The organism is Allobosea sp. P4_C6, assembly GCF_056402015.1.
This window is the reverse complement of record NZ_JBFUIF010000015.1, coordinates 55383-112455: the sequence shown is the minus strand read 5'-3', so window position 1 is coordinate 112455 and position 57073 is coordinate 55383. Positions and strand designations below refer to the sequence as shown.

Below are 57073 nucleotides of genomic sequence, written 5' to 3'. Positions count from 1 at the left end.
GCAGGCCGAGGCTGCGGCTCGTCGCCTCTCCCAGCGGCAGCAGGTCGAGCCAGCGCACCGCGAGCAGGAGCGGCGCGATCAGCACGATGCAGGCGATGAGGCCGGTCCAGGCCTCGACTTCGCCGGCGCGGTTGGTCGAGCCCGACAGCCAGACCAGCAGCATGTAGGCGCGCAGATCGCCCTGAGCCATCGCGGTCGAGACCACGGCCATGCAGAGCGCGCCCATGGCGATGCCGGCGAGCAGCAGGCGTTGCGGCCCGACCCCCGGGCGCGCGGCGAAGAGCAGCATGACCAGGAGCACGGCGAGCGAGCCGCCCGCGATGCCGGCCAGCATCGCAAAGGGACTCGCCGGCAATAGGCTGAGCGCAAGCAGCAACCCGACGCCGCCACCGGCGCTGACGCCGAGCACTTCGGGTCCCGCGAGCGGATTGGCGGTGAGGCGCTGCATCAGGCAGCCGGCAGCGCCGAGCAATGCGCCCGCTGTTCCGGCTGCGACGAGGCGCGGGCCGCGGAAGGGCAGCAGCTCCCAGAAGAGCGGGCCGGCCGCGAGGCCCCACCCGTCAGGTCCGCGCCCGAGAACAAGGCCGAGCGCAGCGACCGCCATGATGAGCGCGGCAAGCGGCGCGAGAGCCCGGAACGATCTCGAGGTTCGGTCGGCGCCCGGCACGGCGTCGGTTGCCTGAGGCGGCAGGGCAGGCGGGACGCGCCGCATCAGCCACAGCAGCAAACGCCCACCGAACAGGGCGGTCGCGGCGCCGGTCGGGGCGAGGTCGTTGAAGCCGGAGCCCAGCAGCTGCACGGCGCTGTCGGTGATCGACAGGAGCAGCGCGCCGAGCGTGGGCGCCGCGAGCAGCATCTGGCGCGGCGTACGGGCGCCGAGTTCACGGGCGAGTGCCGGTGCGGCCAGTCCGACGAAGCCGATCACGCCGACCTCGGCCGTGACGCTGGCCGCGAGCCAGATGGCGATGCCGAGCACGGCGAGGCGGGTGGCATGCAGGGCGAGGCCGAGGCTGCGGGCCATATCCTCGTCGAGCCCCAGCAAGGCGAGGGGGCGAAGCAGCAGCGCGGCGGCAAGCGCGCTCAGCAGAAAGCGCGGGCCGAGCGCCAGAGCCACATCCCAGCTCTGCTGGTTGAGCGAGCCGGCGCCCCAGATGAAGAGCGACAGCACATATTCGCCCTTGGCGAGGATGACGGTCGCGCTTGCCGCCGCCGAGACCAGCGAGACCACCATGCCCGAGAGCACCACGGTCCTCGGGTCGAGACCGCGGCGCCAGCTCAGGCCGAGGACGAGGGCGACCGCGACGATGGCGCCGACCAGCGCGACGCCTTCGCGCGAGAAGGCGATCAATGCGGGTGCATAGGCCGTGGCGATGGTGAGCGCGAGCTGCGCGCCGGAGGCGACACCTAGCGTCGAGGCGTCGGCGATCGGGTTGCGCAAAACGCGCTGCAGCAGCATGCCGGCGAGCCCGAGCGCGGCGCCGCATATCAGCGCCGTGACGGCGCGCGGCATCAGGCTTTGCCAGAGCAGGATGTTTTCGAGTGACCGGGCGAGCTCCGGCGAGCCGGGCAGCGGCGGCCGCGTGGCCACGACGGTGGCGAGGAGCGCTGCCGCTGTCAGCGCGGCCAGGAGCCAGGCGCCGGGATGGCCTTTCCGCAGCGGCCGCGCGGGCTGGACGGCTTCAGCCACGCGCCGTCTCCGCCTTGAGCAAAGCCTCTGCCAGCAGCCGCGCGAAGCGCCGTGCCGCGGGCAGGCCACCATAGGGATTGATCGAGCCGAGCTCCAGCAATCGCCCGTCGCGAAGATTGGGCAGGGCGTTCCAGAAGGCGCTGGCCGCGAGCGTGCGCATCGCGCCGGGCGGCACCGGCGGGATCAGCGCGACGAAGGCATCGGGTACGCGAACGAGCGCCTCGAGGCCGATCGGCGCCATGGCGGAATAGCTCGTCTGGTCCGTCCAGGCATTGGCGAGGCCGAGACGCTTCAGCACTTCGCCGAACATGCTGTCGGCGCCGAACACGCGGAAATGCCTGGTGTCGCCGAGATTGACCGGGATCACCGGGCGCGCGGCATGGGGCTTCAGCCGTTCGCGCAGGGTCGCGAGTTCGGCCTCGGTCTCGGCGATGTAGCGCTCGGCCCTCGCGGCGATGCCGAGGCGCTCGCCGATGCTGCGGGTCATGGCGACCGCCGGCTCATAGGGGGCTCGCCCCGGCGCATAGATCGAGAAGCTCTCGACCGGCGCGATCCGGCGCAAACGTGGTTCGGACGAGACATAGAAGCTCGACGAGTAGATCAGCTCAGGACGCGACAGCAGCAGCAATTCGAAGTTGACGGTGCCGCGCAGGCCGAGATCGGTGACCCCTGCCGGCACCTGCGGCTCGACCGCGACCTCGCGGAACTGCCGCAATTCCGGTGCGGCGACCGGGGGAGCTTCGAGCGCGAGCAATGTCTCCAGCACCGACCAGTCGACGGTCGCGACGCGCAGGCCGGCCGCCCGGGCCGGCAGCGGCAGGCCCGCAGCCGCGAGAAGCGCGAGCGCGCCGCGTCGTGTCGGGAATGGAGGGAGGGCGATCATCTATCAGGGTCTAGCGCGTGCTGCGTTCTGATTGAACCGTATGTCATCCCGGACGCAGCGAAGCGGCGATCCGGGATCCATGCCTGACGATCTCCTGGAAGCTCCGGCATGGATTCCGGGTCAAGCCCCGGATGACGGCGTGGTTCCATGCAAATTCAATATGTTCGAGCACAGCCCAAGGCCGCAGCGGGCGGCCGCGGCCTTGAGTGGTTGATGGCGCCCTTACCAGCGGTAATTCGCCGAGACGGTGACGGTGCGGGCATCGCCGTAGCCGCAGCCGGAATAGCCGTTGCAGCTCTTCACATAGGTCTTGTCGAAGAGGTTGGTGACGTTGACCGCCATGCCCCAGTTGCCGATCTGGTAGCGGATCGCCGCATCGACGAGGGTCGCGGCCGGCACCTTCAGCGTGTTCTCGGCATCGGCGAAGGAGCGGCCGACATAGCGCACGCCGGCGCCGAGCCCGACGCCTTTGAAGAAGCCCTCCGGCACAGTGTAGTCGAGCCAGGCGGAGGCGGTGACCTCGGGTACCACGATCGGCGTCTTGCCGACGAGCAGCGGGCGGGTGTCCTTGGTCGTCTTCAGGTCGAAGGCGGTGAAGGAGGCGAGCAGCTTCAGGTCCTTGGTGACGTTGGCCTTGGCCTCGAACTCGACGCCGCGCGACGTCACTTCGCCGAGCTGCTGCTGGGCAAAGAGATTGATCGCCGTCGGCGCCGGGTTCAGCACGTTCTGCTTGGTGAGGTGGAAGACCGAGGCCGTGAGCAGCGCGTCCATGAAGGTCGGCTTGTACTTCACGCCGGCCTCGAACTGCCGGCCCTCTTCCGGACGGAAGGGCTGCGCTGCCCCGCCGGTGAGGTTCGGGTTCGCGTCGAAGACCGGGTTGAAGAAGGTTGCGACGCTGGCATAGGGGGTCAGCCCGTTGGCGAATTCATAGGCGAGGCCGGCGCGGCCGCTCCAGGCGGCCTCCTCCTTCTCGTAGCTCGGCGAGAACAGCAGCCCGGACGCGCTGACCGACTTCTTGTCGACATAGTCGTAGCGGCCGTTCAGCAAGCAGCCAGCCGCCGCCGAAGCGGATCTGGTCCTGCGCGTAGAAGCCGAGCTGATGATGCTTCAGGTCCTGATCGAGATAGACGCCGGGCACGCCCTGCGGTGCGCCGTAGATCGGGTTGGTGACGCTGATCGGCGTGGCGCCGCCCGAAGCCTGCGTGTGGTCGATGTTGAAGTATTTGTAGTCGACGCCGAACAGCAGCGAATGCTGCAGCGGGCCGGTATCGACCTTGCCGTCGATGCGGTTGTCGACCGTGAACGTCCTGACCCGCGTCCGCTCCTGGAAGCCGATGCGGTAGAGCTGGTAGTCCGGCCCCACCGGCTGGAAGCGATTGCCGAAGGGTGAATCCGGGGCGAAGTAGCCGTAGCCGTAGGGGCCGAGCTGCGAGCCCGTCATCACGCCGTAGCGCATGTTCTGCGTGAAATTCCAGTTGTTGGCGAACTGGTGCTGGAACTCGTAGCCGACGAGCGTCTGGGTGCGCTCCTGATCGTCGATCGCCGGCTCGCCGAAGAAGGCGTCGCGGCGGATCTTGCCGAAGGGCGCGTTCACCACCGTGCCGACATAGGGCAGGAAGCCGCCGCCGACACGGACCTGATCGAGCGCCGCGTACATACCGTAGGCGGTGAAACGGGTGGCGCCGGTCGGCTGGTAGGTGATCTGCGGCATGATCACGCCGCGGAAATCCTTGGAATAGTCGGTGTACTGGTCGCCGCCCGAGAGTCTGCCCGTCAGGCGCGTGCTCCAGATGCCCTTCTTGTCGCTGACGCCGACATCGATGCCGACATAGGCGTTGCCGAAATTATTGATGCCGACCTCGACATTGCCGAAGTTCTTGCCGTTCGGGCGCTTGCTGACGAGGTTGATGATGCCGCCCGGATTGGCGCCGCCATAGAGCACGGAGGCCGGGCCCTTCAGGACCTCGACGCGCTCGAGCAGGAACGGGTCGATCTGGAAGCCGCCGAAGCCGTAGGAATAGAGCTGGAGGCCGTCCATGAAGACGCCGGTCTGCGTCGCCTGGAAGCCGCGGATGTAGAACCAGTCGGTATCGGGATCGGGCCCGAAGGTCTGCGCGGCGACGCCGGCTGTGTAGCGCAGGGCTTCATCGACCTTGAGGGCCTTGCGATCGTCGATCTCCTCGCGGCCGACCACGGAGACGGCCTGCGGAATCGCGATGATCGGGGTGTTGTCCTTCGAGCCCGTGGCCGAGCGCGTTGCGACATAGCCGTTGACAGGCCCCGCCGCGGTGTCGGCCTGGCCTTTGACCGTGATGGTGTCGAGCTGGACCGTCGGCCCCGGTGGGGTTTGAGCGAGCGCCGCGCCGCCGTAAAGGAGCGCTGCGAGCGATGCAGTCGAGCAAAGAATAAAATGGCTCTTCATATTCGTAAAATAGCACATAACCGGTTCAAGCCCCAATATTGAGTGCCTCAGCAGAATTGGTTGAATTTAGAACCATTCAAAATCGGGGCACTGCTTCACGATGTGCCGTATCATCGTTGCGAAATTCTGGATTGATCGTTCCTGTGATGCATTGAACGTTTCTGGGCGTGCAGGTACAATTGTGGTCTTCGCGTTGCATTTCGATCACGCACCGCGGCGCAAGTGCCCGGCCATCGGAGAGGCAGATATGGGTTTCCAGCCACGCATGCATTCGGTCCGCGAAGGCATCAGCGTGATCGGCTCGCTCAAATACCGCGTCTGGAACGGCGTCGTCGCCGATCTCTGGCAGGCGGAATGCCAGGCCGGGGCGAAAGGCGAGTATGTCTCGGAGCATCCGCGCCTGTTCGTGGTGCTCGACAAGGTCGGGGGCAATTTCGAGACGCGGCTGAACGCATCGGAGCCCGGCGTCTCCAGCCGGGGGCGGGCGCATTCGATCAGCTTCATGCCGGCCGGCGTGCCGGTCTGGGGGCACACGCAGCAGCGCATGCGCATCCGCCATCTCGATCTGCATTTCGATGCGGCCGAGGTGAGCGAGCGCCTCGGGGAGGCCCTGTCGCCCGACCTGCTGACGCAGCCGCGGATCATGTTCTCGAACGAGCGTATCCAGACGCTGGCCCGGCTCATCGCGGGCGAATGCGCCGAACCCCATGGGCGGCACGATCTCTATGGCGACGGGCTGGTTCTGGCCGTGCTGATCGATCTGCTGGGCGTGCGCGGCAGCGCGCCGCGCCGCAGGACCCCGTTGACGAGCTGGCAGCTCAAGGCGGCGACCGACTACATCACCCAGCATGCGGCGGGCACGATCCGCCTGCAGGACCTCGCCGAGCTCGTCGGCCTGTCGCAATCGCATTTCAGCCACGCCTTCAAGGCCTCGACCGGGCTGCCGCCGCATCAGTGGCAGCTCAAGGCCAGGATCGAGCGCGGCCAGCGCCTGCTTGCTGCCGGCGACAGGTCGCTGACGGAGGTGGCGGTGGAAGCAGGCTTTTCCGACCAGGCACATTTCACCCGCGTCTTCCGGCGCATGGTCGGCGAGACGCCGGCCGCGTGGCGGCGCGGCACGGTGCAGGGCTCGGCGCTGCTCGGCTGAGGCGGGCAATCTGTCGCAGGCCTTTCTTGCGTTCCGTACGCGAGAGCCCTGCACACGGTGACCGGCGCATGGCCGGACCGGACAATGCGATTCTGAAATGGAACACCCTACTTCCGCCATCGGCCGCGGCGGTGTAGGGCGAGGCGCAACGGCTGAAACCCCAGCGACCCCCCGAAGGCGAGTTCGATCATGGAGAGCAAGGCTTCCGCATTTCCGCACGGCGACGGCCTTCTGGCAGCGCAAGCTCTGTCGATGGCGGGGAGCGTTTCCTTGTCAGGCGGCCAGGGCGATCTCTTCGAGCTGGAGGGTTTGACGTTCAGCGTACCGGGCCGCGTGCTGCTGGAGCCGCTGACATTGTCGCTGCCGACGCAGCGCGTCATCGGGCTGATCGGTCATAACGGCTCGGGCAAGTCGACGCTGCTCAAGCTTCTGGCGCGCCAGCAGGCGCCCTCGGGCGGGGCGATCCGGTTCGAAGGCAAGGCGCTCGATGCCTGGAACGGCCGCGCCTTTGCGCGCAAGGTCGCCTATCTGCCGCAGCAGACGCCGCCCTCGTCCGGGCTGCTGGTCAAGGAACTCGTCGCGCTCGGCCGCTATCCCTGGCATGGCGCGCTCGGCCGCTTCGGCGCCAAGGATCGCGAGAAGGTCGCTGAAGCCATGGTGCTGACGGATGTCGAGCGCTTCGCAGACCGGCTGGTCGACACGCTTTCGGGCGGCGAGCGCCAGCGCGTCTGGCTCGCCATGCTGGTCGCCCAGGATGCCGAGTGCCTGCTCCTCGACGAGCCGACCTCGGCCCTCGACATCGCCCATCAGATCGAGGTGCTGTCTCTGGTGCACAAGCTTTCCGCTGATCGGGGGCTCGGCGTCATCGTCGTGCTGCACGACGTCAATATGGCGGCGCGATTCTGCGACGAGATCATCGCGCTGCATTCCGGCAGGATGATCGTCAGGGGAACGCCCGAGGACGTGATGACCTCCGAGCAGCTTGYCCGTATCTACGGCGTCGACATGAGCGTCATCGCCCATCCGCAGACACAGCGTCCGATCGCCCTGCCAGCCTGAGCGCGATCGCCGCGGAGACCGACATGGATCTGATCAAGCGGTTCGCCGCCTATTATCGGCCGCATCGTGGCCTTTTCCTGCTGGATTTCTGCTGCGCGGTCGCGGCCGGCCTGCTCGAACTCGCTTTTCCTGTCGCGGTGACGCTGTTCATCGACCGGCTGCTGCCGACCGGCGAGATCGGCATGATCGCCATCGCCGGTGCCGTCCTGTTCGTCGCGTATCTGGCCAGCGCGGGCCTTCAGGTCGTGGTCACCTATTGGGGCCACATGCTCGGCATCGGCATCGAGACCGAGATGCGCGCCAAGGCCTTCGACCACCTCCAGAAGCTCTCCTTCGGCTTCTTCGACAACCAGAAGACCGGCCATCTCGTGGCACGGCTGACCAAGGATCTCGAGGAGATCGGCGAGGTCGCCCATCACGGCCCGGAAGACCTGTTCATCGCGGTGATGACGCTGATCGGCGCCTTCGCGCTGATGATGTGGGTGCACGCCCCGCTCGCCATCATCACCGCGCTCGTCGTGCCGCTCACGGCGTTCGTCACTATCCGCTACGGCAGCCGCATGACCACGAACTGGCACGCGCTCTACGGCCGGGTCGGGGACTTCAACGCCCGCATCGAAGAGAATGTCGGCGGCATCCGCGTCGTCCAGGCCTTCGCCAACGAGGATCACGAGCGCCGGCTCTTCGCCGAGAGCAACCGCCATTACCGTGACACCAAGCTCCAGGCCTACAAGCTGATGGCGGCGTCGACCTCGCTCTCCTATCTCTCGATGCGCTTCGTGCAGGTCGTGGTGATGCTGGCGGGCGGGTGGTTCGTGGTGCGCGGCGAGCTGTCGGCGGGTGGCTTCGTCGGCTTCCTGCTGCTGGTCGGCGTGTTCTTCCGCCCGGTCGACAAGATCAACGCGGTGATCGAGAGCTATCCGAAGGGCATCGCCGGCTTCCAGCGCTATCTCGCCTTCCTCGAAACACGGCCGGATGTCGCCGATCGGCCCGGCGCCAATCCGATCCAGCGGCTGAAGGGCGACATCGCCTATCGCGACGTACGGTTCGGGTACAGTGCGGAGAGGCCGGTCTTCGCCGATCTCAGCCTCGATATCCGCGCCGGCGAGACGATCGCTTTCGTCGGTCCCTCCGGCGCGGGCAAGACCACGATCTGCTCGCTGCTGCCGCGCTTCTACGAGGTCTCGGGCGGCGCGATCCTGATCGACGGCATCGACATCCGCGACATGACGCTGAAGTCGCTGCGTTCCAATATCGGCATCGTGCAGCAGGACGTCTTCCTGTTCGCCGGCTCGATCCGCGACAACATCGCCTATGGCCGGCTGGACGCGACCGAGGATGAGATCGTCGAGGCGGCCCGCCGCGCCCGGCTCGACGGCGTGATCGCGGCGCTGCCGCAGGGCCTCGACACGGTGATCGGCGAGCGCGGCGTCAAGCTCTCCGGCGGCCAGAAGCAGCGCCTCGCCATCGCCCGCATCTTCCTGAAGAACCCGCCGATCCTGATCCTCGACGAGGCGACCTCGGCGCTCGACACCGAGACCGAGAAGGCGATCCAGCAATCGCTGGCGGAACTCTCGCGCGGCCGGACCACGCTGGTGATCGCGCACCGGCTCGCCACCATCGGCAATGCCGATCGGATCGTCGTGGTCGAGAACGGGCACGTCGTCGAGCAGGGCAGCCACGCCCAGCTGCTCGCCCGCAAGGACGGGCGCTATCGCAGCCTGCATGGTGCGCAGGCCGCCCAGAGCGCTCCGCCCTCAAGCCCCGCGGTCGCCTGAGATCGGGATACCGCCTGCGGCGTCCGCGTCAGAACAAGCCGCGGAAGCTGTCGGGCAATCGCCAGGCTTCGCCGCCGGCGATGTCGAGCGGCGCGACATACATCGTCCCGACCTCGCCGCCGCGCTCCGAGGGCTTGATGCCCTCGATGAAGCTTTGGCAGTAGCGCTCGATCGCCTCGTCCTCCCACTCCCGGCGTTCCAGCCTGTCGAAGCTGCGGTAGAGGTTGAGCAGATCGAGATCGCTATTGCGCTGGTGGTGGCCCTGATCGGCCTGGGCGAAGTCGAGCCCGCGCGTCAGGGATTGCCGGTGCACGCGCTCGCCGAGATCGGCGTATTTCAGGTGGAACAGATAGGCGCCGGAGAAATGCGGCGGGCGGTTGGCGTGGTGGAAGCCGCCGCCCCAGCGCACAGGCTTGCGCACGATCAGCGTCTTGCACATCGGCGAGACGAAGCGGACATGGCCGCGCTGGCGCAGCACCGGGCCGTCGAGCAGAGCCGCGTTCTCCTCCTGCAACATCGGCGTCACGTTGAAGCCGATGCAGGTCGCGTGCTCGAAATCTGTGGCATCCAGCCAGTCGCCGAAGCTCTCGAAACGGCGGGGATCATGGCTGATGAACTCGTCGCAATCGCAATAGATCACGGTTTCGTAGAGTTCGAGCAGCGCACCGACGAGCTTCGAGATGAAGCGTGCGCGCTCCTGATCGTCCAGCGCAGAGCGGGGATAGCGCACGACGCTGACCCCCTGCAGGGTCTCGCGGATTTCCTCGTCGCTGTCGTGATCGACGACATAGAGGTTCTCGCGCCCGACGAGCCCGGAATAATACTCGATCCAGCGCGAGACGTAGAACGCCTCGTTGTACTGCATCGTCACCACGGCGACCTTCTTCATCGCTGGTCTCCGCCGATCACATCCGGTGTGGGACGCCGTTATGGTCGAGGAAGGCCCGCATCCGGTCGTAGGAGGCCGCATAGGACTTCGCGAGCCCGTTCAGCGCCGCCTCGCGATAGACCGCGCGCCAACCGCCCTCTGCCAGCGCCTCCTCGGGCACGACCGGGATCTTCAGCGTCTCCGCCAGTTCCTGGCTGCGCGTGTCGTAGGCGACCAGAACGCCCGGCACTCCGTGTGCGACGGCCGGCAGCACGCCGTGGACGCGGTAGCCGACCGCGAGGTCGACGCTCTGCGCGAAGCGGTCGTAATCCTCGACGTCGAAGAAGGTGAAGAGCTTGCGCTCGTAGATCTCGCGCATGCGTCGGTCGTCGGGGCCGTCCCACCAGCCGGTCCTGGCGAATTCGGCGATGGCCTTCTCCTTCGCTTCCTCGTCGCGCAGGAAGAAGGCCTTCTCCTCCTGCTCGCCATGGGAGGACATCACCATCTCGCTCTGGCCATCGACCTTGAGCAGGGCGGCGCGTTGGTTGCGCAGATAGGCTTCCGGATCGACCGTGTAGCTCTTGTCGGCCTCGCGACGCAGGCTGAAGGCGACCTTGCGGATCTCGCGCTGATCGGGGACGCGGATATGCAGGTCGCGGTTGCGGGTGCGGAAGATCGAGGGGCAGCCGACGACCTCGACATTGCCGATGCCGTTGCGGCGGAGCGTCTCGGCGCTGAAGGCGCCGCGCACGCCGATGGCCGCAGAGCGGTCTCCTACGATCTGCCAGAAGCGCTTCGAGGCCTCGGACAGCTCGATTGCGCGGTTCTGGCTGGCCTGTGCGCCGACGCCGATGGCGTAGACCGGCAGCTTGACCTTCTCCAGCACCTCGACGGCCTTGAACCACTCCATCTTCTCGTGGATGAAGTTCGAGCCGCGCACGAAGACGAAATCGAAATCGCTCGCATAGCGCTCGATGTCGGCCTCGGTCGGGTTCATGATCTTCATCGGCTCGAGATGCGCATAGCGCAGCAGCTTGAGCGTGGAGTCGAAGACGATCATGTCGCCGATGTTGAAATAGTCGGCGAGCAGCCGCTCCAGCGGGGCGCGATACCAGCGCACCTTGTCGTGTTCGTAGACCTCGCCGGCGGGATAGATGACGAGGGCCCGCAGGTTCTTCGCCGTCGCGACCGGGCGCACCTCCGAGCCGGGGGCCAGCGCGCCGGTGCGCGCATCGGCGACCGCAATGGCACGCAGCCGCGTCTCGGGCAGGGCGGGCAGCGGGATCGCGATCTCGGCGACGGTCGCGTCGCCGGTGACGAGGGCGCCTGGATGGATCGTGGCGTAGTCCTGCCCGTCGAGCAGGAGCCTCAGGGACGGCCAGCCTCCGCCCGGTTCGCGGGCAACGAGCACGACCACCTCTTCGGTGGTCGCACGCAGGATCTTCATGGTCTGCACGGTCTGGCTGGCGGTGAAATCGTGAGCAGGCGCGTTCATGGTGTCTCTTTCACGATACGGACCTTGATGCGGACGAGGTCGCGCTGCGGCCCCATCTTGCAGCCGGTGACGTGCATCTTGGTCATGAACAGGTAGGGCTCATCGCCCGTCGTCTCGAAATTGCGCGAGGGCGAGGCGGGGTCGGCGACGGCGCCATAGGCGTAGCGCACGCTGTCGCCGCAATCCTTGCTCCACATCGTCGGATGGGTGAGCAGGGTCTGCAGCGGAGACCAGTTCCTCAGGTCCTTCGACCAGCTATAGGCGACGCGGCCGCCGGCAACGCCCTGCTTCGCGTCTGGGCCGAGATGGAAGATGGAGAGCCATAATCCGCTCGCCTCGTGGCGCGTCACCGAGCCGACCGTCGTCGGCAGCACCTTCAGCGGCTGGCAGGGCTTTGCCTGCGCGGTGTCCTGACGGTAGGGGTCGACGGGCGGAACGGTGAAATCCTGCCCGTCGAAGGCGCGCCAGGCCTTCGCATCAGTGATATCGGTCGTGCGGTAGAGGCAGGTGCCGCCCTTCTGGCCCTCGCCGCCGGTCGTCGCGATCAGCGCATACCAGGCGCCGTCCTTCTCGACGATGTTGGAGGGGTTGAAGAAGCCGCGATGACGGCCCTGCCCGACTTCCTGCCGGAAGGCCGGGGCGGCGACGACGGTGGGCGGATCGTCGACCTTGAAGCTTGCGCCACCGTCGCCGGAGCGCGCCGCCGTCACGACGTTGTACCAGCAGGCCATGCCGTCCTTGAACTTGCAGGCGCCGGGGTGGCGGTCGGCGTGATACTCGTCATGCATCAGCGCGTAGACGTCGCGCCCGTCCTTGGTCCAGGTCGCGGCGATCCAGCTCATGTCGCTGAACTGGCTGGGATCGGCGCTGTTCTTCGCCTCGAAGGAGATCGCGCAGGTGGTCTTGATGCGGTCGAGCCCGTTGCCAATTAGCGCGCGGTTGCGATGGTGGCTGGTGAAGGCGACGACTTCGCCCTTGTCGTCCCGGAAGGCGCGCAGCGGCGCGTCAGGGATGTGCCATTCCTGGCAGCGCTCCTTCGACCAGTCGAAGACCGTCTCCTCCTGCGCGCCGGGGGCGATCTCCAGCCGGTAGCGCGGGCCTTCCGCGGCACCGGCGAACGAGGCGGGCAGCAGCGTCGCGAGGAGCAGCGCCGCGCGTGGGAGGCTGCGGGCGGTCCTCATGCCACCTTCCGCTGCGGCTCCGCAGCCGCGCGGCCCGCCATCTTATTGTCGACGCGGTTCTCGACCAGGAAGTCGCGCATCCGCCCGTAGACCTGGGCGTAAGCCGCGTTGAAGCGGTCGAAGCGTGACTGCTCCCAATAATCCTCGAGCCTGAAGTCCTGGCCCGAGAAGACGTCGACGCTCGGGATCTTGAAGGTATCCGCGAATTCGACGGTGCGGCTGTCATAGGTGAAGTAGATCGAGGGCGTGCCGTTGGCGAGCGCCATCAGGTTGCCGTGCAGCCGGTAGCCGAGGACAAGGTCGAGCCCGCGCACCAGCCGCTCATATTCGGCGACCACGTCGGAATAGAACATGCGGCTCTGGTAGAGCCCCTCGACCTGCTCATCGAGATACCAGTCGCGCGCCCAAGCGTTGTCGCGCAGCGCCGCCATGGCTTGCGCCTTCTGCTCGGGTGTGCCGAGCGCGAGCTTCTTCTCCTCGACCTCGCCCTGCGACATCAGCGTGACCTCGAAACGGTCGGCCATCGCCTTCACCAGCGAGCGGTGGAAGGTGAGGTAGCGCTTGATGTCCTGGGCATAGGTCTTGGAGACCTCGCGCCGCAGCGTGACACCAGCCGTCTTGACCTGTTCCAGCGGGGGCAGGCGGATGGCGAGGTCGGGATTGTTGTTCCGGAACGCCGTCGGGCAGCCGATGATGCGGACATTGCGGATGCCGAGATCGTTGAGCACTTCGGCCGAATAGGTGCCGCGCACCCCGAGCGAAGCGGTGGAATCGGAGATCAGCTTGAGGACGGTCTTGGTGTCTTCGCTGAGTTCGAGCTTGCCGCTGACGGGGGCCTGCGCGCCGATGCCGAAAGCGATGACCGGCAGTTTGAGGCGGCGCAGCACCTCGGCCGTGCGCGACCAGTTCATCTGCGCGTGGATGTAGTTCGAGCCGCGCAGGAAGACGTAGTCGTATTCGGCATTGAAGCGGTCGATCGCGGCCGGATCGACATGGGCGATCGGCAGCTCGTCGAGCTTCTCGAAATTCAGAAGCTTGAGCGAGGAATCGAAGACGAAGGCGTCGCCGATGTTGTGATAGTGCTCGATATGGCTGGCGAGATCGGCATAGCGATACCAGCGCACATTGTCGTGGTCGTAGACCTCCCCGGACGGGCTGATGACGAGGATGCGGGCCATGGTTCGGTTCTCCCCTGTTTTATGGTGCTGTTGGCTTCAGGCGATCATCGCGGCGGCGTCGCGCCGCACCGGCGCTGGCTGACCCCGTTCGGCGATGAGGCGGCGATAGAGCTCGAGATGCGTTCCGGCGCATTCGACATGGCTGAGCGGGCGCTTGATGCCGCCGCGCAGCCGGTCCCAGAGCTTCGGCTCGGTCAGCGCGCGGGTCATGCAGTCGACGAGATCCTCCGGGCTGCCGGAGCGGAAATGCAGGCCGTCGACCTCGTCGGTGATCTTCTCGGCCATGCCGCCGAGATTGCTCGCCAGGATCGGGCGCCCGTGGAAGAACGCCTCCTGGATGACGATCGGCGAGTTCTCCCACCAGACCGAAGGCATCACCACCCAGTCGACCGAGCGCATCAGGTTCGGCATCTCGTGGTTCTGGAAGGCGCCGCAGAAGCGGACGCGGCGCCCGGCGCTCTCGACCAGCTTGGCGAACTTGTCCTGATAGGCCTGCGGCTGGCGTTCGAGGTTGCCGCCATAGACGAGCAGGATCGCATCGTCGTCCCAGAGCGAATCGGGAATGCGGGTCACCGCGTCGATCAGCACGTCCGCGCCCTTGTAGGGCGTGAGCTGACCGAAATAGGCGAAGCGCGAGCGCCGCGTCTTGCCCTCGGGCAGGGCGCGCGGCGGGGCGGGCGCGGCGACGTCGATGCCGTTCTCGATCACCGAGAAGCGCTCCTCGGCCAGGCCCCAGTCGGTGAAGCGGTCGGCGAGGAAGCGGCTTGGCGAGACGAAGTGGTCGGCGAGGCCCAGCATGCCCTTGATGAAGGTCTCGCGCGCCAGGAAGCGGGCCGGCGAGATGTCCGGGAAGCAGGCGTTGCAGTCGGTTGGCGAGGACCGGTAGCAGAGCTTGAAAGCGCCGGTCTTCACCATCTGGCCGTGGTGGTGGCAGATGCTGAGATATTCGTGGAAGGTCACGACGATCAGGGCGTCCGGCAGGGTGTCGCGCACCGCGAACAGGCATTCGAGCCCGAGCCCGATGAAATGGTGGAAATGCACGACGTCCGGCTTCAAATCGTTCAGGACGCGCACGAAATCGCGCTCGATCTCTTCCGTCGCGCGGTTGGAGATCAGGAAGTGGTCGTAATCCTCGGCGTAGTAGAGCAGTTCGCCGCCGCGCTGGCGCAGGCTCATCAGCGCCGTGCCGGCATGGCGCGGCGTCGGCGCACCGATGCGGGCGAGGTAGTGGGAATCGACGTCGGTGCTGGCCTGCAGACCCTTGTGCAGGTTGTAGGACGCCATCTCCGCGCCGCCCAGCGAGAGCGAGGGATGGCCGTGGGATATCACGAGAACCCGCATCCTCAGCCTTTCATGTTGGAGATGGCGAGCGCCCAGCGCCGGTCGAAACTGGTGCGGTCGGCGAGCTGGGCGAGGGTGCCGACATGCGGCGTCGCCATGTCGCCGTCATCGACCGCATAGACCTCGACCTCCGGCACCCAGAGCGAGGGCGAGCCGGCCATCCTGAGCTTGAGGCAGAGATCGAGCCCTTTCTCCGCCGTGGTGAAATAATTGCGCGCGAAACCGCCGACCTCGACGAAGGCGGCGCGCGAGAGCACGCAGCATTCGCTTGCTCCCGCCGCGACCTCCATGGGGCCGAGATTGCCGACGGCTTCCAGCGGATAGCCGACGAAGCGATTGGCGATGCGCCGGCTCGCGCCTTCGCCCTCCAGCCAGGCGCCGGCCCAGCGGATGGAATCGTCCTCGAAGAGCAGCGTCGGGCTGGCGACGCATTGGCCGCCGCGGGCGCGATAGGCCCGTTCGAGCCTGCCGAGCCAGCCGGGCATCCTGATCTGCGCGGCGCCCGACAACATCGCCACCGTCTGGAAGCGGCAGGCGCGGACGCCGGCCTCCAGCGCGTCGCAGGCATCCTCGACACCCTCGACGGCGACGAGGCGCACCGAGAGCCCGTAGAAGCGCGCGAGCCGGCGGGCCTCGGCGCCGACGCGGTCGAAGCTCTCGGAGGGTGCCGCCAGCACGATCGGCAGGGGCCGGACCTCGGGATCCATCGCCATCAGCGCGAAAAGCGCCGACAATTCGCGGTGGCGGTGGTCGAGTCCGACAACGAGGCCGAGCGCCGCCTCCGGATCGAAGGCGCCGACATCGACGGTTTCGACGGCGCGTGGCGGCGCGATCTCCGCCGCCTGCAGCGCTGGCGCGATCTGGCGTTCGACCACGGCGCTCGCGGTCGAGGAGCGCGGGTCGAGCAGGCCGAGGATGCGTTCCAGCGTGCGCCGCGCCTGGCCGCGATTGGGTTCGAGCGGGAGGAAGGCCGGGCCGGTGCCCTGGACCTCGAAGGCGAGGTGGAGCGGCTGGCCGGGTTCCGGCACGAGCTTCGGCGCGAAGACGATGAAGCCGTGGCTGTTGCGCCGCGAGGCCAGGGCCGGGCCGAAGCGCGGGTCCTCCATGAAGGCCGCGGTCACGTCCGGTCGCTGCACGCGCGTCCAGAGCCGGTCGACGGCGCAGGACTGGCTGCCGCTGCGCAGCGTGACGGCATCGACCCTGCGCTCGGGATCGAAGAGCCAGCCGATGATCAGGACGCCGGTGTTCTCGACGATGGTCACGGCGTCGATGCCGGCGCGCACGGGTTCGTCGAGCAGGCAGACGGTGTCGCGGCCATCGAAGCGCTGGGAGGCGCGGCGCAGCTTGTCCGCGGTGGCCTGCGGGGCCGTGCCGCGCTGCAAGCCGTCGCGCAGATGGCCGGGGACGGTGATCGGGTCGAGCAGGACGTAGCGCTCATAGACCTCGAGCGCGCGCCAGCCGTCATTGCCGCGGAAATACAGCCGCTCGATCTCGCCGGGATGCTGAGCGTGGCAATCCTCGAGCAGGCCGTAGAAACCGCGGGCGCCCTCGCCGAGATCGTCGCGCTCGAAGGTTCCCGCTTCCAGATTGGCGGGGGAGAGGCCGCCATGCGCGACCAGGAGCTTGATCCGCCCGGCCGCGAAATGGGAGGTCCAGCCCTGCAGGAAGATGCCGTCGCCATCGAGCGAACCCATCACCTCGACGAAGCCGCCCGGCCGGGCGACGGTCTGCAGGAGCATGGCGACCGCCCGCAGGCGGCGCGGATTGGCGGCGCCGGTCAACAGCACTTCGAGCAGGCCGTCGACGACGCTCGGAAAGGCCTGGCCGGCGTCCTCGGCGAGCTCGGACAGGAAGGCCTGCAGCGGCAGCGGCTTCGGCGCCAGGATCAGGCGCAGGGGACGGCCGGGGCGGCCGATCAGGAGCGCGCCGTTTCCATCCTTGTCGACGGTCGGCGCCGGGGCGAGGCAAAGGAAGCCGGTCGCCGCCGAGGACTCGGCCTGGGGCCGGCGCCAGCTCAGGACCATGGTCTGTGCGCGGTTGCGCGGATTGCCGTCGACCGCGACCGGGACCTTCGCGGGAATCGCGTCGCAGGCGCTGCGGACGAGGATGGCGTTCTCGCCGAGCGGCGTCCAGGCGATGGTCGGAGCCGGGCTGATGGCAGTCCTTTCGGGAACGATGACCTCGCTCATCGTCAGCCTCCCCAGATCGTGACGGCGAGCGTGACGAAGGACATCACGGCGGCGAGCCCCGACAGGAAGCCGAGGATCACGGTGACCTGCCGCAGCGGCGCGCGGGCCTCCTTGCGAATGGCGGTCAGGCGTTCGTCGAAGGCGCGGAGCGTGCCGTCGAAGCGGAGCTGGAAGACGTCGAGCTCGCCGAGGCGCCGCGCGATCTCGCTCTGCGTCTCGGCATCCATCTTGGCGGCCTCGGCAAGCGCGTGGCTCTCTTCGAGACGCGCGGCGATGCGATCGAGCTTCTCGCTCAGATCCTTCTGGGCGAGCTGCCCGCGCCGGTTCAGCGCGATCAGTACCTCGACCTTGTCGAAGAAGCGCGCGAGCGGCACGGCGATCGCCGCCTCCGCCGCCAGCTCGTCCGCTGCCGGCAGACGCAGCTCCAACTGGGTCCCGGTCGTCGGCGAGACGCCGATGACCGTAAGGCGCGCGCGCGCCGCGACCAGCGCGTCGTCGAGCTCCATCGAGAAGGCGTGCTTGCCGTCGCCGATGCCGTTGCGGCGCAAATCGATGCGGCTCTGGTCGGCCTTGATCTCGCGGGCGAGCTTGCCGTCGCAATAGAGCTTCACCGTCATCGGCTGGTCCGGGCGGGTTTCGTCCCAGATCCAGCCATGCAGGCGGTTGCCGTCGAGGGCGTCGACCCGTCCGTTCAGCCGCGCCGGGTTGATGGCCGGCGAATCAACGCGCGGCAGGCGGATTTCGTTGTCCTGTTGGGGCGCTGTGGTCATGCGGCCTCCGCAAGCTTGAGGCTATCGAAGAGGGCGAGATGGCGGCCGGCGCATTCGGCGAGCGAAGGCTGCGCGGCGATGCCGTCGACGAGGCGCTGCCAGAGACCGTCCTCGTCCATCGCCCGGCGCATCGCGCGGGCAAGCGCGGCCGGGTCGCCCGGCCGGACATGGAGCCCGTCGATCTCGTCGCGCACCATCTCGGCCATGCCGCCGATATTGCTGACGATCAGCGGCCGGCGATGCTGGAACGCCTCCTGGATGACGAGCGGCGCGTTCTCCCACCAGATCGAGGGCATCACCACCCAGTCGACCTCGGCCATCAGCGCCGGCACCTCTTGGCGGCGATAGGGGCCGCAATGGGTGACGACGCCTTCGGTCGTAGCGAGGGCGGCGTCGAGCGCCGTGGTGAAGGCTTCGCTCTGGAACGGTGCACCGCCATGGATGCGCAGCGAGAAATCCTTGTCCCCGGCTGCGCGCAGCAGCCGCGCCGCCTGCAGCAGCGGCAGCACGCCCTTCCAGGGGTTGAGATTGCCGAAATAGCCGAAGCTGACGCGCCGTTCCGCGCCGTCCCGATGCGGAGCCGGCTCCTGGGCCGGGCGCGCATTGGCGATGACCTCGATCTTCTCGGCCGGCAGGCCCCAGTCGGCGTAGCGCTGGCGCAGGAAGCGGCTGGGAGCGACGAAGCGGTCGACCGCGGCGAGATGCGTCTTGATGAAGCGCTCGCGCAGCAGGAAGCGGTCGGAGCCGATCTCGGGAAAGCAGCCATGGCAGCCGGCGGGGGAGGCGCCCGAGCAGCGCTGCCGGTCGCCGGGCCGCACCATCAGCCCGTCATGGTGGCAGATCGAATAATAGTCGTGCAGCGTCATCACGATCGCCGCCTCCGGCAGCAGCCGGCGCGCCAGCGTCAGGAACTCCGCCCCGATCAGCACGAGATGATGGACATGGATTACGTCCGGCCGGAACTCGTTCAGCAACGTTCCGAGGTCCTGCAGCGTGCCGTAATGGTCGATCTGACTCAGGTGGAAGCGGTCGAAATGCCCGCTCCAGAGCACGACATCCTCGCCGACGGATTGCAGCGCGGTGCCGGGATGGGGCTGGCGGTGGATCGCATTGGTGGCGCCGAGAAAGAGCACCTCGCAGCCCTGCTCGCGATAGGCGCCCGCCAGGTCATGCGCGAAGATCTCTGTCCCGCCGGGATGCAGCTCGGGGTGGTTGTGCGCGACGACGAGGATGCGGCGGGTCATCGGCCGCCCCCCGGTTTCGTCGCGATCAGCACGTCCTGGTAATGCGCCGCGCTGATGCCGCGCCAATGGCCCGGCCGCAGGTTCTCGACGGTGAGCCCGGCCTGCGCCGCCTGCTCCAGCAGGAAGGCCGTATCGATGCCGGCAGCGGCAAGCGGCGCCTCGTCGATGGCGTACCAGCCCGGCCCGTCCTGCCAGCGCTTGAACGACAGGCGTTCCAGCCCGGTGCTGCCATCGATGGCGAAGGCGGTCAGGAAGAGGCGCCCGCCCGGCGCCAGCAGGCGCGCGGCCTCCTGCAGATAGACCACGAGTTCGTCGGGCGGCAGATGCGTGGCGACCGAGATCATCGTGATGAAATCGAAGCTGCCGTTGGCGAAGCCGAAACGGACCTCGATGCCCGGCAGCGAGCCCTGCGGGTTGTAGAGGGGATGGGCGATGTCGAGGCGCTGGAAGCGGAAGCGCGGATAGGCCGGCGTGATCGTCTGGGCGCACCAGAGAATGCCTTCCATCACCGGGTCGACGCCGTCATAGCTGCCCCGTGCGGGGTCGAGATATTGCGTCAGCGGCACGGCCATGCGGCCGATGCCGCAGCCGATGTCGAAGACCCGCTCGTGCGGCTGCAAACGGCCGATGCGGATGAAATGGCCGAGGAATTCGGCGCCGATGGCGCGATAGTCGCCGTCGCCGACGAAGATCGAATCCGGCGGCGGGTGCGGCATGAAGCGGTTGGTCTGCAGCGAGGCCAGCAGCCAGTCGAGTTCCGGCCCCGCAGGGCCGCTCGCGGGCGCCGGCTCGGGCGCGATCTGTCTCAAGGCCGTCATTGCCGTCATGCCGCGGTCGCTCTCCTGAAGGTGAAGCGGGGGGCGAGATTCGGCTCGCTCGGAGCCGGCTCGTGGAGCGCGGGCTCCGCCGCCGAGGTCTCGAAGGCCTGCATCAGCGCATCGATCTGCGCGTCCCAGCGCCGCGTTTGCAGCCAGGCATTGTGCTGGGAGGCAGCGCCGCGCGTGTAGTCGACGCTGCGGGCGATGGACTGCCGCTCGAGATGATAGAGCGCGACACCGGGCGCATAGACGATGCCGAAGCCGGCGCGGCGGACCTTGAGGCAGAGATCGCTGTCCTCGTAGTCGCCGATCACATAGCTCTCGTCGAAACCGCCGAGCTCGGTGAACAGCGCCTGCGAGATGACGATGCAGGCGCCGGTGACGCCAGGCACCGGGCGCTCGACATTGGCCGGCGCATAGCCGCCCGGCATGCCCTTGAAGTAATGGTGGTTGAGCCAGGTGCCTTTACTGTCGCGCTTGAAGTAAAGCCCGGCGTGCTGCAGCGAGCCGTCGTCATAGAGCAGCTTGGGCCCGACGGCGCCGACCCGGCCGCGCCGGTCGAGTTTCTCGATCAGGGCCGGCAGCCAGCCGTTTTCGGCGGGGATCACATCGGAATTGACCAAGGCGAGCGCCTCGCCGCGGCCCTGCCGGGCGCCGGCATTGCAGGCTGCCGAGAAGCCGCCGTTGCGCCCCATCACCACGAGCCGCATCGGCAGGCCGTAGGCGAGGAACAGCCCGCCGAGGAGATGGGCGACCTCCGCCTCGTGCTCGGGTGAATCGAGCACGTAGATCAGCTCGGCATTCTCGACGAACCAGGGATCGCCGGCGAAGGCGGAGACCTGCACGCGCAGGAAATCGTAGACGCGGTAGAGCGGGATCACGACCGAGGCCTTCGGCCTTGCCGTCGCCCGCCCGTAATCCTTGACCACAGGCTCCGGCCGGTTTTCCCGCAACTCGTCCTGGCAGGCGGCGAGGATCGGGGCGAGCGTCGCCTCCAGCATCGCGGATGTCAGGTATTGCGGCGGGATCGCCGACAGCGCCTTGGCGCGGATCGTCGTCGCGTCGGCCGGCTGCACCGGCGGGCGCAGCGTCAGCGTCGTGCCGGATTTCAGCTTGATCTCGCAGCGCGGCTGCAGCACCGGCGCGCCGGCGGCATAGTCCGAGGCGAAGGCGGCGAAGCCCGTGGCGGCGCGCGTCTCGCCTTCCGCGCCCGTTGGCAAGCGCACCGGAAAGCGTTGCAGGCGCGAGAGCATGGCGATCGGCTCGCCGGCGCCGCGATGCAGCAGCACCTCCTCGAGCAGATCGTCGGGATCGCGCAGCCAGCCGCCGATCAGCAGGCCGGCGCCGTTGCAGACCGCCAGATCGAGCTCGGCGGCCGGGAGATCGTCGTTCCGGCGGACATGCTGGACGGCGAGCGGAACCCGGCGCTGCATCTCGACGGCCAGCAGCCGGCCCTGCTCGGACAAACCCGCGAGCTGCTCGACCACCCAGTTGCGCAGGCCGTCGCGGCTCGCCGCCTTGCCGGCCCACCAGCGGCCGAGCGACGGCGCCGCCTGCCGCCCAGGGAGAGCGCGGACGACGAGAGAGCGTTCGCCCTGGAGGATCAGCAATCCGCCGCCGCGAATGGGCGGCTCTTCCAGCACGAGGTGAAGCTCGCGCTTGCCGCTGCGATCGGGCGTGCCGAGGCGTGAGCCGAGGTCGAGGCGGGCGAGGCCGGCGCCGTCGAGGCGCGAGGCCGTGCGCAATTCGCCGAAATCGGCCGGGACGATGGTCTCGAACAGCCACCGGCCCTCGACGAGCGCCGCGGTCGGCTGCATCGCGGCGGGCTTCGGAAACAGGGTCAGCAGAAGCTGGCGCAGAAAGGACAGGTAATTCGGAATGGCGGAGAGGCCGAACAGAGGCGGCCAAGCCCGCACGAGTGCATTGGCCAATGTCAGCCGAGCCTGCGGCGCGAGCTCCTTCAGAAGTTCGCGGGGATCGACCAGCCCATGGACGAGCGCCGGGTCGAATGCTGCTGTGACATCGCCCTGCGGGCCGTGGTCGGACAGGGTCGCGACGATGTTGTCATGGCCCGACGAGCGGAAGGCGATCGCGAGCCGTTCGCGGCCATCGCGCAATCCCAGCGAGACCGATGCCGCCGCAAGACGACGGCCGCCTCCCGTCAGCGCAATCGACGGCTTGCCGAAGGGCGAGGCCTCCAGCGTCCAGCAGAGCAGGAAGACCGAGCCGCCGAGGCGGTGGAGCTCAAGCTGGGTCGGGGCAGTCACGGCCATGGTGACGGGCGCAAGTGAAAGCATGGAGGCATCCCTGCGGCACGGAGGGTCCTGGGGGCGCACCTCGCGAAAGCGGAGGCCACTTTCCCGGGGAGCGTTGCTGCAGAACGGAGATCGGGCACGGATTCTGCCCGCCCGGCCGTTTCCAGCCGGGCGGACGGAACTCTGGATCGATCAGGCGACTGAGAAGTACGAGTTCGGATCGGCCTGGACGTCTTCGGCCGACACGCCGACGAGCGTCAGGGTGTCGCCATGGCCGAGGTCGATGACGGTGTTGCCGCCGACCGAGGTCGCACGCGCAGCCACGTCCTCGGCAGAGGCCACACCGGTGCCGTTGATGTCGGACGCGATCTGCAGGATGTCCGAGCCGGCCTCGAAATCGAGGACGACGTCGTTGCCGCCGCCGCCGGCGAAGACGAAGACGTCGCTTCCGGCGCCGCCATGCAGCGTATCGTTGCCGGCACCGCCGAACAGCAGGTCGTCGCCCGCGCCGCCCTGCAGGATGTCGTCGCCGGCACCGCCGTAGAGGACGTCGGCGCCATCGCCGCCCTGGAGGACATCGTTGCCGATGCCGCCCTGCAGGATGTCGTCACCCGGACCGCCCTGCAGGATGTCGTCGCCTTCGCCGCCGATCAGGACGTCGTCGCCGGCGTTACCGCGCAGGATGTCGTCACCGGCGCCGCCGGTGAGCACGTCGTTGCCCTCTCCGCCGAACAGGGAATCGTTCCCTGCGTCGCCCGACAGGACATCGTCGCCGAGCCCGCCGAAGAGGATATCGTCACCCTCGCCGCCGAACAGGGCATCGTTGCCGCCGTCGCCGTAGAGCAGATCGTTGCCCTCTTCGCCGAAGAGCGAATCGACCTGATCCCCGCCCTTGACGATGTCATCACCCGCTCCGGCGAGGATCACGTCGCTGAATCGACTTCCAATCAAAAAGTCGTCGAATGCACTTCCTTCGATCGTCGCCATCCGGCACCTCCTAGGCGATCTGGTGAACCCGAACCCCTTGGCGGCGAAGCCGCCGAAAATGGAAGTTCAGGAACGGTTCCGACAGCTCCGCATAGTCATGCTGTCGCTCGACGATCTAAGAATTACTCAATGAGTGCGATGCAGCAAGGCTTTTATTGTGACGATTTTGCGATGCAGCACAGTTTAGCCTTTATTTTATAAAGATTATTCTTTCGATGATTGCGTGAATATACTTCCAAAATTGAAATATGAAGTCGAGCGTACGAGATGCCGCCGCGGTCGATGCCGCGCCGCGCCCGGTCAGTCCTCGCGGAAAGCACGATTGAAGCTGTCGGTGAAGGGCGAGATCAGATAGTCCACCGCCCGGCGTGCGCCGTTGACGATCATGACCTCCGCGGTCATCCCGGCATGGAGCGGGACCTTGTAGGCGCGCAGGCTCTCGGGATCGATCTCGGCGCGCACCACGAAATAGGGCACGCCGGTCTTCTCGTCGACGAGCTGGTCGGGGGCGACATAGGTCACCTTGGCCTGCAGCGGCGGCAGCAGGCGCGAGTTGAAGGCGGTCAGGCGAACGCGCGTGCCGGAGCCGACGCGAACCGCATCGATGTCGCGCGGATCGACCTTGGCCTCGACGATCAGGGGCTCGTTCTCCGGCACGATGTCGAGGATCGCCTCGCCGGCCGCAATCACGCTGCCGGCCGTCCGCATCCGGATATTCGCGACGATGCCTTCCTGCGGCGCGGTCACGATCAGCCGGCGGAGCACGTCCTCGGCCTGGACGATGCGCTCGGTGACTTCCGACAGCATCAGCTGCGCTTCCTGGATCTCCTTGGCGATATCGTTCTGGCGTTCCAGGCTGATCGACAGGATCTCCAGATTGGCGCCGGCCACGGCCTGCTCGGCCTTGGCCTTGCGCGCGGCGAATTCGCCGGCCCGGCCGGAAAGCTCGCTCTGCTTGGTCTGCAGCTCGACGAGCTGGCTGCGCTTGGCGTAGCGCTTCTCATAGAGCTCGCCGACCGTGCGGACCTCGTCGTCGATCAGCGAGCGCTGGTGGTTGGTCGCGTCGATCTGCGCCTTCAGCGCCTCGGCCTCGGCCTGGTGCTGCTCGATGACGCGCTGCTGGATGTGAACCTTGCCGTTGTGGACCTGGGCGCGCGACTTGAACAATCCGCGCTCGGCCCGCAGCACCTCGCGCGCGATCGGCGTCACCATCCGCTCGATGTCCTCTGGAAAGGCGACCTCGTTCGCCTCCGTCTGCTCGGCCCGCAGCCGGGCGAGCTTGACGTCCAGGCCGATGCGCTTGGCCTGCAATTGCTGCAGCTCGGCGCGGGCGCGGGCATCCTCCAGCCGCAGCAGCGGCTCGTCCCTGGCGACCCGCTCGCCCTCGGCTTTCAGCAGGGTCTTGAGAATGCCGCCCTCGAGATGGCTGACGGTCTTGCGCTTGCTGTCGACCGCGACGATTCCCGTCGCGACGGCGGCATTGTCGAGCTGCGCGGTCACTGCCCAGGCGCCGAAGCCGCCGAAGCCGACGCCGATCGCCGTGACGCCTGCCAGCACGAGGCTGCGCAGGCTCGGGACGCGCTCGTCCTCTGTCTCCGGCTCCGCCTGCGCCACGAGCGCATGCTCGGGGCGCTTGATCAGGGAACGTCCGGTCATGCCTTCACCTCGCGAATCGGGGTCGGTGCGGACGGCGCGTTGGCGGTGGGCTCCATCTCGACGCGGCCACCGGGCGTGATCATGCCGGCGATGGCGGCGCGCGGGCCGAATTGCTGCACCCGGCCTTCGCGCAGCACGAGGAGCTTGTCGACGACCTGCATCACCGAGGGACGATGGGCGATCAGCACGACGATCGCGCCGCTCTCGCGTGCGGCGGCGATGGCGCGGATCAGGCTCTGTTCGCCCTCGGCATCGAGATTGGCGTTGGGCTCGTCGAGCACGATGAGGCGCGGCGAGCCGTAGAGCGCCCGCGCCAGGCCGATCCGCTGACGTTGGCCGCCCGAGAGGTTGAAATCGCTGTCCGCGACATTGGTGTCGTAGCCGAGCGGCAGCCGGCCGATCAGCTCGTGCACCCCGGCGATGCGGGCGGCCTCCAGAATGGCGTGGGGATCGGGCTCGCGCATGCGGGCGATGTTCTCGGCGATCGTGCCGTTCAGCAGCGAGACCGATTGCGGGAGATAGCCGACCATGGCGCCGAAGGAGCCGCGCTCCCACAGGAAGGTGTTGTGGCCGTCGAGATAGACGCCGCCGACATTGGGCTTGAGGACGCCGACGAGCAGCCGCGCCAGCGTCGATTTTCCGGCGCCGGACGGGCCGACGATGCCGAGCACCTCGCCCGGCTCGAGCGAGAAGGAGACGCTCTTGATCACCGTCTGCTCCGAGCCCGACGGCGCGAAGACGACGCGGTCGACCACGAGATCGCCCTGGCAGGCCGGGGTCGGCACCGTCTGGCGCTGCGAGGTGCGCGAGAGAACGAGTTCGCGTACGCGCTTCCAGGCGGCGGCGGCCAGGACCCATTGCCGCCAGTCCGTGATCATCGAATCAAACGGCGCGAGCAACCTGCCGAGCAGGATGCTGGCGGCCATCAGCGTGCCCGCGGTGACTTCGTTGCGGATGATCAGCACCGCGCCTGTCGCATAGACGGCCAGCTGCATCGTCATGCGTGAGGAGCGGGTCAACGCAGCGATGAACTTGCCGCGGCGCGTGCCCATGTCGAGCTGCTCGATCATCGCCAGCTGCTGGGCGCGCCAGCGCCGGGACAAAGCGGGCAGCATGCCCATGGCCTCGATCGTCTCGGCATGGCGCAGGCTGGCGCCGACTTCGTTGATGCTGGCGACGCCGGCCTCGTTCGCCTCCTTGAGCACCCTGCGGGTCAGCATGTCCGACATCACGCCGAGCAGGAGCAGGATGATCAGCGAGGCCACGCCGACCAGCCCGTAGACCGGGTGGAGCGCGAACAGGACGGCGAGGAAGACCGGCGACCAGGCCGCCTCCAGCGGGGTCGCGATCGCGGAACTGGCGATGAAGAAGCGGATATCGTTGAGGTCGCGAATCGCCTGGGTCGCCTGGCCGGAGCCCTGCTCCAGCGATGAGCTCACGGCTGCCTGCAATGCCGGCAGATTGAGCCGGCGTGCAAAAATGCTCGCCATCGTCTGGAAAGTCAGGGAGCGGATGAACTCGACCGTTCCATAGAGGGCGAGCGCCCCGACTGCGATGACGAGCAGCATCGTGAGCGTGTCGTAGCTATGGCTGACGATCACCCGATCCTGAACCTGCATCATGAAGAGCGGCACGGTCAGCAGCAGCAGATTCACGCAGAGGCTGAGGAACGCCGCATAGCCGAGGCCGCCGACGAAGGACCGCTGGAGACTCCGTATCAGAACGTCGGACGCTGGCTTCACCGCCTTCATGCATGTCTCCAGGAGTGAGAATTTGGCGCGGGGAAGCGACACAGCGGCCGCCGCAAGCATGCCCGCTATCAGCAAGGCAAACGTGATACGGAACGAGTGTCAAGATTATGACAGATTAGAACGCTAATCCATTGAGTCGGAAGAAAGCAAATGGGGCAAAACTATGCAAAACTTTGAATTTCGAATTAGTTTCCGGTCATATCTGGATTGATGCAATCTTAATTGTTAGCCAATGTATGTGGCATGTGCTTTGCCTATAGGCTCTAAGGAGCGAAGGGGATCAAAACGGGTGGATTGTTCAATTTTCGATCAGGCGGAGTAAGGGATGCACTTCAAATTGCATGGCGGCGAGCAATTCCTAGGCAGATCCTTGAACGGCCACCATCAGGCCAACGGTTCGGACGACCTCGACGAGGGGCCCGACCGCAGAATTTCCCCGTTCGACCTGGCGCGGGTCGTCGAACGCGTCAGCCGGCGCTTTCTGGATTATCTGCGCCTCGAGCTGACCAAGCTCGGCATCGACGACATCTCGCCATCACAGGTGATGGTCCTGATGACGATCGGGCAGGGCGAGATCGCGGTCCGCGATCTGCTGGACCGCGGACATTATGGGGGGTCCAATGCGTCCTACAATCTCAAGCAGCTGGTCGAAAGCGGCTATCTCGACCGTGGCGCCTCGCCGCGGGATCGCCGGCAGGCGCGGATATCTCTCTCCCTGAAGGGGCAGATGCTGTGCGAGCGGCTACGTCTGCTCGACGAAGCCAGCCAGGTCGGCCAGCGCCTCGAAAGCAATCGCGACACCGATCTCAACACCACCCATGAAACCCTGCGCCAGCTCGAGCAGTGGTGGAACGACGCACTCCGTTATGGCGGGGTCCTGCTCGCATCATGCATGTCCTATTCGTTCATCGCGCAGGATCTGGTCAATTCGCTGCTCTGATCGCGAGCCTCGTCGCCCAGGGTGACGAGGTCACGCTGATCACGGAACGCCCGGCGCAGGAGCAGCCGGGCGTCAGCCAGCTCGTCTATTCGGTGGAGGAGACGTCGACGCGGCATGCCGCGCTCGCCGCCACCGAATATCATCTGCGGACGGGCGAGGCGGTTGCAGGGTTGATGGAACGCCTGAAACACAGCGATCCGCCCGATGTCGTCCTCGGACATATCGGCTGGGGCGGGATGCTGTTCGCCCGCGACGCGCTGCCGAATGCGGCGCTGATCGGCTATTGCGAATATTATTATCGCAGCGTCGGGTCGGATCTGGATTTCGGTACGGCCGAGCCGATTCCGGCAGAGGAGCGCCACCGCGTCCGCATGCGCAACGCTGCTCAGCTTCTCGCTCTCGATGCGCTCGACGCGGCCTATGCTCCGACGCAGTGGCAGCGGCAGCAATATCCGGCGGCTTATCGCAAGCGCATCGCGGTCTGCCATGACGGGGTCGACACGGCGTTCTGCCGGCCCGATGCGCAGGCTTCCTTCGCGCTTCCCGATGGCCGCGTGCTCTCATCGGGTGCGCCGGTCGTCACCTTCGTGGCGCGCGATCTCGATCCCTATCGCGGCTATCCCCAGTTCATGCGCGCCGCCGCGATCCTGGCCGAGCGCTATCCGGACCTGATATTCGTGGCGGTCGGCGGCGATGGCTCGGGCTATGGGCGCCCACGCAGCGACGGGTCGAGCTGGCGCGATGCGATGTGCGCGGAAACCGGCCTGGCCGATCGGGTCATCCATATTCCCTGGCTGCCTTATGAGAGCCTGATCCGGCTGTTCCAGGTTTCGGCAGCCCATGTCTATCTCACCGTTCCCTTCGTGCTGTCATGGTCGTTGCTCGAGGCGATGGCCTGCGGCTGCCTCGTCGTCGGATCGGACACCGACCCGGTGAAGGAGGTGATTCGTGACGGGGTCAACGGGTTGCTCACGCCGTTTCACAACGAGCGATTGCTGGCGCAGCGCATCGAGCAGGCGCTGTCCCATCCCTTGTCGACGCGGTCTCTAAGGCGGGCCGCACGTGAGACGGTCGTCGCCGGTTACGAGCGTGAGCGCTGCATCGACCGGCAGATCGGCTGGATCCGGCAGCTCGGCGATTAGAAAAGCGAGGTGTTTGTAAGCCGGGAGCTTGCTGGTACCGGTGGGGATCGCTTTTCCGTCAGCGGTCGCCATGCAGGGGTCAGACAATCCAATGCGCGTGGATGTTCTCGGGCTTCAGGCCTTCATCAGCATCGCGGAGCGCGGCAGCTTCCGCGCCGCGGCGTCGCATCTGAACCTGTCGCAGACCGCTCTCAGCCACCGCATCCGCAAGCTCGAGGAATCGCTGGGCACGCCGCTGTTCCTGCGCACCACGCGTCAGGTCTCGCTGACCGCCGCCGGCACGACGTTGCTTCCGCGGGCGCGCCGCATCTTCGAGGATCTCGGATCCGCGCTCGACGAGGTCAGGGTCGATGTCCGCGAGGGCGACGAGCAGGTCTCCGTCGGCTGCCTGCCGACGGTCGCCGTCCATTGCATGCCGCCGGTGATTGCAGCCTTCGCGAAGCGCCATCCCGGCATTGGGGTGAGGATCCACGACAATTCGGCTTCGGAGATCGCCGACAAGGTCCAGTCCGGCGAGGCGGAGTTCGGTGTCACCATCGTCGCGGCGAATCGCTGGGATCTGGAGCTGAAGCCGGTCGTGAAGGAGCCTTTCGTGCTGGTCAGCCATCGCAGCATGCCGCTGGCACAGGCGTCGTCTCTGACCTGGGCCCAGCTGCAGGGCGAGCCGTTGGTGCGCATCAGCGCCGAGACCGGCAATCGCATCCTGATCGACGATGCGCTGGGGGCGCGGCGCGAGAGCCTGACCTGGCGCTACGAGGTGCAGCGGGTCGTCACCGCCGTCAGTCTCGTGCGCTCCCGCATCGGCTATGCGATCGTGCCGCAGTTCGCGCTCGACGCTGTCGATGACGGCGAACTCGTCGCCGTGCAGCTGCGCGCGCCGGCGGTGACGCGCACGCTCGGCATCATCACACGAAAGACCGTGCCGCTGCGCCCGGCGGCGCGCGATCTTCTCTCGCTGTTGAGCCAGGCGCTGAAGCGATCGGTCTCGCCGCGATGAGATGAATGAAATTAATCAATCGCTGCATTCTTATCATTTGATGAAGCAATGAGCCTGTTCCACCCTTGCTGCGGGAAGAAACGCGCAGGGAGTGGCGACGATGGCTGGTTCGACACCGGCGACGATCGCATTCATCGGATTTGGCGAGGTCGGGCAGAGCTTTTCGCGCGGCCTGCTGGCCCATGGCGCTGCCGGAATCCGCGCCTATGATCTGCTTTTCGGCAGCGGGGCGGGACGGCGGCTGGAGGATGCGGCGAGCCAGATCGGCGTGACCTGCGGTGCGTCACCGGCGGAAGCCGGCGCGCGCGCGTCCTTCGTCTTCTCGGCGGTGACAGCCGATCGTGCGGAGGCGGTGGCTGCCGAGGCCGCGCGCTGGCTCAGGCCCGGCCAGATCTTCGTCGACGTGAATTCGGCGGCACCCTCGACCAAGCAGCGCGCCGCCAAGGCGGTGGAAGCCAGCGGCGCCGATTATGTCGAGGCGGCCGTGATGGCGCCAGTGTTGAAGCCCGGCCTCAAGGTGCCGATCCTCGCCGGCGGTCCGAAGGCGCAGGCGGCGGCCGAGGCGCTCAACGGGTTAGGCATGAGCCTGACGCCGGTTTCGGAAGTCTTTGGCCGCGCATCGGCGATGAAGCTCTGCCGCAGCATCGTCATCAAGGGGCTGGAGGCGTTGATGGTCGATTGCGCCGCCTCCTGCGAGGCATGGGACGTCAAGGACCCGGTCTTCGCGAGCCTGCACGCCACCTTCCCCTCGATCGATTTCCATGCGCTCGCATCCGACATGCGCGAACGCGTCGCGACCCATGGCGTGCGCCGTGCGGCCGAGATGCGCGAGGCGGCGGAGATGCTCGCGGCTGCCGGGCTGGCGCCCGGCCTCGCCAGTGCCGTCGCCGATGCGCAGCAGCGCGGGGCACGCCGCAAGGGAGGCGCCTGATGCAGCCCGATCGCCGCTCCGTTCTTGCCGGCCTCGGCACGGCCGGGCTCTCCGGCTTGGCACCGACGCAAGCCCGGGCCGAATGGCCGAGCCAGATCATCCGCCTCGTCGTGCCCTTCACCCCCGGCGGCAGCACCGACGTGCTGGCGCGCTTGATCGCCGCCAAGCTGGAACGCGCGATCCCGGGCAAGGGCTTCGTTATCGAGAACCGGCCGGGGGCCGGCGGCATGACGGCGGCGGGCCAAGTCGCGAAGTCCGAGCCCGATGGCCATACGCTGATGATGGGGCATATCGGGACGCTCGCCTTCGCGCCCGCGCTATATCCCAATGTGCCCTATGACCCGGTCAAGGATTTCCAGCCGGTCGCGCTTGTCGCGATGGTGCCGAACATCCTGGCGATCAATCCGAAGCTGCCGGCCAAGACGCTCGGTGAGTTCGTGGCCTACGCCAAGGCAAATCCCGGCAAGCTGAACTACAGCTCGGGCGGGCAGGGCAGCGCGGCCCATATCGCAACGGCCTATCTGACCTATCGCGCCGGTATCGAGGCCGTGCACGTGCCCTATCGCGGCACGGCGCCTTCGGTAAACGACCTCGTCGCCGGCAATGTGCAGTTCACGCTGACCGGCGGCCCGGCCGTGCTGCCGCTGTCCGAGGGCGGACAGCTCAGGGTGCTCGGCGTCGCCAGCCGCGAGCGCGTCGGCTTCGCGCCTGAGTTGCCGACGCTGGCCGAGAGCGGTCTGCCGGATTTCGAGGCGGTGCAGTGGTACGGCGTGGTGGCGCCCGCCAAGACGCCGCGTGCGATCGTCGATCGGCTCAACCGCGAGATCAATGCGCTGCTCGGCCAGCCCGATTTCGCCGCTGCCCTGGCCCGCGACGGTGCGATCGCTCGGCCCGAGTCGCCGGATGGCTTCGGCAAGTTGATCGCTTCGGAGCTGGCGCTGTGGCGCGACGTGATCACGCGCGCCGGCATCAAGGCATCGGAGTGAGGCGATGAGCCAGATCGCCGTTCCCTGCATGTTGATCCGCGGTGGCACCTCGAAGGGGGCCTATTTCCTGCGCGACGACCTGCCGGCCGATGTGGCCGCGCGCGATGTCTTCCTGCTCGCGGTGATGGGCTCGCCCGACAAGCGGCAGGTCGACGGGCTCGGCGGGGCTCATCCTCTGACGAGCAAGGTGGCGATCGTTTCGAAATCTGACGAGCCGGGCTGCGACATCGATTTCCTGTTCGCGCAGGTCGGCATCGAGACGGCGCAAGTCGATACGACGCCGAATTGCGGCAACATCCTCGCCGGGATCGGGCCCTTCGCGCTGGCGCGCGGCCTGGTGAAGGCGAGCGGCGCGCGCACGACCATCCGCGTCCGCACGATCAACACCGGCACCATCGCCGATCTGACGATGGACACGCCGGATGGCGAGGCGAGCACCGAGGGCAGTGCGCGCATCGATGGCGTGCCGGGCACCTCGGCGCCGATCGATATCAGCTTCCTCGATGCCGAGGGCTCGGTTTGCGGCGCGCTGCTGCCGACCGGCAACGTGGTCGATGAGATCGATGGCGTGCCGTGCACGCTGATCGACAACGGCATGCCGGTGATCGTGATGCGGGCGGTCGATGTCGGGTGCAGCGGCTATGAGCCGCGCGAGCAGCTGGACAAGGACATAGAGCTGAAAGCACGGATCGAGCGCATCAGGATCGCCGCAGGGCCACTGATGAATCTCGGCGAGGTCGCGAAGAAGGTCGTGCCGAAGATCGCGCTCGTCGCGCCGCCGGCTGCCGGCGGTTCGATCTGCACGCGCAGCTTCATCCCGCATGAATGCCACGCCTCGATCGGCGTCTTCGCGGCGGTGACGGTGGCGACTGCCGCCGCCTTGCCGGGCTCGCCCGCGGCTTCCGTCGTGGTGATGCCTGAAGGCCGTGAGCGCTCGCTCTCGGTCGAGCATCCGACGGGCGAATTCACGGTGACGCTGACGGTCGGCGGGACGTCGGAGCGGCCGGCGATCGAGCGGGCCGGATTGCTGCGCACTGCGCGCATCCTGATGGAAGGCCGCGCCTTCGTGCCGGCGAGCGTCATGGCGGCGCATGCGGGCAGCGCCCGTCACGCGGCCGAATGAGACGAGAGGACTGACTGGCGATGGCCAACACGCAGAAGACGGGTCTGGTGATCACGGCGCATCCGGGCGATTTCGTCTGGCGGGCCGGCGGCGCTATCGCGCTGCATGCGAAGCGCGGGATGCGCGTGAAGATCCTCTGCCTGTCCTATGGCGAGCGCGGCGAGAGCCAGTTCGCCTGGAAGAAGGCCGGCGTCAGGATGGAGGATGTCAAGGCACAGCGCCGCGAGGAGGCTGAAGCTGCAGCTGCTATGCTCGGCGCCGAGATCGAGTTCATGGATGCCGGGGACTATCCGCTGCGGACCACGCCCGAGATGCTGGACCGCGCCATCGACATCTTCCACGAACTCAATCCGAGCTTCGTGCTGACCCATGCGCTTGAAGACCCCTACAATTTCGACCATCCCGAGGCGGCCCGCTTCGCGCAGGAGGCGCGCATCATCGCGCAGGCCGCCGGCCACAAGCCCGATCCGGAGCGCGCCTATGCCGCCCCGCCGATCTTCCTGTTCGAGCCGCACCAGCCCGAGCAGTGCAATTTCAAGCCGAACGTCATCCTCAACATCGACGAGGTCTGGGAAACCAAGCGCAAGGCCTTCGAGATCCTCGCCGCGCAGAAGCATCTCTGGGAATACTACACCCGCGTCGCGCTCAATCGCGGCATGCAGGGCGGCCGGAACTCCGGCAAGGCGATGACCTATGGCGAGGCCTATCAGCGGCTCTTCCCGGAAGCGCTGGAGGCGCTGGCATGACCCCCGTCGTCATCCGCACGAAGAAGCGCGCGCCTGCCGCCGCAATGGCCGATCTCGGAGAACTCGGCGTCTCGACCACGCATGAGGCGATGGGCCGGAGCGGGCTGATGAAGCCCTATATGCGGCCGATCTATGCCGGCGCGCAGATCGCCGGCGGGGCGGTGACGGTGCTCGCACAGCCCGGCGACAACTGGATGATCCATGTCGCGATCGAGCAGGTGCAGCCGGGCGACGTGCTCGTCGTCGCCTGCACCACCGACAACACCGACGGCATGTTCGGCGATTTGCTCGCCACCTCGCTGAAGGCGCGCGGCGGTGTCGGCCTCGTCATCGATGCCGGCGTGCGCGACGTGCGCGTGCTGACCGAGATGGGCTTTCCGGTCTGGTCGCGAGCGATCTCGGCCAAGGGCACGGTCAAGGCGACGCTGGGTTCGGTCAACGTGCCGGTGGTCTGCGCGGGGGCGTTGGTCCATCCCGGCGACGTGATCGTCGCGGACGACGATGGCGTGGTCGTGGTGCCGCGCCGCGATGCCGAGGCCGTGGCCGCCGCCGGCCGCAAGCGCGAGGCAGCGGAGGAGGAGAAGCGCAGGCGCCTCGCCTCTGGCGAACTCGGGCTGGACATGTACGCTATGCGCGAAGGCCTCGCCAAGGCTGGCCTCGTCTATCGCGACGACGAAGACGAATAAACAGAAGCAAAGCCCCGCCAAGGGGACCACAAGCATCTCGGGAGGAACGACATGACGCATCGCAGGACAGTTCTGGGTGGAATTCTCGGCTTCACGCTGGCGGCCACGGCCGGCGGCGCGGCGCTGGCGCAGGAGGCAGTGAAAATCGGCTTGATCCTGCCGATGACCGGGCCCTTCGCCTCGACCGGCCGGCAGATCGACGCGGCGGTGAAGCTCTTCCTCGCCAAGGAGGGCGCGGTTCATGGCGGGCGAAAGCTCGAGGTGATCCTCAAGGACGACGCCGGCAATGCCGATGCGACGCGCCGCCTGGCGCAGGAACTGGTCGTCAACGACAAGGTCGCGGTTCTCGCCGGCTTCGGGCTGACGCCGCTCGCCATGGCGACGGCACAGATCGCGACGCAGGCGAAAGTGCCGGAGGTCGTCATGGCCGCGGCGACCGCGTCGATCACCGAAGCCTCGCCCTTCATCGTGCGGACATCCTTCACCCTGCCGCAGGCCTCCGAGCCGATGGCCGACTGGGCCGCGGCCAACGGCATCAAGAAGGTCTTCACGGTCGTGACCGATTACGGGCCGGGCATCGACGCCGAGACCTCCTTCGCGGCGAAGTTCAAGGCGGCGGGCGGCACGGTCGAGAGCGTGCGCGTGCCGCTGCGCAACCCCGATTTCGCGCCCTTCCTGCAGCGCGTCTCGGAAGCCAAGCCGGATGCGCTCTTCGTCTTCGTGCCCTCGGGGACCGGCGCGCAGTTCATGAAGCAGTTCGTCGAGCGCGGGCTGGACAAGGCCGGCGTCAAGCTGATCGGCCCCGGCGACGTCGTCGATGACGACATCCTCGAAGGCATCGGCGATGTCGCTGTCGGCGCGATCACCACGCATCACTACTCGGTCGCCCATGACAGCCCCGCCAACAAGGCCTTCGTCGAGGCTTTCCAGAAGGCCAATCCCGGCATGCGGCCGAATTTCATGGCGGTCGGCGGCTATGACGGCATGCGGCTCATCGCGGAGGCGCTCAAGGCGACCAAGGGCGATTCCGATGGCGAGAAGCTGATCGCGGCGATGAAGGGCGCGGCCTGGGAAAGCCCGCGCGGGCCGATCAAGATCGACCCCGACACGCGCGACATCATCCAGAACATCTACGTCCGCAAGACGCAGAAGGTGGGCTCCGAGCTGCACAATGTCGAGTTCGCGACGATCAAGGACGTCAAGGACCCGGTGAAGGCCCGCAAGTGACGGGCCAGACAGCCAGCCCGGATCGAAGCGCATGCTGACCATCCTGTTCGACGGCATCGCCTATGGGATGGTGCTCTTCGTCCTCGGTTGCGGGTTGTCCGTGACGATGGGGTTGATGAACTTCGTCAACCTCGCTCATGGCGCCTTCGCGATGCTCGGCGGCTATGTCGCCGTGCTGGCGATGCAGCGGCTCGGCCTGCCGTTCCTGGCGAGCCTGCCGCTCGCCTTCCTCGCGGCGGCGCTGGTCGGGATCGTGCTGGAGCGGCTGATCTACCGGCCCATGTACGCCAAAAGCCATCTCGACCAGGTGATGTTCTCGATCGGGCTGGTCTTCATGGCGGTGGCAGGCACCGACTGGCTGATGGGCTCGACCCAGCAGTTCATTCGGCTGCCGGGCTGGCTGCAGGGGCGCTTCGAGATCGCCGGCATCGGCATCGGCCGCTACCGGCTCTTCGTGATCGCGGTCTGCGGTCTGCTGGCGTTCTCGCTGCAATGGGGCTTCACTCGCACCCGCTTCGGCAGTCGGTTGCGGGCCGCGGTGGATGACGCCCGCGTGGCGCGCGGCTTGGGCATTCCCGTGAACCGGCTGTTCGCGCTGACCTTTGCGCTGGGATCGGGGCTCGCCGGATTGGGTGGCGCGCTTGGCATCGAGCTGATGGGGCTCGATCCCAGCTTTCCGCTGAAGTTCATGATCTATTTCCTGATCGTGGTGACGGTCGGCGGCACCTCGAGCATCACCGGGCCGTTCTTCGCCGCCATGCTGCTCGGCGTCGCCGATGTGGTCGGCAAGTACCTCGTGCCGCATGTCGGCGCCTTCATCATCTACGCGCTGATGGTGGTGCTGCTGATCACCCGGCCGCACGGGCTCTTCGCGAGGGCGCGGGCATGAGCGCCGGCACGTTCGAGACGCGCGTCCGGCAGGCTCTGTACGCCTCGCGGCGCTGGCATCCGGCGGAGATCGCCTTCTGGGTGCTGGCCTTCGCGGCTTTCCTGCTGTTCCCGCGCAATCTGCTGCTGCTCAACGAGATCGCGATCCTCGCGCTGTTCGCCCTCTCGCTGGACCTGATCCTCGGCTATGCCGGCATCGTTTCGCTGGGGCACGCGGCCTTCCTCGGCATGGGCGCCTATGCGGCAGGGCTCACTGCCAAATACGTCACAGCCGATCCGCTGGCCGGGCTTGCCGTCGGCATGGGTGCGGCGGGGCTGCTCGGCCTCGTCACCAGCCCGCTCGTGCTGCGCGGCACCGATCTCACCCGGCTGATGATCACGCTCGGCGTCGCGCTCATCCTCTACGAGCTGGCGAACTCCTTCGGCTCTCTGACCGGCGGCGCGGACGGCCTGCAGGGCATCATGATGGCGCCGGTGCTCGGGCTGTTCGGCTTCGATATCTTCGGCCGCACGGCGTATCTCTATTCGCTCTCGGTGCTTTTCCTGCTGTTCCTGATCGCGCGGCGGGTGATGCATTCGCCCTTCGGCTTGAGCCTGCGCGCGGTGCGGGACAACCCGCTGCGCGCCTCGGCCTCGGGCGTGCCGAACGGCCGGCGCCTCGCCGCGGCCTACGCGCTCGCGGCGGCCTATGCCGGGGCGGCGGGCGCGCTGCTCGCCCAGACCACGCAGTTCGTCTCGCTCGACGTGCTCGACTTCCACCGCTCGGCCGATCTGATGCTCGTGCTGATCATCGGTGGCGCCGGCTATCTCTATGGCGGGCTGGTCGGCGCGATCGCCTTCAAGCTGCTGCAGGACGTGATCGCGAGCTTCACCCCGCAATACTGGATGTTCTGGATCGGGCTCTTCCTGGTGCTGTTCGTGCTCGGCGGGCGCGAGATGATCCATGGGGCGATCAAGAAGATCGCCGGACGCTTCGCCCGGTTCGGGCGGGGAGGGGCGCAATGACGATCGCGCTCCAGACTTTCGACCTCTACAAGAGCTTCGGCGGCATCACCGCCACGGATCATGTCGACTTCACTCTCGAGCGCGGCGCGCGCCACGCGCTGATCGGGCCGAACGGCGCCGGCAAGACCACCTTCGTCAACCAGCTCACCGGCGTGCTGCGGCCGACATCGGGCCGTGTCGAACTGATGGGCGAGGACATCACGAAGCTGCCGCGCGAGGCGCGGGTGAAGCGCGGGCTCGCCCGCACCTTCCAGATCAACCAGCTCTTCGCTACGATGACGCCGCTGGAGATGATCGCGCTGGTCACCTCCGAGCGGCTCGGCCGGGGCACGCATCCTTTCCGCGCGCTGGATCGCGATCCCGATCTCGTGGCTGAGACCGCCGAGATCCTGACCCGCTTCAGGCTCGACGACATCATGGATAGCCGCATCGCGACGCTGCCCTATGGCAAGCAGCGCCAGATCGAGATCGCCGCCTCCTTTGCCGCGAGGCCGTCGGTTCTGCTGCTCGACGAGCCGGCGGCCGGCGTGCCGGAAGCCGAGCGCCGCGAATTGATGCAGACGGTCGCCGAATTGCCCGACGACGTCTCCGTGCTGCTGATCGAGCACGACATGGACCTCGTCTTCCGCTTCGCGACGCGGATCACCGTGCTGGTCAATGGCCGGGTTCTGGCGGAGGGAACTCCGGACGAGATGGCGCATGATCCGGCCGTGCGTGCCGCCTATCTCGGCGAGGGCGCCCATGTCTGAACTCCTGCAGATCGAGAAGCTGTGCGCCGGTTATGGCGAGGCGCAGGTGCTGTTCGACATCGACCTCACGCTGGCGGAGGGGCATTCGCTTGCGCTGCTCGGCCGCAACGGCGTCGGCAAGACGACGCTGGTCAACAGCATCATCGGCGTCACGCGCCGGCGTGGCGGGCGGATCGTGCTCGCCGGGCGTGATCTCACCAGCGTCTCGCCCGAACAGCGAGCGCAGGCCGGCATCGGCTGGGTGCCGCAGGAGCGCAACATCTTCAAGTCGCTGACCGTGCTGGAAAACCTGACCGCCGTCGCGCGTCCGGGGCCATGGGATACCGCCCGCGTCTTCCGGATGTTTCCACGCCTCGCCGAGCGCAAAGCCAATCTCGGCAACCAGCTTTCCGGCGGCGAGCAGCAGATGCTGGCGATCGGCCGGGCGCTGATGCTCAACCCTAAGCTATTGCTGCTCGACGAGCCGACCGAGGGGCTGGCGCCGATCATCGTCGAGGAACTGCTGCGGGCGTTGAAGGCGCTGTTCCGCGACGAAGGGCTCTCCGCCATCGTGATCGAGCAACATGCGCGCAAGATCCTCGAGCTGACGGACGACGCCATCGTCCTCGAACGCGGCCGCGTGGTCCTGGCGGAACGCAGTGCTACGCTCATCGCCGAGCCGCAGCGGCTCGAACATCACCTCGGCCTCGCCGCCGCGGCCTGACCATCAAGAACCGGGAGGACAAGACATGACCCAGAGACAGAAGCCGCCGTTCCGGGGCGATATGGTGGGCAGCCTGCTGCGTAGCGCGCCCGTCAAGGAAGCCCGCGCCAAGGTCGCCGCCGGCGAGATGAGCCATCCGGAGCTCACCACGATCGAGGACGAGGAGATCAGGAAGCTCGTCAAGAAGCAGGAGGAGATCGGCCTGCAGGCGGTGACCGACGGCGAGTATCGCCGCGCCTTCTGGCATTTCGACTTCCTCGACGGCTTGGACGGCGTCACGACCTACGAGACCGACGCAGGGATTCAGTTCAAGGGCGTCGCCACCAAGGGGCATGGCATCCGCGTGACCGGCAAGCTGGATTTCCCGGCCGACCATCCGCATCTCCAGCATTTCAAGTTCCTGGCGTCGGTCACCAGCCGCGTGCCGAAGATGACCATTCCGAGCCCGTCGATGCTGCACTACCGCGGCGGACGGAAAGCGGTCGACCCGAGCGCCTATCTCAAGATGGAGGATTACTACGACGATCTGGGCAAGGCCTACGCCAAGGCGATCAAGGCCTTCTACGATGCCGGCTGCCGCTATCTGCAGCTCGACGACACCAGCCTGTCCTATTTCTGCGATCCCGAGCAGCGCAAGATGCTGGCAGAGCGCGGCGACGACCCGGACAAGCTCATCTTCATCTATCGCGACGTGCTTAACGCCGCACTGAAGGCCAAGCCTGCCGACATGCAGATCACCACCCATACCTGCCGCGGCAATTTCAAATCGACCTTCATCGCCTCGGGCGGCTACGAGCCGGTGGCCGATCTCGTCTTCAACCAGATCGATGTCGACGGCTATTTCATGGAATGGGACGACGACCGCTCCGGCGGCTTCGAGCCGCTGCGCTTCCTGCCCAAGGGCGACAAGCACGTCGTGCTCGGCCTCGTGACCTCAAAGTTCGGTTCGGTCGAGAGCAAGGACAATCTCAAGCGCCGCATCGAGGAAGCCGCGAATTTCGCCCCGCTGGAACAGCTCTGCCTGTCGCCGCAATGCGGCTTCGCCTCGACCGAGGAAGGCAATGTGCTGGCCGAGGACGAGCAATGGGCCAAGCTCTCGCGCATCCTCGAAACCGCCAGGGAAGTCTGGGGATGAGCAGCGAGCCCTGTTTCGACGTCGCTCATCTCGGCCATGTCGAGCTCTTCACCAACAAGCCCGAGGCCAGCCTCGATTTCTTCGTCAACATCTTCGGATTGACGGAGAGTGGGCGGGAGGGCGATTCCGTCTATCTGCGCGCCTGGGACGATTACGAGTTCCACACGCTGAAGCTCACCGCTTCAAATAACACCGGGGTCGGTCATATCGGTTACCGCGCCTCGAGCGAGGCAGCGCTCCTGCGCCGCGTCGCCGCGATCGAGGCGATGGGGGCCGGCATCGGCTGGAGCGAGGGCGATCTCGGCCATGGCCGCGCCTATCGCTTCCGCGATCCCGACAACCACGTCTTCGAGATCTATTTCGAGACGAACAAGTATGTCGCTCCCGAAGCGGAGCGGCCGGCGCTGAAGAACCAGGCGCAGCGCAACCATGGCCGCGGTTGCGCGGTGCGCCGGCTCGACCATCTCAACCTGCTCGCGCAGGATGTCGCGGTGATCCGCGACTTCATGCCGAAGGCGCTGGGCAGCCGCGTCACCGAGCAGATCGTGCTGGATTCGGGCGAGGTCGGCGGCTGCTGGTTCACCGTCAACAACAAGAGCTACGACATCGCCTATACGCGCGACCACACGCCGGCGCAGGGGCGCTTCCACCATGTCACCTATGCGGTGGACCAGCGCGAGCACATCCTGGAGGCGGCCGATCTCTTCCTGGAGAACGGCGTCTTCATCGAGACCGGCCCGCACAAGCATGCGGTGCAGCAGACCTTCTTCCTCTATGTCTACGAGCCCGCCGGCAACCGCGTCGAGATCGCCAATGCCGGCGCGCGCCTGATCCTTGATCCGGACTGGCAGACCGTGACCTGGACCGAGACCGAACGGAAGAAGGGCCAGGCCTGGGGGCTCAAGACGATCGAGAGCTTCCATACGCATGGCACGCCGCCGGCAGCGTCGGCGCCGGGATCGCCTTGAACGAGGCCGTCATTCCGGGGCATGCCGCAGGCATGAGCCCGGAACCCATGAACACCGTCGCGGCTGGACAAGGGTGGCGGCTGCCGCTTCGATTCCCCCCGCGATGTCGTGGTCATGGGGGTTCCGGGCTCTTCGCTGACGCGAAGCCTCGGAATGACGGTGTGGTTCCCAGCTAGCGGCGCTGCGAATCAGCTCATCACCAGCCCGCCATCGACATGCAGCGTCTGGCCGGTGACGAAGCCGCTCCAGTCGCTGGCGAGGAAGAGCACGGGGCCCGCCACATCCGCCGGCGTCGCGATGCGGCGCAGCGGCGTCTGCGCTATCAGAATTTCGCGGACCTCTTCCTTGGTCGAAGCGCTCGCATCGGTTGGGTAGACCAGACCGGGAGCGACGCAGTTCACCCGGATGCCGAGCGGGCCGAGATCAACAGCCAGATTGCGGCTGAAGCCGATCAGCGCGGCCTTGGCGGTGGTGTAGTCGTGATAGGGGATGCTCGGGCGCGCCACGAGGTCGCTCGCGATGTTGACGATGCTGGCGCCGCTGCGGCGCTGGAGCAAGGGCAGCATCGCCCGGCAGACCGTGTAGGCGGCCTTCACCGCGCCGTCGAATTGCTGGCCGTATGCCTCCCAGGGCGTCTCCCAGAAGCGGGCGCGATTGTCGGGGTCGAAGCGATACGGTGCAAAGGCATTGTTGACGACGACATCGAGCCGGCCGACCTCCTCCGAGATGCGCTCGGCCATTGCCACGACCGCCTCGGGAGAGGTCACGTCGGCCGCGATGGCGAGCGCCTCGCCGCCGAGCGCGCGGCATTCCGCTGCGACAGCTGCGGCGGCCTCGTCGTTGCGGAGGTAATTGACGATGACGATGCCGCCCTCGGCGGCGAAGGCCTTCGCGATCGCGGCCCCGATGCCGCGGCTGGCGCCGGTGACGAGGATGGCGCGGTCGCGGAATTTCACGGCATGCCGTCCTTCTGCGGGATGAGATCGCTCTTCACGATCTCCTTCATGTCGAGCGGGCGGGCGATCAGCCCGAGGCTGCGGAAGGTGTCGGCGCCCTTTTGCAGGGCTTCGAGATCGAAGCGGCCGAGGCCTTCGCGCTCGGTCGTCGGGGAGACGCTGGAGAGGTTGCGCAGCTTGATGATCTCGAGATTGACCGCCTCATCTCGGCCGTTGATGGCGCGGGTGAGGGCGAGGCGCGCAGCCTCCTCGGGCTTGGCGATCATCCAGGCGGCCGAGTCGCGATAGGCGGCGAGGAATCGCTTCAGTAGCGGCTTCTTCGCTTCATAGGTCGCCTGCGTCACGACAAAGAGATCGCTCGGCAGGTTGAGCTGGTCGCGGACCTCGATCACGTCGACCTCGCCCAGCCCCTTGGCGCGGGCGACGAGCAGACCGGTATCAGTCGCGGCGGTGGCGTCGAGCTGCCCCTGCATCAGCGGCGCGAAGTTGAGCAAGCCGGCGACCTGGACTGTCACGTCCTTCTCGCCGAGCCCGACCTGATGCAGCAGTACGAGGAGGTTCTGATAGGTGCCGCTGGCGAGGCTGTAGACGCCGATGCGCTTGCCCTTGAGATCGGCTGCCGAGCGGATGCCGCTCGCCTTCGGCGCGACGACGTTGAAGACGTTCTGCGGATAGATGTTGTAGATCGCGACCAGCTTCTCGCCCTTGTCGAGCGCGAGATAGAGCGAGGCGGGGTCGGTGAAGGCGATGTCTGCCTGGCCGCTCAGCATGTTCTGAATCGCCGCTCCGCCGCCATTGCCGGGCACATAGTCGAGCGCGATGCCCTTGGCCTTGAAGAAGCCCTTGTCCGGCTCGGCGAGCAGGTTGGTGATCTCGCTGATCGGCTGGCTCCAGCCGGCGATGGTGAATTTCTCCAAGGGTTGGGCCTGAGGCGAAGTCCAAGCGGACAGCAAGAGCGCGACCGCTGCCGCTACGCTCGCCGTCATCCCGGACAAGCGGCGAAGCCGCGCAGATCCGGGATCCATCGTAGAGCGCGGAGCCCTGCGATGGATCCCGGCGCTCCGCTTCGCTGCGGCCGGGATGACGAGCCCTGTTCTGAGAATACGAGCAAGAGCAGGGAAGATGGCCATGGTCTAACCTTTCGAGAAGCGATGCAGGACGCGGCGCTCCAGCACGCGCACGGCCTCGTAGAGCAGCATTCCGAGTGCGGTGATCACGACGAAGAGCGCGAAGATCAGGCTCGAATCCATCACGCTCTGGGCGGCGATGATCGAGGCGCCCAGCCCGACGCGCCCGCCGATGAACTCGCCGACCACCGCGCCGACCAGCGCGAGCACGACTGCGACGCGCAGGCCCGCCATGATGACGGGTAGCGCCGCCGGCAGCTTCAGGCGCAGCAGGGTCTGCAAGCGGCTGGCGCGGAGCATGCGGAAGAGTTCGCGCCGGGCCGGATCGACCTCGGTCAACCCGGTCAGCGTGTTCTCCATCAGCGGGAAGAAGCAGATCAGCGCGGTGATGACGACGGTTGGCGTCATGCCGAAGCCGAACCAGATGATGAAGAGCGGACCGAGCGCGAGCTTGGGCACGAGCTGGCTCGCCAGCACATAGGGGTGCAGCAGGCGCCCGAGCATGGGGACTTCCGCGAGCAGGATGCCGACGCCGAGGCCGACGATGGTGCCGATGCCGAGTCCCAGCGCCATCTCCGTGGCCGTGACGGCGAGATGCGGCCAGAGCCGGCCGGTGGCGATCTCGCTCCACAGTGTCGCCAGCACGGCCGAGGGTGGTGGCAGGACGAGGGCGGAGAGGCCGCCGAGCCGGCACCAGGCTTCCCAGCCGGCGAGCAGGGCGAGAAGCAGCAAGAGGGAGGGGAGGCGCGCGGTCATGCGGCCGGCCTCCGGCTTGCGATAGCCCCGGTTTCGCCATCCATGGCGTCGCGCAGTTCGCGGCAAGCCGCCGTGAACGTGGGTGCATAGCGCATGTCGCGATGGCGCGGGCGCGGCAGCTCGATTCGGCGCGCATGGGTGAGGCGGCCCGCCGCCATCACCGCGACCTTGTCGGCGAGATAGACGGCCTCGGCGATATCATGGGTGACGAAGAGCGCCGTCGTGCCGTGGAGCGCGCAGAGCCGCAGCAGATCATCCTGCAATTCCTCGCGGGTCAGGGCATCGAGTGCCGCGAAGGGCTCGTCGAGCAGCAGCAAATCCGGTTCGCCGATCAGCGCGCGGGCGACGGCGACGCGGCTCTGCTGGCCCCCGGAGAGTTCGGTGGGGCGGCGGCTAGAGAAATCTGCGAGGCCGACACGCTCAAGCAGGTCGAACGCAGCATCCTTATCGGCGACGATGGGGCGGCGCTTCAGCGAGATCGGCAGCAGGACATTGTCGAGAGTGCTCAGCCAGTCGAGCAGGGTCGGGGCCTGGAAGACGAAGCCGGCGCGGAGGCTCGGGCCATGCAGCGCCTCGCCGCCAATGCGGATGGCGCCCTCGCTCGGCACGAGCAAGCCGGCGGCGAGCTTGAGCAACGTGGTCTTGCCGCAGCCGCTGCGGCCGAGCAGGCAATGGATCTCGCCGCGCGGGATGATCCAGTCGACGCCGTCGACGATGGCCGGGCCGCCCGCGTCATAACGGAAGGCGACCCGCTCGATCGCGACGAAGCCGGGGGTGGTGGGGTCAGTCGACATAGGGCGCGAACCCTTCTGCCGCGGCTTCAGCGCCGTGCTCGATCTCGGTCAGGGTGACCAAGTCGAGCAGGCTGAAGCGCCCGTCATGGTGCCAGCCGGCCTCCGGGGCCGCCATGCGGCCGAACGGGGCGATGCGGGTGACGCCGACCTCAGCAAACTGCTCCGCGAGCTGGAACAACCTCTCCGGCGCCGCCGCTATCCCGGCCGTCTGCAGGAAGTTGCGATAGGGCGCGACGAGGGCCGGGATCTCGTCGAGGCTGTCGACCGAAACCAGTTTGAGCGTGCGGTTGAGGCCTGTCGGACTCAGGTCCTCGGGCGTCTCGACATGGGCGACGCTCCACGAATCTGTGGGCTCGCCAAGGAGTTCTGCGGCGCCTTTCAGTGCGCCCATCTCCTGCGCGCTGCGCCAGGCCGTGATGGAGGCGGATTCGGCCGGCGAAAGCGTGCGACGGGGGTGGCGATGGGCGAGGGCGGCCAGTTCCTGCGCGACATGGCGCGCGAATTCGGCTGGCGAAACCCGCCCGCCGCGCTCGACGAAAAGCATCTGTGGGGAATAGCAGCCCTGCTGCTCGTAGCGGGCGGCGTCATGAGCGGCGAGGCGGGCCAGCGCGGGTGCCCTGCGGCTGTCGAGCGCTTCGCGCGCGACGACGCCGAAGCCGATCTTGTGGCCATGCGGCAGGAAGCGCGTGGTGATCGGCAGCTTGGCGCGCAGCGCCGTGAGCGTATCGTTGCCGCCATAGGCCATGACGGTGTCGGCCGCGCGCAGGAAAATTGGTTCGGCAGGCGCTTCGCCACCCTTCCACCAGGTGATGGCGAGGCATTCGCCGAGTTCGGGGTCGATCTCGGCGATCAGGCCCGCAAACCAGCCCGCCGTCAGCGGCTCGGCCGAGGCGAGTTTGCCGATCGTGCCGGCCTTGACCAGAAGCCCGCAGATCAGGCTCCAGAGCGAGAGCGCCGGCACGTTGCCGGCCCAGACATGCAGCAGCAGCTCCGGGCCGTGAGCGCGCAGGTAGCCGCCCTTGGGCGTCGGCTGGAAGCCGTCCAGCATGGCGGGATTGGCGAAATCCTCGGCCAGGAAGCGCAGGAGCTGCGGGCGCCGGAAGGTCTTCAGATAACTCGTGAGGCCGAGACGCACCGTCTCGCGGTCGTAGCCGGTGATGATCGGCAGAAGGTGCTCGGCCTTGCGCCGCAGCGGATGCTCGCGGTCGAGCAGGCGGGCAATGGCGGCGTCGATCGCTGCGACGATGCGCGCGGTGTCCATCCGCTTCAGCCGGGCGCGGGCATTGCTGCGCACATGGTCGCAGAGAGCAGCCGCCTGAGCCTCGTCCAGCTCCGGCAGCGCGATGGTCGCGCTCTCGCCCCAGGCGCTATAGCTGACTTCGCGCCAGCGCAGCGCCTCGCGATTCAGGCCCGGCAGATGGCCCRCATATTCGATCACCGTATCAGCCTCGCGCTGCGGCCAGGAATTCGGCGACCGCGACCGAGCAACCCTTGGAGGCCTCGCCATCGACCCGGCCGAGCAGCCTGAATCCACCCGGGACGATCTCGCCGGCGTCCTCGGTCAGGATCGCCGAGACGCAGTTGAAATGCGCGAGGTCGTGATGGACGATCACGCCGCGCTCGCCCTCGGGCAGGTCGGTGCCGGTCAGCGGATCGACGACGCGGCTGCGGATCCAGTGCGGGCCGGATTTCACCGACGGGCAGATCGCATTGCCGTCGTCGTAGAGCTGCGAGCTCAACTCGGTCATGCCGTACATGTTGATGCAGGACGAGCGGGGCACGCCCAAGGCGAGGCTAAGACCGTCGTAGAACTCGTCGAGTCCCAGCTCGCGCGACTGGCCCTTGAAGCCGCCGGTGTCGAGGATGAGGCTGCCTTCGGGCAGGGCGAAGCGCCGGCCGGTCGCCGCGAGCGCGTCCAGCACGGGAGCGAAGGAATAGCTCGCGCCGAGCAGGGCATAGGGCTCGCCGCTCTTCGCCGCTTGCTCCAGCGCCGACAAAAGGCCGTCGAGGTCGAGACCCGACGAGCCGATGAACACCTCGGAATCCGACGTGCCGCATTCGCGACGGGCGAGCGAGAGATAGCAGGCGAGCGAGGAGTTCGGCAGGGCGGCTTCGTCGGGGAAGAGGATGCCCATGCGGATGCGCTCGCGGCCGCGCATGAAACGCTCACGGAAGTTCACCAGCATCGAGCGGCTCCAGACGGCGAGCGTCGGGTGGTAGCTGCGGCCGCGTATCCCTTGCGTCGTGCCGCTGGTCATGAAAACGCGCTCGGCCGCTTCCGGCGGGCTGCAGCTCAGCGTCAGATCCTTGAAGGCCGTGATCGGCACGGCCGGGATGTCGCGCCAGCGCCTGACGGAGAGCGGCGTGCGGCCGCGCTGCAGGCAGAAGCGCTTGTAGGGCTCGTTGTTGCGGAACTGATACGCGAAGACCTTCAGCGCCATCGCCTCGAATTCGGCATCCGACGCATCGGGGAGCGCGATGAACGCCAACAGCGCGTCGATGATCTCGGCTTGCGTCATCTTAAGCCCGCTCCTGCCCGACCCGCCGGCTTGCCCGGACGGAATCGATCGCGATGAGGACCACATGCGCAGCTGGAATCGGGGCCTCGATGGCCGCCTGTCCCGCATCCCTACGCCGGTATGATCCGGATCAGGTTCGGAGGGTCACCGCGTTGCCGAGCTCGAAAGCCCCGCGGGCGGAATCTCAGCCTCCTAGCGAGGCCCCCCTGGGAACAGGGTTTAGGTGGGGCCTCGGCCCCTGCCTTGTCAAGCGTTGCCGGCACAGGGCCGCCAATTGTGGGTGAGTGGTCCGAACATGGCGCGCATGCCGAAGAAGAGGCTCGACGTCGGGCCGCAAAAGCGTTGATGTGCCGCCCATGAACGTTTCCGCTCCGCCGCCCCGCATCGCCTCTTTCACCTGCGAGAAGAAGCCGGCCACCGGCTCGCGCGGGATGGTCGTCACCAATCATCCGCTCGCCTCGGCGGCGGGCGCGCAGATGCTGCTAGCCGGTGGCAATGCGATCGACGCCGCGGTCGCCTCGCTGTTCGCGTTGACGGTGGTGGAACCGATGATGGTCGGCATCCTCGGCGGCGGCCTGAGCCATATCCGCCTCGTCGATGGCCGCCATGTCGTGATCGACAATCTCTCGACAGCGCCGGGCCATGCGACGGCGGACATGTACGATTGCCTCTCAGACGAGATCGGCAAGCAGCGCGATACGCGCGACCGGGAGAATGTGGTCGGCGCGAAGGCGGTCGCCGTACCCGGCGCGCTGAAGGGCTGGTGCGAGGTGTTGGCGCGTTTCGGCACGCTGCCGCTGGCCGAGGTGCTGCAGCCGGCCATCGGGCTGGCGGAGCGCGGCTTCGTCGTCACGCCCTATCTCTCGAACTGCATCACCGACAATGCGGGCGATCTCGCCCGCGATCCGGGGCTTGCGGCGATGCTGCTGCCGGGCGGCCAGCCGCTCCAGCCCGGCGCAAGGCTGGTCCAGTCAGACTATGCCGCGAGCCTGAGGCTGATCGCGGCAGAAGGGCCGCAGGCGCTCTATGGCGGGCGGCTCGGCCGGGCGCTGACAGACTACATGGCGGCGAATGCCGGGCTGATCGATCAGGCTGATCTTGCCAATTACCGCATCGAATTGCGCGAGCCCATTCGCGGCTCCTATCGCGGCTACGAGATCGTCGGCCCCCCGCCGCCTTCTTCCTCCGGCGTGCACATCACGCAGATGCTCAACATCCTCGAAGGCTACGATATCGGCGCCCTCGGCTTCGGTTCGACTGACGCGGTGCATCTGCTGGCCGAGGCGCTGAAGATCGCCTTCGCCGACCGGGCCGTAGCAACCGCCGATCCGGCCTTCGTCAAAGTCCCGGTCAACAAGCTGATCGACAAGGCCTATGCGAACGAGCGCCGCGCCCTGATCGCGATGGGCGAGGCGAAAAGCTGGACGGCCGGACTGTCAGGCGGCGAATCCGCCGATACGACCCATGTCACCGTGGCCGATGCACAGGGCAACGTCGTCAGCGCGACGCAGACGATCAACGGGCTGTTCGGCGCCTGCGTCCAGATTCCCGGCACCGGGATGATCGCCAACAACTACATGTTCAACTTCGATCCGCATCCCGGTCGGGCGCTTTCGATCGCGCCGGGCAAGCGGGTTTTCACCTCGATGGCGCCGATGATGGCACTGAAGGAGGGCAGGCTCGCCTTCGCGCTCGGCCTGCCGGGGGCGCTGCGCATCTTTCCCTCCGCATTGCAGGCGATCGTCAACCTGATCGACCATCGCATGACCTTGCAGGAGGCGGTCGAGGCGCCGCGCGTCTGGACCGAGGGCGGCGTGCTCGAACTCGAGGAAGCCATCCCCGAGGCGGTGGCACAGGAACTCGCGGCACGCGGCCATCGCGTCGTGCGCTCGCCGCGCGTCGCAGGCGGCATGAACGCCATCGCCTTCAATGCGGATGGCACGCTGACCGGGGCCGCCTGCTGGCGCGCCGATGGCACGCCGGTTGCCATCTCGGGCGGGCTTGCCCGTGCCGGCGCACGCTTCACCATCTGACCGTATTCCCGGAAAATTCAATGCCCGAGACCATCGTCCTCCTCGACATGACCAGCCCCGAGCGCGCCGAGCGCATGCGGGCGCTGCTCCCGCCCGGCTTCGTGTTCACCCACGGCACGGCGCGCGGCGACGACCATATGAAGCAGATCATCGCTGAGGCCGATTACGCGATCTCGGGCCAGGTCGGCGTCTCGCGGGAGGTGCTGGGCGCAGCGAGGAAGCTGAAGCTGCTGCATAAATGGGGCGTCGGCTACGACAATATCGACATTGCCGCTGCAAAGGATCTCGGCATCACCGTGGCGCGCACCACCGGTTCCAATTCCGTGCCGGTGGCCGAGTTCGCGCTGGGGTTGGCGCTCTCGGCGCTGCGCTTCATCGGCTATGGTCATGCCGAGCTGAAGCAGGGGCATTGGGCGACCGGCAAGCTGCCGGGCGATCCCTTCATGCTCTCGGGCAAGACGGTCGGCATCGTCGGCTTCGGCGCGATCGGCCAGAATCTGGCGAAGCTGCTCAAGGGCTTCGGCTGCACGATCCTCTACAGCAAGCGCCAGCCGCTCGACGCTGAGGCGGAAGCGGCGCTCGGCGTCCGGCATGCATCGCTGCCGGACATTCTGGCGCAGTCCGACATGGTCTCGCTGCATTGCCCGCTGACGCCGGAGACGACCAATCTGATCGATGCGGCAGCGTTCAAGGCGATGAAGAAGACGGCGGTGCTGGTCAATGTCGCGCGTGGCGGCGTGGTCAACGAGGCCGATCTCGTCGCGGCGCTGCGGGCGCGGGAGATTGCCGGCGCGGCGATGGACGTGTTCTCGATCGAGCCGCTGCCGGCCGACAGCGAGCTCCTGACGCTCGATAATCTCGTGGTGACGCCGCATCTCGCCGCGATGGCCGCCGATAATTTCGCGCCGACCGTGAAGCGGATGTTCGACAACATGGCGCGCGTTTCGCGCGGCGAGCCGGTGCCGGAGCGCGATCTGGTGGTGTGAGGCTTCAGCGGCTCAGTGCAGCCCGCCGACGCCGACATAGCGTTCGAGCACCTCGGCATCGGCGCGTAGCGCGGCCGGCTTGCCCGACCAGACGATCCGTCCGCGTTCGAGGACAATGATATCTTCGGCAAAGTGGAGGGCGCTCTCCAGGCGCTGCTCGACGAAGAGGATCGTCATCGCGCCGCTGCCGGCGAGCCGGGTGAAGGCCTCCATCAGCATGTCGCAGATCACCGGGGCCAGCCCCTCCAGCGGCTCGTCGAGCAGCAGCACCGAGGGCTGGCCAAGGATGGTGCGCGCCGTCGCCAGCATCTGCTGCTCGCCGCCCGAGAGTTGGGAGCCGAGATTGCGGCGGCGTTCCTGCAGGCGCGGAAACAGCGAATAGGCCTCCTCGATCGCGCTGCGCGGGCGACCTTTGAGCCCGGCGAAGAGGTTCTCCTCCACCGTCAGGCCCTTGAAGATTTCGCGGGTCTGCGGGACGAGGCCGATGCCGCTATGGGCGCGGGCGGCGGTGCCGAACGCGGTGATATCGGCGCCGCCGAGGCTGATGCTGCCGGCATAGCGGCGCGTCAGCCCCATCAGGCTCGCCATCAGCGTGGTCTTGCCCATGCCATTGCGGCCGAGGATGGACAGGCGCCCGCCCGCAGGCACGGAGAACGAGACATCCTCCAGCACATGGGTCTGGCCGTAGCCGGCGCTCAGGGCGCGGACGTCAAGCGTGGCTGCCGGCATGCGCGTAGTTCCCGAGATAGGCTTCACGGACCTTGGGGTCCCTGGCGACATCGGCCGGCAGGCCCTGGAAGATGAGCTCGCCCGCCGCCAGCACCACGACCCGCTTCGCGAAGCGGAAGACGAGGTCCATGTCGTGCTCGATCATCAGCACGGCGAGCGAGGGCGGCAGGCGGGCCAGCGCCTCCTCGATGCGTGGTGTGTCGGCGGAGGGCACGCCGGCCGCCGGCTCGTCGAGCAGCAGCACCTTCGGGCGCTGCGCCAGCGCGATGGCGATTTCGAGCAGGCGCTGCTGGCCATAGGCGATGGTCGCGACCTTGCGGCCGGAGACCTCGGTGAGCCCGAGCGTCGCGAGAATGTCGGCGGCCTCGTCACGCGCTTCGGAATCGCCATGGAAGCGTGCGAAGATGCGGGTCGCGCGGCCGAGCCGCTGCAGGATGGTCATGACGACGTGCTCTTCGGGCGTCATGTCCGGGAAGAGGCGCGTGACCTGGAAGGTGCGGACGAGCCCGCGCCTGACCCGCTTGACGGCGCCGAGCGCGGTGATGTCCTCCCCCGCGAGACGGACGCTGCCGGCACTTGGCGGGATGCGACCGGTGACGAGGTTGACGAAGGTGGTCTTGCCGGCCCCGTTCGGGCCGATCAGCGCCAGCCGCTCGCCCGCGGCCATCGCGAGGGAAAGGTCGTGATTGACCTTGAGCCCGCCGAATTGCTTCGAGAGATGCGAAACCTCGAACAGGGCGGTCATCGGCCTGCCCCCCAGCGTCGGCGCGTCAGCAGCCGAGCCAGCTCGTCCAGCGATCCCGAAAGCCCGCGCGGGGCGAACAGCACGATGGCGATCAGGACGGCGCCGACCAGCGTCATCCAGTGGAAGGGGTTGATGGCGGAGACGATATGTTCGAGCGCCATGAAGATTACCGTGCCGATCAGCGCTCCGTAGAGGCTGCCGATGCCGCCCAGCACCAGCATGACGAGAGCGTTGGCCGAAATCTCGAAGCTCACGCTGTCGAGGCCGACGACCTGGGTCGCGATCGCCGCGAGCGCGCCGCCCATACCGGCGACCGCGCCGGAAATCACGAACATCTTGAGCAGCACGGGGAAGGCGAAGATGCCGAGCGCGCTGATGCGCAGCGGGTCTTCCTTGAGGCCGCGGCAGACCATGCCGAAGGGCGAATGCACGATGAAGCGCAGCGCCGCGAATACGACGAGCAGCAGCGCGAGCCCGAAGAAATAGGCGCTGCGGCCCCAGAGATCGAATTCGAAGATGCCGAAGAGCGGGGCGGGCACCATGCCGGAGAGGCCGTCGCTGCCGCCGGTGAGCGACGAGGCCTTGTTGGCGGCCTCGTGCAGGAGTTGGACGATGGCGATCGAGAGCACGAGTTGCGGCAGGCCGTGGGCGCGCAGCATCACGGTGCCCATGAGCAAGCCCATGACGGCGCCCGCGGCGGCGCCGATCAGGACGAGCAGAAAGGGCTCGGTGATGCCGTGGACGCAGGCGATGCCGGCGGCGTAGGCGCCCGCGCCATAGAGCGCGCCCTGTCCGAGCGAGGCGATGCCGCAATAGCCGATGATCAGGTCGAGCGAGAGCACCAGCAGCGCCACCGAGATGACGCGGGTCAGGAAGGCGAGATTGTCGGGGAAGAGTACATAGCCGCCGAGGCCGACCAGCGCGATCAGGCCGAGGCCGAGGAGGTCGCGGCTGAGCGAATGGGTTCGGGACGCGGCAGTGCGTGGGGGCAGGACATCCGTCATTCTACTGCGCCCGCCCCATCAGGCCGCGCGGGAAGGCGCAGACCACCAGGATCACCGCGAGATAGAAGAAGAAATTGCCGAATTCCGGCACGAGATAGCGGCCGGTGACGTCGATTGCGCCCAGCAGCAGGCAGGCGGCGAGCGCGCCGGGGATCGAGCCCGCGCCGCCGACCGAGACGACGACGAGGAAGGTCACCATGTAGCGCAGGGCGTAATAGGGCTCGATCGGCAGGAATTCGGCGCCGACCACGCCGCCGAAGGCCGCGAGCCCGATCGCCAGCGCGAAGCTCGCGGCATAGATGATCTCGGTGCGAACGCCGAGCGCGCGCGCCATGGGCGCATTCTCGACGGCAGCGCGCAGATGGATGCCGAAGCCGGTGCGTTCGATCAGGAACCACAACCCTCCGGCGACGACGAGGCCACTCACGATGACGAAGAGCCGATGGCCGGCGATGCTGCGGAAGCCGAGATCGATCGGCCGGGCGAGGTCCGCCGGTAGGGGGATCGTCTTCAGCGTCGGGCCGAAGAAATAGTTGGTGATGCCAATGACGCAGAAGGTGATGCCGATCGTCATCAGCACCTGCGAGAGCTCGCTCCGATCATAGATGCGGCGATAGAGCAGGCGTTCCAGCGGCACGGCGATCAGCACCGTGCCGACCATGGCGAGGATGATGGCGAAGCCGTAGCCGAGGCCGAGATCGCGCGCCGCATAGGAGGCGATATAGCCGCCGATCATGGCGAAGGCGCCATGCGCGAGATTGACCACCCGCATCAGCCCCATCGTCAGCGACAGGCCGATGCAGATGATGAACAGCGCCATGCCATAGGCGAAAGCGTCCATGGCGATGCTAAGCGCGGTCTGCATCTGCGGGCCTCGTTGCTGCCTGGCGCGGCGCATGGCGGGGAAAGCCGCCGTCATGCTCGGGCTTGACCCGAGCATCTCATGAAGAAGAGGCGCCAGAGCCTCTTCCGGGCGGGGATTCTCGGGTCAAGACCGAGAATGACGGCGCGGTTCAAGCGAGAATGACGTGCTCACTTCGCTAGGCCAGGGTCCTTCTGGTCCGGGAAGCTGGCGATCTCCCGGTTGATCCAGCGGCCCTGCGCATCCTTGGCGACCTCGCGCAGATAGATGGTCTGCGTGACGTGGCGGGTCTCGGGGTCGATCTTGACCGGCCCGCGCGGGCTTTCCCAGGCGAGGCCCTTCACCGCCTCGACCGCCTTCTCGGCATCCTGCTTGCCACCGGTCGCCGCGATCATCTTGGAGATCACGAACAGGCCGTCATAGGCTCCGACGGCCGGGAAGGAGAGCAGATCGGGCGCGCCGATCGCCTTGTCGGCGGCGGCGACGAAGCGCTTGTTGATCTCCGAGTCGTGCGAGACGGCATAGTGGAAGGAGGTCACCATGCCGGAAGCGGCTTCGCCCAGAGCCGGCAGATCGGATTCCTGTGTCAGGTCGCCGGTGGCGAAGAGCTTGACGCCCGCCTGCTTCAGGCCGGTGTCGCTGAAGGCCTTGACGAAGCCGAGCGTCGGCGGGCCAGAGGGCAGGAAGGCGAAGACGCCCTGCGCGCCGGCATCGCGGATGCGCTGCATGATCGGGCTGAATTCGGTGGTGTTGAGGGGCATGCGGATCGATTCGGCGACTTCGCCGCCCGCCGCCTCGATCGCCTTCTTGAAGGCGCCTTCGGCATCGACGCCCGGGCCGTAATCGGTGACGACCGAGACGAATTTCTTGATGCCGCGCTCGACGGCGGCCTTGCCGATCGGGGTCGCGGTCTGCGCCGTGGTGAAGGAGGTCCGCACCACCAGCGGCGAGGAGGTCATGATCGCCGAGGTCGCGGCGTTGAAGATCACCAGCGGGACGTTGCCCTGCTTCAGTAGCGGCGTGATCGCCATCGCATCCGGCGTGAAATAGACGCCGCCGAGATACTGCACCTTGTCACGGACGATCAGCTCCTGCGCCAAGGCGCGGGCCTGCTGCGGGTTGGCCGTCGGCAGGTCGCGATAGACCAGCTCGATGTCGTGGCCGGCGACGGACTTGCCGTTCTGCGCCAGCCAGGCCTCGGCACCGGCCTGGAAATTCTTACCCTGCAGGGCGAAGGGGCCGGAAAACGGCCCGATGATGCCGACCTTGATGGTATCGGCCGATGCGGCGCTCAGCGTCAGCGCTGCCGCGACAGCCAGCGCGCCCGCGGGCAGCAGCCTGCCCAACAATCCCTTGCTCATCTACGTCTCCTCCCAATGCTGCTGGCGATCCCGCAAGCGCTTTGCGCGGATCGATGCTCTAGCTGTTCGGGCCGGTTGCCGCCATGGCGCCGGGCCTCTTGTTATCACCAACGCAATTTTCCGCCCTGCCGCAAGGCTCTCAATAGGGCAGGCCGGCATAGTTCTCGGCGACGGCGGTGGCAGCCGCGCGCGAGTGAATCAGATAATCGAACTCCGCCTGCTGGATGCGCTGGTCGAAGCCGTCACGCTCGGGGAAGCGGTGCAACAGGTTCGTCATCCACCAGGAGAAACGTTCCGCCTTCCAGACGCGGGCGAGAGCTCGAGCCGAATAGGCTGCGAGACCGGCATCCGAACCGTCGCGATAGTGCTCGCGCAGGGCGTCGAAGAGATAGCGCACGTCGCTCGCGGCCAGATTGAGGCCCTTAGCCCCGGTCGGCGGCACGATATGGGCGGCATCGCCGGCCAGGAACAGCGGGCCGTGGCGCATCGGCTCGGCGACGAAGCTTCGCAGGGGGGCGATGCTCTTTTCGAGCGAAGGGCCGGCGGTCACCGTATCGGCCACCTCGGCCGGCAGGCGCCGGCGCAGCTCGTCGAAGAAGGCCTCGTCCGACCAGTTCTCGACGCGCTCCTCCAACGGGACCTGGATGTAGTAGCGGCTGCGCTCGGCCGAGCGCATCGAGCACAGGGCGAAGCCCCGCTCGTGGTTGGCATATACCAGCTCATGCGCCGCCGGCGGACGGTCGACCAGCAGGCCGAGCCAGCCGAAGGGATAGATTCGCTCGAAGCCCTGCAGCGCGGCCGGCGGGACGGAGGCGCGCGAAACCCCGTGATAGCCGTCGCAGCCGGCGATGAAATCGCAGCGCAATTCCTGGGCCTGCCCGTTCGCCCGGAAGGTCACGCGCGGCGAAGCGGTATCGATGTCGTGCAAGGCGACATCCTCGGCCTCGTAGATCGTCGGATGGCCGAGCGCCTGCCGGGCTTCGACGAGGTCGCGCGTCACCTCGGTCTGGCCGTAGACGGTGACCGTCCTGCCCCCGCTCAGCTGTTTCAGATCGATGCGATGGAGCGCGCCGCCGAATGCGAGCGAAAAGCCGTCATGAACCAGGCCCTCCTGATCGAGCCGCTCGCCGACGCCGGCCTCGTGCAGGAGATCGACCATGCCCTGTTCGAGCACGCCGGCACGGATGCGCGACAGCACGTAGTCGACGCTGCGCCGCTCGAGGATGACATTGTCGATACCGGCACGCGACAGAAGCTGTCCGAGCAGCAGGCCGGCAGGGCCGGCGCCGATGATGGCGACCTGCGTTCGCATTGTTATTGACCTCCCGCGAAGCGCCGATTTGCACCGTTCGATCCGCAAGGCACAGCTAAGCTATTAAAGCCAGTTGACGGAATGGAGGATTCGCGCAGTGTCTTGGACTAATCGATCCTGAGGCCTTGGATGCCCGGCAGAACCGTCCCCGCTTATTGGCTCTATGGCGAGCGCCTGAGCGACCGCTTCCCCGATGCGCTGCACATCGAGCCGATCATGGCGCGCAGCTCGCTGCATGGCTGGACGATCCAGCCGCATCTGCATCACGACCTGTTCCAGTTCTTCCTCGTGGCGCAAGGGGGCGGCCGGACACGCGTCGATGGCCGCGACCATCATCTGTCGCCAGGATCGGTGCTGTTGTTGCCGCCCTCGACCATCCACGAATTCGCGTTCCTCGACGGGACCGATGGCTTCGTCGCCAGCGCGGCCGCGACGTCGCTGAAGCGCCTGTTCGGCAGTGAGCCGGAAGCGGGAGCCCTGCTCGGCGCCGCGGCGGTGCTGCATGTGCCGGCGGATGGTGCGGAGTTCGTCGGGCTGCTGGCTCTCATGCGGCTGGCGATGAGCGAATTCTCCGCGAACCTGCCGGTGCGCGAGTTCGCGCTCGGCGCCTATGCCGATCTCATTGCATCCTGGTTCGTGCGCGCAATGCGCGGCGTCAAGGCTGGCGCAGAGCCGGCGAGGGACGCGCGCGCCGGCCTCGTGCGCCGCTTCGTCGAGCGGGTCGAGACGCGCTTCCAGCAGCATGACACGCTCACCGATTATGCGCGCGCGCTGGGCGCATCGGCGCCGCATCTGTCGCGCAGCTGCCGGGAATTGCTCGGCCATTCCGCCGCGCGCGTGATCCAGGACAGGCTGATGATCGAGGCACGGCGCGATCTGGTCTACACCGCGATGACGATCTCGCAGATTTCTTTCCGGCTGGGCTTCGCCGATCCGGCCTATTTCTCGCGCTTC

The 57073-nt window shown here is 67.3% G+C and carries 48 protein-coding genes, 1 pseudogene and 1 riboswitch (2 of these 50 only partly in view); of the genes and pseudogenes, 21 read left to right on the top strand and 28 right to left on the bottom strand.

The features are described 5' to 3' along the window. The 3 genes and pseudogenes from fhuB to AC1DVA_RS13285 form a co-directional block, all read right to left on the bottom strand. Positions 1–1687, bottom strand: the 5' portion of a protein-coding gene (gene fhuB / locus AC1DVA_RS13295; protein ID WP_476806154.1) for a Fe(3+)-hydroxamate ABC transporter permease FhuB. It extends 347 nt beyond the left edge of the window; 1687 of the gene's 2034 nt are visible here — the first part of the coding sequence; it begins with the start codon at positions 1685–1687; the stop codon falls past the left edge of the window. Then, positions 1680–2570 carry an ABC transporter substrate-binding protein gene (locus AC1DVA_RS13290; RefSeq protein ID WP_476806153.1) on the bottom strand — a complete coding sequence of 297 codons (891 nt, stop codon included), beginning with the start codon at positions 2568–2570 and terminating at the stop codon, positions 1680–1682. Before AC1DVA_RS13290 ends, fhuB begins: the two co-directional genes overlap by 8 nt. A 222-nt stretch (positions 2571–2792) precedes the next feature. Continuing rightward, positions 2793–5010 (bottom strand): annotated as a pseudogene (locus AC1DVA_RS13285) (TonB-dependent siderophore receptor). Positions 5011–5239: 229 nt separating this feature from the next. Here AC1DVA_RS13285 and AC1DVA_RS13280 point away from each other — a divergent pair. The 3 genes from AC1DVA_RS13280 to AC1DVA_RS13270 all read left to right on the top strand — a co-directional run bounded on the left by AC1DVA_RS13280 (position 5240) and on the right by AC1DVA_RS13270 (position 8976). Beyond that, complete coding sequence (locus AC1DVA_RS13280; RefSeq protein WP_476806152.1) at positions 5240–6139, top strand: AraC family transcriptional regulator; 900 nt, start codon at positions 5240–5242, stop codon at positions 6137–6139. Between the two features lie 252 nt (positions 6140–6391). Beyond that, positions 6392–7198 (top strand): ATP-binding cassette domain-containing protein, encoded by an 807-nt coding sequence (locus AC1DVA_RS13275; RefSeq protein ID WP_476806158.1) that lies wholly within the window; start codon positions 6392–6394, stop codon positions 7196–7198. Between the two features lie 23 nt (positions 7199–7221). Beyond that, positions 7222–8976 carry an ABC transporter ATP-binding protein gene (locus AC1DVA_RS13270; protein ID WP_476806151.1) on the top strand — a complete coding sequence of 585 codons (1755 nt, stop codon included), beginning with the start codon at positions 7222–7224 and terminating at the stop codon, positions 8974–8976. Between the two features lie 28 nt (positions 8977–9004). On the opposite strand, the gene AC1DVA_RS13265 is transcribed toward AC1DVA_RS13270, so the two are convergent. From AC1DVA_RS13265 to AC1DVA_RS13205, 13 genes are all read right to left on the bottom strand, one after another. Then, a complete protein-coding gene (locus AC1DVA_RS13265) occupies positions 9005–9865 on the bottom strand; it encodes a glycosyltransferase family 2 protein (RefSeq protein WP_265050482.1) in 861 nt (286 codons plus the stop codon). Positions 9866–9881: 16 nt separating this feature from the next. After that, positions 9882–11339 carry a polysaccharide pyruvyl transferase family protein gene (locus AC1DVA_RS13260; protein WP_476806150.1) on the bottom strand — a complete coding sequence of 486 codons (1458 nt, stop codon included), beginning with the start codon at positions 11337–11339 and terminating at the stop codon, positions 9882–9884. Beyond that, a complete protein-coding gene (locus AC1DVA_RS13255) occupies positions 11336–12520 on the bottom strand; it encodes a hypothetical protein (protein ID WP_476806149.1) in 1185 nt (394 codons plus the stop codon). The genes AC1DVA_RS13260 and AC1DVA_RS13255 overlap by 4 nt, the downstream gene beginning before the upstream one ends. Next, positions 12517–13698, bottom strand: coding sequence for a polysaccharide pyruvyl transferase family protein (locus AC1DVA_RS13250; protein WP_476806148.1), 1182 nt, complete (start codon positions 13696–13698; stop codon positions 12517–12519). The genes AC1DVA_RS13255 and AC1DVA_RS13250 overlap by 4 nt, the downstream gene beginning before the upstream one ends. 36 nt (positions 13699–13734) lie before the next feature. Beyond that, a complete protein-coding gene (locus AC1DVA_RS13245; protein WP_265050478.1) occupies positions 13735–15039 on the bottom strand; it encodes a glycosyltransferase family 4 protein in 1305 nt (434 codons plus the stop codon). A gap of 2 nt (positions 15040–15041) precedes the next feature. Further along, on the bottom strand, positions 15042–17228 hold the full coding sequence (locus tag AC1DVA_RS13240; RefSeq protein WP_476806147.1) for a glycosyltransferase family 2 protein: 2187 nt from the start codon (positions 17226–17228) through the stop codon (positions 15042–15044). 2 nt (positions 17229–17230) lie between these two features. Further along, positions 17231–17998 (bottom strand): hypothetical protein, encoded by a 768-nt coding sequence (locus AC1DVA_RS13235; protein WP_265050476.1) that lies wholly within the window; start codon positions 17996–17998, stop codon positions 17231–17233. Continuing rightward, positions 17995–19242 carry a glycosyltransferase family 4 protein gene (locus tag AC1DVA_RS13230; protein ID WP_265050475.1) on the bottom strand — a complete coding sequence of 416 codons (1248 nt, stop codon included), beginning with the start codon at positions 19240–19242 and terminating at the stop codon, positions 17995–17997. Before AC1DVA_RS13230 ends, AC1DVA_RS13235 begins: the two co-directional genes overlap by 4 nt. Then, positions 19239–20069, bottom strand: a complete 831-nt coding sequence (locus tag AC1DVA_RS13225; protein WP_265050474.1) for a class I SAM-dependent methyltransferase — start codon at positions 20067–20069, stop codon at positions 19239–19241. The genes AC1DVA_RS13230 and AC1DVA_RS13225 overlap by 4 nt, the downstream gene beginning before the upstream one ends. Then, positions 20066–22357 carry a glycosyltransferase gene (locus AC1DVA_RS13220; protein WP_265050473.1) on the bottom strand — a complete coding sequence of 764 codons (2292 nt, stop codon included), beginning with the start codon at positions 22355–22357 and terminating at the stop codon, positions 20066–20068. The genes AC1DVA_RS13225 and AC1DVA_RS13220 overlap by 4 nt, the downstream gene beginning before the upstream one ends. A gap of 150 nt (positions 22358–22507) precedes the next feature. Then, the gene (locus AC1DVA_RS13215) at positions 22508–23302 is read right to left on the bottom strand and encodes a calcium-binding protein (RefSeq protein WP_265050472.1); all 795 of its coding nucleotides are present in this window, start codon (positions 23300–23302) and stop codon (positions 22508–22510) included. A 300-nt stretch (positions 23303–23602) separates the two neighbouring features. Continuing rightward, positions 23603–24958, bottom strand: a complete 1356-nt coding sequence (locus AC1DVA_RS13210; protein ID WP_265050471.1) for an HlyD family type I secretion periplasmic adaptor subunit — start codon at positions 24956–24958, stop codon at positions 23603–23605. Further along, positions 24955–26709 (bottom strand): type I secretion system permease/ATPase, encoded by a 1755-nt coding sequence (locus tag AC1DVA_RS13205; RefSeq protein WP_265050470.1) that lies wholly within the window; start codon positions 26707–26709, stop codon positions 24955–24957. The genes AC1DVA_RS13210 and AC1DVA_RS13205 overlap by 4 nt, the downstream gene beginning before the upstream one ends. 325 nt (positions 26710–27034) lie before the next feature. Here AC1DVA_RS13205 and AC1DVA_RS13200 point away from each other — a divergent pair, with 325 nt between their 5' ends. From AC1DVA_RS13200 to AC1DVA_RS13130, 15 genes are all read left to right on the top strand, one after another. Then, positions 27035–27649 (top strand): MarR family transcriptional regulator, encoded by a 615-nt coding sequence (locus AC1DVA_RS13200; protein ID WP_265050469.1) that lies wholly within the window; start codon positions 27035–27037, stop codon positions 27647–27649. Then, positions 27598–28791, top strand: coding sequence for a glycosyltransferase (locus AC1DVA_RS13195; protein ID WP_265050468.1), 1194 nt, complete (start codon positions 27598–27600; stop codon positions 28789–28791). Before AC1DVA_RS13200 ends, AC1DVA_RS13195 begins: the two co-directional genes overlap by 52 nt. Positions 28792–28882: 91 nt before the next feature. After that, positions 28883–29788, top strand: coding sequence for a LysR substrate-binding domain-containing protein (locus tag AC1DVA_RS13190; protein ID WP_476806146.1), 906 nt, complete (start codon positions 28883–28885; stop codon positions 29786–29788). A gap of 100 nt (positions 29789–29888) precedes the next feature. Further along, a complete protein-coding gene (locus AC1DVA_RS13185; protein ID WP_265050466.1) occupies positions 29889–30719 on the top strand; it encodes an NAD(P)-dependent oxidoreductase in 831 nt (276 codons plus the stop codon). Then, a complete protein-coding gene (locus AC1DVA_RS13180) occupies positions 30719–31705 on the top strand; it encodes a Bug family tripartite tricarboxylate transporter substrate binding protein (protein WP_476806145.1) in 987 nt (328 codons plus the stop codon). The genes AC1DVA_RS13185 and AC1DVA_RS13180 overlap by 1 nt, the downstream gene beginning before the upstream one ends. A 4-nt stretch (positions 31706–31709) precedes the next feature. Beyond that, entirely contained in the window at positions 31710–32828 is a 1119-nt protein-coding gene (locus tag AC1DVA_RS13175; RefSeq protein WP_265050464.1) for a 4-oxalomesaconate tautomerase, read from the top strand. A 20-nt stretch (positions 32829–32848) separates the two neighbouring features. Beyond that, on the top strand, positions 32849–33574 hold the full coding sequence (locus AC1DVA_RS13170) for a PIG-L deacetylase family protein (protein ID WP_265050463.1): 726 nt from the start codon (positions 32849–32851) through the stop codon (positions 33572–33574). Beyond that, entirely contained in the window at positions 33571–34260 is a 690-nt protein-coding gene (locus tag AC1DVA_RS13165) for a 4-carboxy-4-hydroxy-2-oxoadipate aldolase/oxaloacetate decarboxylase (protein ID WP_265050462.1), read from the top strand. The genes AC1DVA_RS13170 and AC1DVA_RS13165 overlap by 4 nt, the downstream gene beginning before the upstream one ends. Positions 34261–34311: 51 nt before the next feature. Beyond that, positions 34312–35487 carry an ABC transporter substrate-binding protein gene (locus tag AC1DVA_RS13160; RefSeq protein ID WP_265050461.1) on the top strand — a complete coding sequence of 392 codons (1176 nt, stop codon included), beginning with the start codon at positions 34312–34314 and terminating at the stop codon, positions 35485–35487. Positions 35488–35518: 31 nt separating this feature from the next. Then, on the top strand, positions 35519–36376 hold the full coding sequence (locus tag AC1DVA_RS13155; RefSeq protein WP_476806144.1) for a branched-chain amino acid ABC transporter permease: 858 nt from the start codon (positions 35519–35521) through the stop codon (positions 36374–36376). Next, positions 36373–37380 (top strand): branched-chain amino acid ABC transporter permease, encoded by a 1008-nt coding sequence (locus tag AC1DVA_RS13150; RefSeq protein WP_265050459.1) that lies wholly within the window; start codon positions 36373–36375, stop codon positions 37378–37380. The genes AC1DVA_RS13155 and AC1DVA_RS13150 overlap by 4 nt, the downstream gene beginning before the upstream one ends. Further along, complete coding sequence (locus AC1DVA_RS13145; protein ID WP_476806143.1) at positions 37377–38129, top strand: ABC transporter ATP-binding protein; 753 nt, start codon at positions 37377–37379, stop codon at positions 38127–38129. The genes AC1DVA_RS13150 and AC1DVA_RS13145 overlap by 4 nt, the downstream gene beginning before the upstream one ends. After that, entirely contained in the window at positions 38122–38832 is a 711-nt protein-coding gene (locus tag AC1DVA_RS13140; RefSeq protein WP_265050457.1) for an ABC transporter ATP-binding protein, read from the top strand. The genes AC1DVA_RS13145 and AC1DVA_RS13140 overlap by 8 nt, the downstream gene beginning before the upstream one ends. 25 nt (positions 38833–38857) lie before the next feature. Beyond that, entirely contained in the window at positions 38858–39967 is a 1110-nt protein-coding gene (locus AC1DVA_RS13135) for a 5-methyltetrahydropteroyltriglutamate--homocysteine S-methyltransferase (protein WP_265050456.1), read from the top strand. After that, complete coding sequence (locus AC1DVA_RS13130) at positions 39964–40935, top strand: catechol 2,3-dioxygenase (RefSeq protein WP_265050455.1); 972 nt, start codon at positions 39964–39966, stop codon at positions 40933–40935. The genes AC1DVA_RS13135 and AC1DVA_RS13130 overlap by 4 nt, the downstream gene beginning before the upstream one ends. Positions 40936–41123: 188 nt before the next feature. Here the strand turns inward: AC1DVA_RS13130 and AC1DVA_RS13125 are convergent, their stop codons facing one another. The 6 genes from AC1DVA_RS13125 to AC1DVA_RS13100 form a co-directional block, all read right to left on the bottom strand. Continuing rightward, positions 41124–41891, bottom strand: coding sequence for an SDR family oxidoreductase (locus tag AC1DVA_RS13125; RefSeq protein WP_265050454.1), 768 nt, complete (start codon positions 41889–41891; stop codon positions 41124–41126). Beyond that, positions 41888–42808, bottom strand: a complete 921-nt coding sequence (locus tag AC1DVA_RS13120) for an ABC transporter substrate-binding protein (protein WP_476806142.1) — start codon at positions 42806–42808, stop codon at positions 41888–41890. Before AC1DVA_RS13120 ends, AC1DVA_RS13125 begins: the two co-directional genes overlap by 4 nt. Before the next feature lie 216 nt (positions 42809–43024). Continuing rightward, positions 43025–43774, bottom strand: a complete 750-nt coding sequence (locus tag AC1DVA_RS13115) for an ABC transporter permease (RefSeq protein WP_265050452.1) — start codon at positions 43772–43774, stop codon at positions 43025–43027. Then, positions 43771–44568, bottom strand: coding sequence for an ABC transporter ATP-binding protein (locus AC1DVA_RS13110; RefSeq protein WP_476806141.1), 798 nt, complete (start codon positions 44566–44568; stop codon positions 43771–43773). Before AC1DVA_RS13110 ends, AC1DVA_RS13115 begins: the two co-directional genes overlap by 4 nt. Further along, the gene (locus AC1DVA_RS13105; protein WP_476806140.1) at positions 44558–46006 is read right to left on the bottom strand and encodes an acyl-CoA reductase; all 1449 of its coding nucleotides are present in this window, start codon (positions 46004–46006) and stop codon (positions 44558–44560) included. The genes AC1DVA_RS13110 and AC1DVA_RS13105 overlap by 11 nt, the downstream gene beginning before the upstream one ends. 4 nt (positions 46007–46010) lie before the next feature. Continuing rightward, entirely contained in the window at positions 46011–47087 is a 1077-nt protein-coding gene (locus AC1DVA_RS13100) for a LuxE/PaaK family acyltransferase (RefSeq protein WP_476806139.1), read from the bottom strand. A gap of 89 nt (positions 47088–47176) precedes the next feature. Then, a riboswitch (TPP riboswitch) is annotated at positions 47177–47305 on the bottom strand. 138 nt (positions 47306–47443) lie between these two features. On the opposite strand from AC1DVA_RS13100, the gene ggt reads away from it, so the two are divergent. Together ggt and AC1DVA_RS13090 are read left to right on the top strand one after the other, a co-directional pair. Further along, positions 47444–49120 carry a gamma-glutamyltransferase gene (gene ggt / locus AC1DVA_RS13095; protein ID WP_265050448.1) on the top strand — a complete coding sequence of 559 codons (1677 nt, stop codon included), beginning with the start codon at positions 47444–47446 and terminating at the stop codon, positions 49118–49120. Positions 49121–49140: 20 nt separating this feature from the next. Then, positions 49141–50106 carry a 2-hydroxyacid dehydrogenase gene (locus AC1DVA_RS13090; RefSeq protein ID WP_265050447.1) on the top strand — a complete coding sequence of 322 codons (966 nt, stop codon included), beginning with the start codon at positions 49141–49143 and terminating at the stop codon, positions 50104–50106. Positions 50107–50118: 12 nt separating this feature from the next. On the opposite strand, the gene AC1DVA_RS13085 is transcribed toward AC1DVA_RS13090, so the two are convergent. The 6 genes from AC1DVA_RS13085 to pobA form a co-directional block, all read right to left on the bottom strand. Beyond that, positions 50119–50835 (bottom strand): ABC transporter ATP-binding protein, encoded by a 717-nt coding sequence (locus tag AC1DVA_RS13085; protein WP_265050446.1) that lies wholly within the window; start codon positions 50833–50835, stop codon positions 50119–50121. After that, on the bottom strand, positions 50816–51580 hold the full coding sequence (locus AC1DVA_RS13080; RefSeq protein WP_265050445.1) for an ABC transporter ATP-binding protein: 765 nt from the start codon (positions 51578–51580) through the stop codon (positions 50816–50818). Before AC1DVA_RS13080 ends, AC1DVA_RS13085 begins: the two co-directional genes overlap by 20 nt. Continuing rightward, positions 51577–52584, bottom strand: coding sequence for a branched-chain amino acid ABC transporter permease (locus tag AC1DVA_RS13075; protein WP_265050444.1), 1008 nt, complete (start codon positions 52582–52584; stop codon positions 51577–51579). The genes AC1DVA_RS13080 and AC1DVA_RS13075 overlap by 4 nt, the downstream gene beginning before the upstream one ends. 1 nt (position 52585) lies before the next feature. Then, positions 52586–53449: a branched-chain amino acid ABC transporter permease gene (locus tag AC1DVA_RS13070; protein WP_265050443.1), complete on the bottom strand. Its 864-nt coding sequence runs from the start codon at positions 53447–53449 to the stop codon at positions 52586–52588. 167 nt (positions 53450–53616) lie between these two features. After that, on the bottom strand, positions 53617–54807 hold the full coding sequence (locus AC1DVA_RS13065; protein ID WP_265050442.1) for an ABC transporter substrate-binding protein: 1191 nt from the start codon (positions 54805–54807) through the stop codon (positions 53617–53619). A 139-nt stretch (positions 54808–54946) separates the two neighbouring features. Next, a complete protein-coding gene (pobA, locus tag AC1DVA_RS13060; RefSeq protein ID WP_476806138.1) occupies positions 54947–56119 on the bottom strand; it encodes a 4-hydroxybenzoate 3-monooxygenase in 1173 nt (390 codons plus the stop codon). Between the two features lie 129 nt (positions 56120–56248). Here pobA and AC1DVA_RS13055 point away from each other — a divergent pair, with 129 nt between their 5' ends. Beyond that, positions 56249–57073: the 5' portion of a helix-turn-helix domain-containing protein gene (locus tag AC1DVA_RS13055; protein ID WP_265050440.1), read on the top strand. The gene runs 51 nt beyond the window's last position; the window shows 825 of its 876 coding nt (coding positions 1–825); the start codon lies at positions 56249–56251; its stop codon lies off the right edge, out of view.

Bases quoted from the DNA above. Each gene is read 5' to 3' on its own strand.
- AC1DVA_RS13290 (WP_476806153.1), bottom strand. From the start codon at position 2,570: ATGATCGCCCTCCCTCCATTCCCGACACGACGCGGCGCGCTCGCGCTT.
- AC1DVA_RS13280 (WP_476806152.1), top strand. From the start codon at position 5,240: ATGGGTTTCCAGCCACGCATGCATTCGGTCCGCGAAGGCATCAGCGTG.
- AC1DVA_RS13270 (WP_476806151.1), top strand. From the start codon at position 7,222: ATGGATCTGATCAAGCGGTTCGCCGCCTATTATCGGCCGCATCGTGGC.
- AC1DVA_RS13265 (WP_265050482.1), bottom strand. From the start codon at position 9,865: ATGAAGAAGGTCGCCGTGGTGACGATGCAGTACAACGAGGCGTTCTAC.
- AC1DVA_RS13260 (WP_476806150.1), bottom strand. From the start codon at position 11,339: ATGAACGCGCCTGCTCACGATTTCACCGCCAGCCAGACCGTGCAGACC.
- AC1DVA_RS13255 (WP_476806149.1), bottom strand. From the start codon at position 12,520: ATGAGGACCGCCCGCAGCCTCCCACGCGCGGCGCTGCTCCTCGCGACG.
- AC1DVA_RS13250 (WP_476806148.1), bottom strand. From the start codon at position 13,698: ATGGCCCGCATCCTCGTCATCAGCCCGTCCGGGGAGGTCTACGACCAC.
- AC1DVA_RS13245 (WP_265050478.1), bottom strand. From the start codon at position 15,039: ATGCGGGTTCTCGTGATATCCCACGGCCATCCCTCGCTCTCGCTGGGC.
- AC1DVA_RS13240 (WP_476806147.1), bottom strand. From the start codon at position 17,228: ATGAGCGAGGTCATCGTTCCCGAAAGGACTGCCATCAGCCCGGCTCCG.
- AC1DVA_RS13235 (WP_265050476.1), bottom strand. From the start codon at position 17,998: ATGACCACAGCGCCCCAACAGGACAACGAAATCCGCCTGCCGCGCGTT.
- AC1DVA_RS13230 (WP_265050475.1), bottom strand. From the start codon at position 19,242: ATGACCCGCCGCATCCTCGTCGTCGCGCACAACCACCCCGAGCTGCAT.
- AC1DVA_RS13225 (WP_265050474.1), bottom strand. From the start codon at position 20,069: ATGACGGCAATGACGGCCTTGAGACAGATCGCGCCCGAGCCGGCGCCC.
- AC1DVA_RS13220 (WP_265050473.1), bottom strand. From the start codon at position 22,357: ATGCTTTCACTTGCGCCCGTCACCATGGCCGTGACTGCCCCGACCCAG.
- AC1DVA_RS13215 (WP_265050472.1), bottom strand. From the start codon at position 23,302: ATGGCGACGATCGAAGGAAGTGCATTCGACGACTTTTTGATTGGAAGT.
- AC1DVA_RS13210 (WP_265050471.1), bottom strand. From the start codon at position 24,958: ATGACCGGACGTTCCCTGATCAAGCGCCCCGAGCATGCGCTCGTGGCG.
- AC1DVA_RS13205 (WP_265050470.1), bottom strand. From the start codon at position 26,709: ATGAAGGCGGTGAAGCCAGCGTCCGACGTTCTGATACGGAGTCTCCAG.
- AC1DVA_RS13200 (WP_265050469.1), top strand. From the start codon at position 27,035: ATGCACTTCAAATTGCATGGCGGCGAGCAATTCCTAGGCAGATCCTTG.
- AC1DVA_RS13195 (WP_265050468.1), top strand. From the start codon at position 27,598: ATGCATGTCCTATTCGTTCATCGCGCAGGATCTGGTCAATTCGCTGCT.
- AC1DVA_RS13190 (WP_476806146.1), top strand. From the start codon at position 28,883: ATGCGCGTGGATGTTCTCGGGCTTCAGGCCTTCATCAGCATCGCGGAG.
- AC1DVA_RS13185 (WP_265050466.1), top strand. From the start codon at position 29,889: ATGGCTGGTTCGACACCGGCGACGATCGCATTCATCGGATTTGGCGAG.
- AC1DVA_RS13180 (WP_476806145.1), top strand. From the start codon at position 30,719: ATGCAGCCCGATCGCCGCTCCGTTCTTGCCGGCCTCGGCACGGCCGGG.
- AC1DVA_RS13175 (WP_265050464.1), top strand. From the start codon at position 31,710: ATGAGCCAGATCGCCGTTCCCTGCATGTTGATCCGCGGTGGCACCTCG.
- AC1DVA_RS13170 (WP_265050463.1), top strand. From the start codon at position 32,849: ATGGCCAACACGCAGAAGACGGGTCTGGTGATCACGGCGCATCCGGGC.
- AC1DVA_RS13165 (WP_265050462.1), top strand. From the start codon at position 33,571: ATGACCCCCGTCGTCATCCGCACGAAGAAGCGCGCGCCTGCCGCCGCA.
- AC1DVA_RS13160 (WP_265050461.1), top strand. From the start codon at position 34,312: ATGACGCATCGCAGGACAGTTCTGGGTGGAATTCTCGGCTTCACGCTG.
- AC1DVA_RS13155 (WP_476806144.1), top strand. From the start codon at position 35,519: ATGCTGACCATCCTGTTCGACGGCATCGCCTATGGGATGGTGCTCTTC.
- AC1DVA_RS13150 (WP_265050459.1), top strand. From the start codon at position 36,373: ATGAGCGCCGGCACGTTCGAGACGCGCGTCCGGCAGGCTCTGTACGCC.
- AC1DVA_RS13145 (WP_476806143.1), top strand. From the start codon at position 37,377: ATGACGATCGCGCTCCAGACTTTCGACCTCTACAAGAGCTTCGGCGGC.
- AC1DVA_RS13140 (WP_265050457.1), top strand. From the start codon at position 38,122: ATGTCTGAACTCCTGCAGATCGAGAAGCTGTGCGCCGGTTATGGCGAG.
- AC1DVA_RS13135 (WP_265050456.1), top strand. From the start codon at position 38,858: ATGACCCAGAGACAGAAGCCGCCGTTCCGGGGCGATATGGTGGGCAGC.
- AC1DVA_RS13130 (WP_265050455.1), top strand. From the start codon at position 39,964: ATGAGCAGCGAGCCCTGTTTCGACGTCGCTCATCTCGGCCATGTCGAG.
- AC1DVA_RS13115 (WP_265050452.1), bottom strand. From the start codon at position 43,774: ATGACCGCGCGCCTCCCCTCCCTCTTGCTGCTTCTCGCCCTGCTCGCC.
- AC1DVA_RS13110 (WP_476806141.1), bottom strand. From the start codon at position 44,568: ATGTCGACTGACCCCACCACCCCCGGCTTCGTCGCGATCGAGCGGGTC.
- AC1DVA_RS13100 (WP_476806139.1), bottom strand. From the start codon at position 47,087: ATGACGCAAGCCGAGATCATCGACGCGCTGTTGGCGTTCATCGCGCTC.
- ggt (WP_265050448.1), top strand. From the start codon at position 47,444: ATGAACGTTTCCGCTCCGCCGCCCCGCATCGCCTCTTTCACCTGCGAG.
- AC1DVA_RS13090 (WP_265050447.1), top strand. From the start codon at position 49,141: ATGCCCGAGACCATCGTCCTCCTCGACATGACCAGCCCCGAGCGCGCC.
- AC1DVA_RS13085 (WP_265050446.1), bottom strand. From the start codon at position 50,835: ATGCCGGCAGCCACGCTTGACGTCCGCGCCCTGAGCGCCGGCTACGGC.
- AC1DVA_RS13080 (WP_265050445.1), bottom strand. From the start codon at position 51,580: ATGACCGCCCTGTTCGAGGTTTCGCATCTCTCGAAGCAATTCGGCGGG.
- AC1DVA_RS13075 (WP_265050444.1), bottom strand. From the start codon at position 52,584: ATGACGGATGTCCTGCCCCCACGCACTGCCGCGTCCCGAACCCATTCG.
- AC1DVA_RS13070 (WP_265050443.1), bottom strand. From the start codon at position 53,449: ATGCAGACCGCGCTTAGCATCGCCATGGACGCTTTCGCCTATGGCATG.
- AC1DVA_RS13065 (WP_265050442.1), bottom strand. From the start codon at position 54,807: ATGAGCAAGGGATTGTTGGGCAGGCTGCTGCCCGCGGGCGCGCTGGCT.
- pobA (WP_476806138.1), bottom strand. From the start codon at position 56,119: ATGCGAACGCAGGTCGCCATCATCGGCGCCGGCCCTGCCGGCCTGCTG.